This is a genomic window from Dongia sp., assembly GCF_041918875.1.
Classification (GTDB): Bacteria; Pseudomonadota; Alphaproteobacteria; order Dongiales; family Dongiaceae; genus Dongia.
On record NZ_JAYRUV010000011.1, the window covers coordinates 115,343 to 171,739 of the forward strand.

Below are 56,397 nucleotides of genomic sequence, written 5' to 3' on the forward strand. Positions count from 1 at the left end.
ACAGCCGGTCGGCGATGTTTTCCACCGCCACCACGACGCTTTCATTGGTGCAGAGGATGGAATTGTCGAACGCCTTGGAGAGGACAATGCGCTTGGCGGCCTCATTGAGGTCGGCGCTTTCGTCGACAAGAGCCGGCGCATTGCCGGGACCGACACCAATCGCGGGATTCCCGGAACTGTAGGCCGAGCGCACCATGGGCGTGCCGCCGGTAGCCAGGATCACACCGATGCGTGGACTTTTCATCACATAGTCGATGAGCGGCAGGTTCGGCTGCTCGATGATCTGGATGATGCCGACAGGCGCACCGGCCTGTTCCGCGGCTTCGGCCATCAACTTGGCGGCCTTCACCGAACAGCCCTTGGCCGTCGGATGCGGCGACAGGATGATGGCATTGCGGGTGAAGAGCGCCATCAGCACCTTGTAATAGACGCTGCAGACCGGGTTGGTGGACGGGGTGAGGGCAAAGATGACGCCCGCCGGCTTGGGCAACTCAACCATCTTCAGCTCGGCCTTGATCCTGGCCGAACAGAAATCCTCTTTCGAATAGAGATCGAAGAGGCCGCGTGAGGTCAGCTCGTTCTTGATCTTCTTATGCGCGGCAACGCCGAAGCCGGTTTCCTTGACCGCCGCTTCGGCCAATTCCCCGGCATGAGCGAAAGCCACATCGGCGGCGGCACGTGCGATCTTCTCGATGCGGCCGCGGTCGAAGCGGGCGAAGGCCGCCGCCGCCCATTCGGCCATCTGCAGCATCAGATCGGCGGTGCCGGTCGGGCGCTTGTCGCCGGCGAGGATTTCTTCAACGATGGCGGTCATGCTGCAGTGCTCCTCACGCGGCCCGATGGGTGCTGCGGCCCTTGCCCATGCATTCGGCGTAAGCCAAGCCGATGCTGCGTTCGACCCGCTCCAGCACTTCGGCGCAGAGATCGGCTGTCATCAGCACGCCGGGCTTGAACTGCAACACACGCGGGTCGAGCGTCGAAAAGATCGCCCAGACGCCGTTTTCGTAGAGATGCTTCATCACCGGCTTGGCGCCCTCCGGGAAATCGAACTCCAGCCCCATCACCACGCCGCATTGGCGCAGGCCCACGAAGAAGCCGGGATAAAGCCGCATGATCTCGTGAAGACCGTTGCGGAAGGTCTCCGAGATATAGTTGACCATCGGCTTCACCATCGGCCGCTCGAGGATTTCCAGCGTCTTCATGGCGACGAGGCAGCCAAGCTCGGCGCCGCCCATGGTCGACATATGGGCAAAGCCGTCCTGTTTCAGCCAGCCGGCATAGGGTTCGCGCACGACGACGCAGGCGATCGGGTACATGCCGCCGGAAATGCCCTTGCCGGTCACCATGATGTCCGGCTGGATGCCGTAGCGCTGATAGCCCCACATCTCTCCGCAGCGCATCAGGCCCGTCTGCACCTCGTCGGCGACATAAAGGGCGCCGTAGCGCTCGCACAGCTTCTTTACTTCGGCAAGATAGCCAGGCAGCGGCATGGGAAAGCCATAGGTTGCCGGGATCGTCTCCATGATGAGGCAGGCGACGTCCTTGCCCTTCAGCGCGTCTTCCATGGCGTTGAGATCATTGAACGGCACATGGACGAATTCTTCCGGCTGGTCGGATAGAAAAATCTTCTTGAACCGGTCGGCGCCGGCCGCCACTGCCAGACCGGTATGACCGTGATAGGCATTGACGATCGAGACGATCTTGCGCCGCTGCGTGGCATGGCGCGCGGTCTTCAGGGCGATGTCGATGGCTTCGGCGCCGCCCGAGGCATACATGGTGTAATGCATGTCGCCGCCGCAAATGCGTGCCAGCCGCTCGGCCAGGGCCGTGCGTCCCATATTGGGAAAATGATGGTTGCCCATGTCGAAGCGCTGCATGCCGCGACCCAGCACCTCGATCAGCTCCGGGTGGCGATGGCCGATATTATACGTGCCGCCGTTCAAATGGAGATCGATGAGGCGCCGCCCATCCATGTCCCACAGCAGATAGCCTTCGCGCCGGTCGATCACCAGATCGACGCCCATATCCTGCCACGCCTGGGTCTTGCCCGGATTCCAGAACTGTTTCGACTTGGCGATGAGCTCGCGCTTCTCGGGACTCTCTGGGTAATCGACCATCGGTAACTCCTGACCCGTCCGGGTTCAGCTGTATTGACTGAGGTAGCGTTCGGCGAGTTCGCAGGTGCCGGTGCTGTAGCCGGGACCTTCGGTGCGGGCGAGGTCCGTTTCGGCGTGGCTGCCCATCCAGGCAAAGAGCGTCATCCGCCGGAGCAGGATGAAGGTCCACATTTCATGATCGTCTTCGGGCGGCAAGGCGCGCTGGCGGCGATAGCCTTCCTTCCAGGCCTCCATCAGCTCCGGCACGTCGGCGCGATCCTCGAAGAAGCTGACGGCGGTCGCCGCGTCATAGAGGAACCAGCCCAGGCCGCAATCGTCGAAATCGATCACGCGCACGTCGCCTTGGTGGACCAGCAGGTTGGCGAGGCGGAAATCGGCGTGAATGAGGCCGTAGCGGTTCCGGCCCTGCCCAAAATTATCGAGGCGCCTCTCCATCAGATCCACCGCACGCTGCAGCAGCCTGGCGCGGTCCGGCGTGCAATCCGGCCCGTCCTGCCAAGCACCCCAATTGGCTGTCTTGCCCAGCGAATGTTCGAAATCCCACGAAAGGCGCTCGAAATAGGGCGGGCGCTTCCATGTCTCGCTGTGATTGTGGCAGCGCGCCGTCACTTCGCCCAACTGCCGGAAGGGCGGAATGAGATTGCCCTGCGGCGGCTCGATCCCGTCGATGAACTCGAACAGCACGCAATTGCGCGGGGTGACCAGTACCGGATGCGCCACGGTCTGGATGTCGGCGCCGTCGATGCCCGGTATCGCCTGCGGCGTCTTCACGCCCGCTTCCGCTTGCAGCGCCCGCATCCAGGCCAGTTCGCTGCGGATGCCCTCGACGCTGTGATAGCCATCGCGATGCACGCGCAGGATCACCGGCCGCGCGGCGCCCACGGGTGTTACGCGATAGGTCCAGTTTTCCGAATGATTGATGAGCGTGAGTTCGGCACCGCCCAAGCCCCAGCGCGGCAAGGCCGCCGCAGCCAGCTCGTCGATCGCGCGCAACAATTGTTCCGTTGTGAGCATACCGCTCATCTCTCGTCCTTGCTCCCAGTGGATGGCGAAGCCTCTCCTCCCGTTCGTTAACCGGAACGGGACGCACCGTCGTTACGCGGCGGGCAATTTTCCAACCATGGGGAAATTAGGCGCGCCGCGACAAGCCGGCTTGACCCCTGGCCGGGCGATCTTGACAGCTGCTCAGCTTTGACCGCTTGAAGCCCCGCCACCTTGCGTGCCATCATCCTGCCTTATCTGCAGTCTGGTTCATGAACTCTGGCTGGGGAAAACAATGGCATCCGCTTCGCTGGATATGAGGACCGAGACGCGCGAGACCGGCGCGCCCGTCGTGCTGGCCGCGGCGGCCACTGGCCTGGTGGATTTCATCGAGCGGCAGCGCGGCGATGTTGATTCGATCTTCGGCAATTCCGGCATCGCCCCGGACATGGCCGGGGCCCCGACTTTGAAGCTGAAGCTCTCCGGCTATTGCCGCCTGTTCGAGCAGGCGGCGCGCCAGATCGAGGGCGACAAATTCAGCCCCGGCAATTTCGGCCTGCATTTCGGCCAGCAATTCCAGCCGCGCGACCTCGGCATGTGGGGGTATGCGGCGATTTCATCCCCAAATCTTGGGGCGGCACTCGGCAATCTGGTGCGCCTCTTCCATTTTCACCAGGAATCTTCGGGCATGCAGCTGGTGAAGGGCGCCGACGGGCTGATGCGTCTCGAATACCAGATATATTCTTCCGAGATCGTCGAGCGCAGGCAGGACGCCGAACTATCGCTCGGCATGTTCGCCAACGTGATCCGTGATTGCTGCGGTTCCAAATGGTCGCCGGTCGAGGTGCATTTCGAACATCCGCGTCCCGAATTCTGGAAGGAGCATGAGGCGTCCTTCGATGCCCCGGTCTATTTCAGCCAGCCGACCAATGCCTTGCTGTTCCGGCCGGAGCTCCTGGAACGGCCGATGCCTGGACGTGACTTGCAGCTTCTCACCATGATGCAGACCTGTCTCGAATCCTTAGGGTCCCATCGCACCGGGAATGACGGCATGGTCGATCGGGTGAAGACCGCCATCCGCGTCAGCCTCCCCGGCGGCTATCCCAGCCTCGACCAGATCGCCCATTCCCTGCGCGTGCCGGCTCTCGTCATTCAGCGCGAACTGGCGGAACAGGGGCTCACCTATAAGGACGCGGTCGAAACGACGCGCCAGAGCTTGGCGCAGATGTATCTCGACCAGCGCCAACTGCCGCTGACCGAGATCGCGCTGCTGCTCGGCTATTCCGAACTCTCGGCCTTCACCCGCGCCTTCACCAGATGGACCGGCGTGAGCCCGCGCGCCTACAGGAAGCAGGGGCATTGAGCGAATCGTCATGCCCGGGCTTGACCCGGGCATGACGTATTCGTTGCTTTACATCTGCGACAGCGCGTCCTGTGATTCGGGCAGGATCTGCCCGCCATCGACGATGATGGTCTGCCCGGTGATGTAGCCGGCCTCGCGCGAGGCGAGGAAGAGGGCGGCATGGCCGATATCCTCGACATTACCGAGCTTGCCCATCGGCACGGCCGCCGCCATGCCTTTCATGTAATCCTCGCCAAGTTCGATGAGCCCTTCGGTCATTACGTTCCCCGGCAGCACGGCATTGACCGTGATGCCGTATTTGGCGACTTCCATGCAGGCCGTGCGCATGAAGCCCAATTGCCCGGCCTTGGTGGCGCCGTAATGCGTCCAGCCGGGAAAGCCCGTGACGGGCCCTGTAATGGAGGATGTGATGACGATGCGCCCCTCGCCGGATTTTTTCAAGAATGGGATGCAGGCCTTGACGGAAAGGAACGTGCCTTTGAGGTTGGTCGCCTGCACCTCGTCCCAGGTTTCCGGCGACATGTCCTCGATCTTCACCTGCGGAAAGACGCCGGCATTGGCGCACAGCACGTCGACGCCGCCATGGCGCTCCGCCGCCGTCTTCGCCATCTTCTCCATGTCGCCAAGCTTGGTGACGTCGGCCGAGAAGCCGCTGGCAATCCAGCCGGCATCGGTGAAATCCTTCGCCGTCGCTTCCGCCGATTTGAGATCGCGGCCGACCACCAGCACCTTGGCACCGTGGCGGGCGAAGACGCGGGCGATGCCCTTGCCGATGCCCTTGCTGGCGCCGGTGACGATGACGGATTTTCCCTGGATCGATTGTCCCAGCATGGGTGTCTCCTCCGCTTCTCTTCAGTTTTCTGTCGGCGCGCTGGCGCGGCGCCGGCGCAGGATCAGGATGAGGGCATAGCCGCAGAGCAACAATGTCGCGGCGCCGAAGGTCGAGACGGTGCCCAGCACCGGGACACCCGGCGTGTAACCGGCAACCATCTTGGCATAAAGATATTCCGGGATCGTCGTGTCGGCGCCGGTGGTATAGAGCGACAGCGGGAAATTGCCCCAGGAAAGCAGGAAGGCAAAGAGCGCGCCCGAGAAGATGCCGGGGAACAGCACCGGCAAGGTCACCTCGCGGAACACCTGCCAGCGCGTGGCGCCAAGATCGAAGGCCGCCTCTTCGAGCGCCGGGTCGAAGGAATAGACCTGGATCGAAATGACCAGCGTGCAGACCGGGATGATCCACACCAGATGCGCAAAGACCGCCGTCTGCCAGGACATGGTGAGGCCCAGCGCATTGAACCAGAGCAGCAGGGCGAGGCCTAGGACCGATTGCGGGAAGAAGATCGGCAGCAAGACGATCTTCTGATAGACCGACCGGCCCTTCCAGTCATAGCGCGCGAAAGCGAGCGCCCCGAAGAGGGCGATGGTCACGGCGATCGCCGTCACGCAGAGCGCGATCAAGATCGAGGTCCTGAAAAGCTGATGAATTTCCAGCGAGTCGAATGTCTTCTGCCACCAGGCGATACCCCATTTGTTGATGGGAAAGATGAAATAGCGACTGGAGGTGAGCGATGCCAGCAGCAGGCAGAGCCCCGGCAGATACATGAAGATCACGATCGCCGCCGTCCAGGCCCAGATCAAAGATGTCCGCCAGCGGGGGGTAAGACCGTCCATCGCCTATCTCCGCCCCAGAATGGCATCGAGATCGAAGCGGCGCAGCACGAACAGAACCATGCTGCCGACCACCAGCATGAGGAGAACGGCAAGGGCGGCGCCCAGCGGCCAGTTCTGCGCATAGGTGAAGGCAATCTCGATATCGTGGCTGATGGGGATGATCTGCTGCCCGCCCAGCACCTTCGCCTCGGCGATGGCACCCACGGCCAGCACGAAGGAGAGCAGGAAGCCGATCATGATGCCCGGCATGGAAAGCGGCAGCTCCACCTCCTTGAACACCTGCCAGCGCGTGGCACCCAGATCGAAGGCGGCATCCCGCGTCTGGTCCGGCACCATGGAAACGCCGAGCGTCATCGGAAACAGCATGAAGGGCAGATACACATAGACCATGCCGAAGACGATGATGCTGCTGGTGAAGAGCCAGCTTTCCGGCTCGATGCCGAACCAGGCCTTGAGTGTCCCCAGCAGCACGCCGTTCTTGATGAAGAAGAGAACCCAGCCATAGAGGCGGACATTTTCCGAGACGAAGAGGGGAATGGTGAACAGCAGCGTCACCAGCGTCGAATATTTGCCGAAGACCCGCGCCAGCCCATAGGCGATCGGATAGCAGATGATGGCCAGAATCAGCACCGTGAGGGCGGCAAGACCCAGCGACCAGAGGAAGGAGAGATAGCTCGTGGAATTGAAGATCTCGATATAGTTGCCGAGGCTCCAAGGCTGCCACAGCGAAAAGGAACGCGCCGGGATGAAGGAAAACCCGATGACGGCCAGGAGTGGCGCTGCAAACCCGATCAGCAGAAACAGGATCAGCGGCAGCGCGTTCCTTATGCCGGGGCCGAATATCTTGGAGAGGCTCATCGCGCGGCCCCCGATCAATCCGTCACCAGGATGCCGTCCTTGGCATCCCAGCCGATGAGGACCCGGTCGTCGAGCTTGCCGCCGAATTCCTGCTGGCGCAGTTTTTCGACGATGAAGACATGCTCGCCCACGCGCACCTGGTATTGAATGCGCGAACCCAGCACATATTCGTTATAGAGGCGACCCTCCAGGCAGTTCTGCGCTTCGGACCGGTTGCCGAGGAAACGCAGCGATTCCGGCCGCACCACCAGATGGCCGTTGGTGAAACCCGCCGGTACTGTCTGGCTCACGAAATCCACATCGAATTCAGCGGCATGGACCCCGCTGGCGCCGTTCGCCGTCACCGCCATGACGTTCACATCGCCGATGAATTCGGAGACGAACTTGGTTTCCGGCGCGCTGTAGATCTGCTGCGGTGAACCCACCTGGACCAATTGCCCAGCGCGCATGACGCCGATGCGGTCGCTCATCACCATCGCCTCTTCCAGGCTGTGCGTGATGTAGATGAAGGTCTTGCCGGTTTCGCGGTGAATGTCCTTGAGCTCTTTCTCCAACGTCTTCCGCAGCTTGTAGTCGATGGCCGACAATGGTTCGTCGAAGAAGAGGATGTCGGGATCGTAGGCAAGCGCCCGGGCCAGCGCCACGCGCTGCCGCTCGCCGCCGGAACATTTGGTGACACTCTTGTCGTAGTAATTCTCCGGCAGGCGCAGCTGCGCCATCAGCTGCAGGGCCCGTGCCTTGCGCTTGGCCGGTTCGACGCCCTTGATCTTCTGCGAGAACTCGATGTTCTGCCCGACCGTGCGGTGCGGGAACAGAGCCAGCGACTGGAACACCATGCAGGTCGGCCGCTTGTTGGCCGGCAGATCGTTGATGCGGGCGCCCCGCAGCAGGATATCGCCGCCGCTGGCGCCCTCCATCCCCGTCAGCATGCGCAGCAAGGTGGTCTTGCCGCTGCCAGATGGGCCGACGATGGTGAAGAATTCTCCCTCCGAGATGTCGAGGTTGATTCCTTTGACGGCTGTGAAATTGCCGAAGGTCTTGGTCAGATTGCGTAATTGCAGAATGGGCGATCGGACGTGCATGGTCCTTGGAAATCCGGGTCGTAATGTGACGAAGGAAGATCAAGACGGGATCGCCCGGCATGGTACGCGCCGGGCGATCCGACATCTTGGCGGAAAGGTCTGCCGATCAGCCGCCCGAAGCCTCGCGCTTAGCCGCGGTCATGATGTCGAGCAGCTTGGCGTAATCCGGCACGATATCGTATTCGACCGAGCGCGCCATTTCCTCTTCCAGGCTGTCATACTGGATCGCATCCAGCTCTTCCTTGCTGAAGAGGCTGAAGCAGTCCGGATTGCCCATCTGCGCCACCGGGTTGAACGTCCCTTCGGCGAACGCCACCGTATGGGCGACCTTCGGGTCCTGCACATATTCCAGGAACTGCACGGCCAGCGGCGAGATGTCCGGGTTGTTGACCACGGATGTTACCTCGATCCAGGATATGCCGCCCTTGCCGCCTTCCATCGGTCCCTTCTTCGGCGTGATGCCGCGGATGGCGGCGGCACCATCGGCGCGCGCCGGCGAGGCGGAATAGGTGCCACCCGTCATGTGGAAATCGATCTCGCCGGAAACTAGCGCCTGATTCATCGTGGCGATGTCGCCCACCACCTTGGCGCCCTTGAAGACCTTCTTGGCGGTCTCGGTGAACTTCGCGACTTCCTCGTCCGTATGCTCCTTGAAGGGATCGAATCCGGCGATGCAGCAGATGTTGAAGACGTTCCAATCGTCGGATTCGAGGATGCCGTATTTCTTGTCGTTGGCCGGATCGTTCCACAGATCCCAGCCCTGGTCCTCGGCCGCATCGCGACTCACCTTGTCGGTATTGACGACGAAGGAATAGGGGCCATAGCGCTGGCACATGCCCAGAAGCTCGTTGCCGCTGTCATCCATCGCCCATTTGTAGGGCGGCTTGAAATCCGGCGCCATTTTCTCGAAATAGGGCTCCATCTTGGCGCGATCCAGAGGCTGGATGAGCTTTTCCGGAAACATCACCTTGCGCGCCCAGGGATTGTTGACGTTGATCAGATCCCAGACATTGGTTTCGCCGGCACGCAGGCGGTTGATCATGGTGGGGTCGTTGGTGAGCGATTCCGCCTTCACCGTGGCGCCGCTGGATTGGCGGAACGGGTCCAGGACCTGGGCCGAGTTATACCCCTCCCAACACAGGATATTGAGTTCCTTGGACCGGTCGGCGAAGGCCGGGCGCAGGCCGGCGACGCCGCCGGTGGCGAAAGCCGCGGCCATCAGGGCCGAATTCTGCATGAAATTGCGACGTGACTGCTTGAAGCTGCTCATCTGTCCCTCTCCGTTGGCCCGGCCGTTCGACGCCGGTGCCGCTTCCCTGTTGACCAAACCGGCGCCCTCCGACCTCTTCAGTCCGGTCGGCCGTGCCGTTGAATGTGGTGTGCGCATTCTTCGCTTGCTTGCCGCAAGTCGTCTTAAAATCGGTCACGCTAGGGACGATAGGGTGCCCCTGCTACCCGGTCTTGACATTAAGGCCGATAATTTTGACAGACCAGTTTGACAGACCAGTTTGACTGGCGAGATGGATCGTCCCAGTCTGGCCATCATGCTCAGGTTAACGCCAGCCAATTCCGCGTGAGCGTGTTGCAGACCTCGACATAGCGCCCGAAATGCGTCTCGAACTGGCGGTCGAGATCGGTCAGTAATCTTGGCTCATCCCGACAGAAATCGGCGCCGAACATGCGGATCCAGTCGCGCACGATATCGATCGTCACCTCGATATGGAACTGCACGCCATAGGTCTTCGCGCCGACACGGAAGGCCTGGACGGGACAGGCGCCGCCGGTCATCAGCGGCACGGCACCTGGCGTGTCGCGCGTGGCCTCGTAATGGTTTTCGAAGGCGGTCACCGGCCGTGGTACGCCCTCGAACAACGGATCCCGCTGCCCCTCCGGCGTCAGGTCGAGCTGATGGAAGCCGGATTCCAGCCTGTCCATCCGGTAGATCTCGCCGCCGAAGGCATGGGCGATGATCTGCGCGCCCAGGCACACGCCCAGCACCGGGCGCTCGGCCGCCGTGAAGGAACGGATGAGGGCCATCGTCTCGGTGAGGAAGGGATAAAGATGCTCGTCCCTGGCGCTCATCGGTCCGCCCAGCACGATGAGGCCGGCATAATTGGCGGGGCCTTGCGGCAGGCCCGGATAATCCATGGGGGCGTAGCTCGCAAAGCGCGCCACCGGAAAGACCGCGTCGTAATGGACGCCTTGCGCGATCAATGCCTGCCCCAGGATGCCGGGCGGGGCCACCAGTTCCGGAACGATGATCAGGATGCGCTTCATGCGAGCTTCATCATGGCTTTGAGTTCCTCGGCGGTCATGACATGGCAGTAGATCATGTTGATGATCGCCAGTTCCTGTTCATGGAGAGCGTCCGACCCGGCGGCGCAGCAATCCTCGACCACCACGACCTGGAAGCTCTCATCGGCGAGGCTCCGCACGGTGGAGGAGATGCATTGGTCGGTGAAGATGCCGGCGCAGATGACATTCCTGATGCCGAGATTATGCAGGATCAGGCGCAGATTGGTGCCGGTCAGGGCGCTGTCCGTTGTCTTGGTGACGACAACTTCATCTCCTTGAGGCTGCAGTCGCGGCACCAGCTGCGAGGCATGCGCGTCCTTTGGCAGCAGCAGATTGTTCCAGCCCGGCATCTTCTGGCTCAAGGACCGGTCGCGCCCATCCTTGGTCTGGCAGGCAATGCGCGCGAACAGGCATTCGACACCATGCTTGCGCGCCCAGGCCAGAAGTGCTGCCGTGCGCGGAATGACCGTCCCGTTCATGCGGTCGTGGAATGGCGTCCAGGCATCGTAATGCGCCTTTCCGGCGGCATCGAGCGAAGCGCGGTCGGGCCGCTCCAGATAGGTATTCTGCACGTCGATGACCAGGAGCGCCGTCTCCGCCGGCTTGAAGTCGAGGTCGTCGGGCTCGGGCGCGCCCTGGTAATAGAAGGATCGGTGTCGGATCTTCCAACTCATGCGGAATTCTCAGAACCTGAATGTAAACAGACCGCGGCGTTCATAGACTTCGGCGGCCTCCTCGACGAAGATCGCCATCTTTTCGGCCTTATAGTCCTCGCGCAAGGTCTTTGCGGCCGCCAGCAGGTCGGCCTTGGTCTTGGCGCGGCCCGGTCGCAGCAATTCATAGACCTGCAGCAGGAAATCCTGCGGCACCGGCACCAGTTCGGCGGCGCGCTCGAAATTGCGCCCCAGGGTCGGCCGGCCAGCCAGCGTCGCCACGCGCGCCTGATCCTTGAGCGCCTGCGGGGTGATGCGCAGATCCTCCAGCGTCACCTCGCCGGCCATCACGGCATCGAGCGTGAGTTCTTCCAATCCCTTGCCGCGGGCGGTCTTCACCAAGTCCGGCCGGTTCTCCGCCAGGGGATAATCGGCAACATCGTCGATCCGGGCCATTACTGAACCTCCAGGAAGGCGATCTCGATTTCCTCGGGCTTGGCGCCGTCCTCTGTCAGCGAGGTCTCGATCGCATAGATGAGGGCCACCTGGGCGTGGTAGCGGGCGCCCATGGCCTCGCCCTCGGTCGGCACCACGACCGGTTCCGGCAATTCGCCCTTGGCGTAAACGGCAGCGTTCGCCCCGAGCTTGCGGTAATGCGCGAGCGCCGTGATCGGCGCGTTGGAGAACAGTTCCAGATTATGATGCGGCAGGCGGTCGGCCTGGTGGATGACGGCGGTTCCCTTGGCCTGGATGCCGATGCCGATCCCCGACCCGGCGAGGCGCGCGGCGCTAAGACCCAGGAACGAGGTATCTGCCGTATGCCGCATGCGCACGATGCGCGCGATGCCGCCCTTTTCTGCAATACCCTCGCTCATCGCCCGCAACACGGCGGAAAGCGGATGGCCGGCCAGGGTGCGGAACAGTTTCAGGCCGAAAGCGGGGCTGACACCGATGACAATCTCGTTCTTCGGCCCACCGGCCGCCGCCGCGCCCAGGGCCTGGTAGCGGATGCGCCGGTTTTCGGCGCTGGCGAAGGTTGCCTCGGTGCGCAAGACCTCGTCGCGCGTCAGCACATCGCGGATGGCCGCCAGCTCCTTGCGCCGCCGGTCGCTGAGGCGATAGCCGGTGCCGGGGCCGCCATAATCGTTGGGATCGTTGACGGCGCTGATGACATGGCCGCGCCGCACCACCGCTGCCGTTTGCAGATAATCGCCGGAGACGCGCAGCCGCACGACATTGAGGAGGTTCCGCGCTTCCTCCCGGAAGCCCCGTGCGGCCAGCGCCTTGATGACGTCGAGCACATTGATGCCGCGCGCCTTGATCTCCCCGCTGATGAGGGCGACGTCGCGCGGCAGATAGCTCATCGTCTCGTTGGAGCCGGAGGCGACGACGACGCTGCGCTTCATCGCCTCGCTGGGTTTGCCGAGGCCCAATTCCTCGAAGACGGCGCCCAGCGCGTCGGCCGCCCGCCGGCGCAGTTCCAGGGCGCTGGTCTCATCGACCGATGTCAGGCCGCCATCGGCCTCGAAATCGCGCTGCAGGACCAGGAAATCCTCCATCTCCTCGCCGTTGAAGGAGGAGGGATTGAAGGAATTGTCGTATTTGAGGATCGATCCCATGCCGGAACAGATGAAATCCGACCCGGCGATGAGAAAGGGCAGGATCTTGGCGCCGACCCGGATCTCGGATTCGGAATGGCGCGCATCGTTGCCGGTGGCGCATTCGAGATCGAGCCAGACGGCGATAAGATTTTCCGCCATCAGCTCGCGCACCCCGCCCGGCATGGTCGAGGCCAGGGGCGCGCCGTCGATGCCGCCATTCTGCGTCCCCTGCACACCCATGGCCCGTTGCAGGCACAGGCACCGCGCCTCCAAATAGAGGAGGGATTTCGATTCATGGAACCCCATCAGCAATTCGGAAGCGGCCCCCGAAGTGCAGCGCATCTTGATGCCACGGCTGGCATAGGCGGCGGCCAGGAACGCCTTCGACCAGGGCGTGTCGTCGCCATCGGTGAAGGCGCGCTCGGTGCCATAGACGGATACCGTTTCGGCATAGGAGGTGAAGCCCGCCATGCCGATCTGCAGTTCCTCCGATTCCTCGCTCGAGCATTGGAAGAGCGTGCCCCAACGCCCGACCGAGGCGCCCACCGCACATGCCAGCGCATTCGACCAGGCATTCCTGGCGACGCGCATGGTGGTCTCGACCTCGTCGAAGCCGAAGGCCACCGCCGTTGCCGCATCCGCCGCCAATTGCAGCGGATCGTCCTTGGCGTTGGTGACATGGCCCTGATTGCCGGGTGTCTTGCGCGTGCGCATCTTGGAAAAGGCGAAGGCGAGCTCGATCGCGGAAAGCTGCGCCACCACTTCGGCCAGTTTGGCGGGGGTCAGGCCATGGGCCAGGCGCGCCAGTTCCGTCCGCGGCACGCCGATATCCAGCAGCATGAAGGCGATCTCGTCCGATGGGATCGCCATCGCTTCCTCGGCGATGCCGAGGTCCAGGTGATGGTTGGCGATGAAATGGTCGATCATGTCGAACGCGGCTGCCGGGACGCCGTCCATGGACGCGACCTTGCCGTCGGCGATGATCAGGCCGGGCTTGGGATCCTTGGCGCCCTTGAAAGCGGCAAAGCCGTTCTCCGGATCCTCGATCGCGAAACGGTCCAGGCGCAATGGCCGCTCGTCCCAATCGGCAAAACGCCGCCAGCGATTGGCGCTGGTCTGCGGTCGGTCGTTCATCCTCGTTCTCCCACTGCCAGTTCCTTGGGCAGATTTCTGCAATTTTGCCTGGGAGCCTATTATCAGATCGGCCGGCCTGCTTGACCGAAAATGTCTGGCGTTTGACAGCGATGGCTTGCTGCCTTGCAGCATCGGCGGCATCATGCCATCATTCCTGACCCTTTCCGATGTTTCCTTTCGGCGTTCTTGACGACAGCGGATTGTTTCGCATGATCCATGCAGGCGGTCGGACATTTTCAGCAGGCGCCGAAGCGGCACCGATCGTGCTGTCGGCGGCGGCGTCCGGTCTGGTCGATTTCATCGAGGCACAAGGCGGCGACGTCGATTCCATCTTCGGTAATTGCGGCCTGGCGCCGGAAATGACCGCGGCGCCGGCGCTGCAGCTGCGCCTTGCCGCTTATTGCGCCCTGTTCGAGGAAGCCGCGCGCCAGACCGGCCGCGACAATTTCGGCCTCTGGTTCGGCCAGCAATTTTCCCCGCGCGATCTGGGCATGTGGGGCTATGCCTCGCTCTCCTCGCCGACCCTGGGCAGCGCGCTGGAGAATCTGGTGGGTCTCTTCCGCTATCAGCAAAGCTCGTCGGCGATGGCGCTGCGGTGCGACCGGGATGGCCGCATGCGCCTGGAATACCGGATTCTTTCCCCGTCGATCATCGCGCGGCGGCAGGATGCGGAACTGTCCTTGGGCCAGTTCACCAACATCATCCGCGAATGCTGCGGCAGGTATTGGTCGCCGCTGGAAATCCAGTTCGAGCATCCAAGGCCCGCTGACTGGCGCCAGCATGAAATGGCCTTCGGCGCGCCGGTCTATTTCGGCTGCGCCACCAATGCCATCGTCTTCGATGCCGATCTGCTGGGCCGGCCGATGCCTGGGCGGGATCTCAAGCTGCTCACCATGATGCAGACCTGCCTCGAATCCCTGGGCTCGCGCGAGAGGCCGGAATCGCTGGTCGACCGGGTGCGGGGTGCGGTGCGTGTGCGCCTGGCCGACGGTGCGCCGACATTGGAGCAGGTGGCGCAGATGTTGCGCCTCTCGCCCAACGCCATCCAGCGGGCTTTGGCCGATGCCGGGCTGGGCTTCCGCGAGGCCGTCGAAGTGACCCGTTTCGACCTTTCCCGGCACTATCTGCAGCAAAACCAGCTGCCCTTGAGCGAGATCGCCCTATTGCTCGGCTATTCCGAGCTTTCCGCCTTCACCCGCGCCTTCACGCGCTGGGCCGGGATGAGCCCGCGCGCCTGGCGCCAGGGGATGCCGAAGCATTAACGTCCCAGCAGATTGGCTTCGACCGTCTTGAGATGCGCGAGGGTTGCCGCCCGCGCCGCTTCCGGATCGCGGCTGAGGATCGCGGTCACGATCGCGTCGTGCTGCCGGCAGTAATTCTGCCGCCGCTCCTCCGAGAAGGAGCGCTTCTTCATGTCGAACCAGGGCGACTGGTTGCGCAGGACATGGAGCAGGTCATAGATGCCGCGCAGCAATTCGTTGCGCGAGCAGGCGAAGATGCGGTGATGCAGGGCCGAATCCCACTGCTCGAAAGTCATGATGTCGGTGGCGGCGATGGCCGCGCGATGCGCTTCCTCGATGCCGGCCAGTTGCGCCGCACTGGCATTGATCGCCGCATTGGCTGCCGATAAGGGCTCCAGCAGCAGGCGCAGTTCCATCATGTCGGCGGGGCTCGCGCCCTCCATGCCGGCGACAATCTCGCTCAAGGAATGCTTGGCGCCATTGGTGACGAAAGTGCCGCGCCCGACATGGCGCGAAATCGTGCCTTGATCGCGCAGCAGATCCATGGCGCGCCGGATCGTGTTCCGTGCCACGCCGAAATCGGCGGCAAGGTCGCGCTCGGGCGGCACCTGGCGCCCGTCAGCCCACTCGCCGGCGTCAATGCGCTGCTGCAGGCTCCTTGCGATATCGGCGGCAATCGGTTTCGGCATCGTCTCGCTCGTTTGATCCAATGTTGAACCAATTAGCATGATTTGCACTATTCGTCCACGAAAATTGCGAATTGGTCTTGCTATTGGCGCAGGGTAGCTCTTAACTTGGACCAATCAGACGCCGAATGGCTCAAATAGGTTCCCGGGAGGAATTCATGCGCATTGCCACCTTCTCCGTGGGCGGAGAGCGCCGCGTCGGTCTCGTTGACCTCGCCGCCGGCCAAGTCCGGCCGTTCGACCTGCCGGCCGATGCCGCGCGCGACGGCATCCTGGCGCTGATCGAACGCGGCTCGCTCCCGGCAACCCTGTCGCCGATTGCCCTCGACCGCGTCTTGCTGGAAGCGCCGGTGCCGCGCCCGCGCCGCAACATCTTCTGCGTCGGCAAGAATTATCACGAACATGCCCATGAGTTCGCCAGGAGCGGCTTCGATTCCAGCGCCGCCGCCGGCGCCGTGCCGAAGGAACCGATCATCTTCTCCAAGGTGCCGGAGACGGTCGTCCCCAACCAGGCAAAGGTCCTGATCGATGCCAAGGTTTCGACCGCCATCGATTACGAAGCGGAACTGGCGGTCATCATCGGCAAGGGCGGGCGCGGCATTCCCAAGGAAAAGGCCCTCGACCATGTCTGGGGCTATACCATCGTCAACGATGTGACGGCGCGCGACCTGCAGGGGCGCTACAGCCAATGGCTGGTGGGGAAATCGCAGGACACCTTCTGTCCGATGGGCCCCTGGGCCGTCACCAGGGACGAGATCGACATCGGCAACACGGCCATCCGCTGCTTCGTCAACGGCGATCTGCGGCAGAATTCCAACACCAGCCTGCTGATCTTCGACGTGCCGACCCTGATCGCCACCATTTCCGCCGGATTGAGCCTGCAACCGGGCGATATCATCGCCACGGGCACCCCGGCCGGCGTCGGCATCGGTTTCAGCCCGCCGCGTTACCTGAAGTCCGGCGATGTGGTGCGGGTCGAGATCGAGGGGATCGGCGCGCTCGAAAACCGCTTCGAGGATATCGCCGCATGAGCAGCGTCGATCTCGGCCAGATCACGGCGGAGGTAGCCGGCGAAGGTCAGCCGGTGGTGATGATTCATGGGCTCGGCGGCACCAGCAACACCTTCCAGCCCCTGATGAACGCCCTTGCGGGCTTTCGCATCATCCGCATCGATCTGCCCGGCGCCGGCCGCTCGCGCGTGCCGCAAGACGATCTCAGCATTGAGAAATTCACCAGTGCGGTGCTTTCGGCGACAAGGACGCTGGGCGTTGAAAGGGCACATTTCGTCGGCCATTCCATGGGGACGCTGATCTGTCAGCAGATCGCGGTGGAGCATGGCGCCTGCGTGCTGTCGCTTTCCCTGTTCGGCGCCCTGGTGGAACCGCCCGAAGCCGCCCGCACTGGCCTGACGGCGCGCGCACGCCTGGCGCGCGAGCAGGGCATGGAACCGATCGCCGAGCAGATCATTAACGCGACCGTTTCGGCGGAAACGAAAGCGGCCCGACCGGCCGCCATCGCCTTCGTGCGCGAGACCATCATGCGCCAGGACCCGCTGGGCTACGCCAAGCATTGCGAGGCGCTGGCCAAATTCCAGGCAGTCGATCACAAGCGCATCAAGGCGCCGACCTTGCTGGTCACGGGCGATTCCGACGTGGTGGCGCCGCCCAGCATGGCGCAGCTCATCGGCGACCGTGTTGCCGGCGCCAGCATGCATCTGCTCGATCGTTGTGGCCACTGGGCCACAGTCGAGAAACCCGCTGAATGCTGTGAAAAGATAGCTAATTTCCTGAGGCGCGTCTGAAGGGAGATGTGCTTAACTTAAGTGTTTGCAGTCGGCCCTTTGAAGAAGAGCATCCGGCGCGACAGCGCCGAGAGCCGAGAGGGGCGACAAGGAAAGTCTGGGAGGGCTTCATGGCGGACAATGGCAGCTCCGGCAATCGCTGGGGGTCGAACGGGCGGGATTCCGATTCCGTCCTTTTCACGAATGTGCGCATCCTCGACGGGTCGGGCGACTATCCCTATACCGGCGAAGTGCTGGTGCAGGGCAACCGCATCAAGCAGGTGACCAAGGGCAGTTCCCGCTTCGGCGGCAGCGCTGGGGGCACGCTCGGCGGGGGTACGACCACCATTGACGGCATGGGCGCCACCCTGATGCCGGGCCTCATCGACGCGCATCTGCATCTTTCCTGGAACAATGCGCCCGGTATCGACCCCATCCAGAAGATGCCGGTCGAGGAACACACGCTCGTCACCGCCGAAATGGCCAGGATCGTGCTGGATGCCGGCTTCACCGCCGGCCGTGGTGCCGCGGCCGCCAAGCCCCGCCTCGATGTGGCGGTACGCGATTTCATCAATGCCGGCCGCCTGCCCGGCCCGCGCTACACGGCGGCGGGACCGGAAATCACGACCGTGGGTGGCCTCGGCGATTTCACTTTGCCGCACATGCCGCATCCCGGCCTCAATCTCGGCATGGTCGTCTCCGGGCCTGAGGAAGTGCGCGCGACGGTGCGCACGCTCATCAAATACGGCGTCGACACGATCAAGCTCAACCTCTCCGGCGAGGAGATCACCGGCATGGGCGCCGAGGAAACGCCGATGTCGGAGGAAGAAGTCGCCATGGCGGCGCAGGAAGCGCGCGCCCGCAACAAGACGCTCGCCGCCCACGCACGCTCGTCGAAATCGGTGCAGCAATGCATCCGCCACGGCATCGAGATCATCTACCACGCCTCCTTCTGCGACGAGCAGACGCTCGACATGCTCGAAGCCGCCAAGGATAAGCATTTCGTGGCCCCCGGCCTTGCCTGGCTGGTCGGCACGGCGCGGCATGCCGGCGAATATGGCGTCAAGCCCGGCTCGCATATTTCGATGCTTTATGAACGCGAGTTGGAAACGGCGATCGAAACCACGCGCAAGATGCATCGCCGTGGCATCAAGGTCCTGATCGGCGGCGATTACGGATTTGCCTGGACGCCGCAGGGCACCAATGCCAAGGACCTTGAAATCTTCGTCGATATGCTGGGCTTCTCGCCGATGGAAGCCATCATCGCCGGCACCCGTTTGGGCGGCGAGATCATGGGCATGGGCCACGAACTGGGCCAGGTCCGCGAAGGGTATCTGGCCGACCTGCTGCTGGTCGATGGCGACCCGGCCGCCAATGTCCGCGTGCTGCAGGACAAGGGCAGGCTGCTCGCGATCATGAAGGACGGCAAGTTTCATAAGCGGCCGCAGACGCAGGAACAGCGTCGGCGCCTGACGGCCTGAGGCGCATCTTTCGTGAAGCACCCGGTCGCCATTCTCCTCTGTGTCGTGCTGGCAGCCCTGATCCTGTGGCTGTTCCTGGCGCTGTGGCCGGCCTGGCTGGTGGCGCTCATCGGCCCGAAGAAGGTGCTGGTCAACACCATCTTCAACGGCGTCACGGTGGGCGGTCTCTATTTCCTGGTGGCGAGCGGCTTCACGCTCGTCTTCGGGCTGATGCGCAACGTCAATCTGGCGCATGGCTCGCTTTATCTTTTCGGCGCCTATATCGGCTATGACGTGGCCGATTGGACGGGATCATGGCTGCTGGGTGTCGCCGCCGGATTCCTGGGTGCCGCCATGGCCGGCGTGCTCATGCAGGTCTTCGTCTTCCGCCGCATGGAGGGCGACGATCTGCGGCAAACGCTGGTCACGATCGGCATCTCCATCGTCGGCGCCGATCTGATGCTGGCCATCTGGTCCGGCAATACCTATCAGTTCACCATTCCCAGTTGGATCGACGGTGCCGTGGCGACGCCGATCGTGACGGCGGTGAAGTCGAACGGCACCGCCGTCGTCATGATGTATCCGCTCTATCGCCTCATCGTGCTGGCGGCGGCGGTGGCCATCGGCATCGCCTTGTGGCTGCTACTCAACCGCACGCGCATCGGCATGATGATCCGCGCCGGCGTCGACGACCGGGCCATGCTCGCGGCGAACGGCGTCAATGTCCATTTGGTCTTCGCCATCGTCTTCGCCATCGGCGCGGGGCTCGCGGGCTTTGCCGGCGTCGTCGGCGGCACGGCCCTTTCCATCGCGCCCGGCGAAGACGTGCGCTATCTGCTGGCCTCGCTGGTGGTGGTCATCGTCGGCGGCATGGGGTCGATCCCGGGTGCCGCCATCGGCGCCCTCATCATCGGCCTGGCCGAGCAGATCGGCCTTGCCTATTTCCCGACCTATGGCGTGGTGCTGACCTTCGTCATCATGGTCGTGGTGCTCGCCGTGCGGCCCCAGGGCATCATGGGCCGGCCCGCATGAGGAGCCCGTCATGAGCATCCTCGATGCGATCGCCGGCCCCGGCGCCGCGCCGACGGCGCGCTTCCGGCTCGATGCGGGCCATGTGCTGCTCGGCATCGCCCTGCTGCTCTATCCCTTCGTCGCCTCGCCTTTCTTCACCTTCCAGGTCGGCGCCTACACGCTCATCATGGGCACCATCGCGCTGTCGCTGATGGTGCTGGCCGGCTATGGCGGCATGGTCAGCCTCAGCCAGATGACGGTGGCCGGCATCGCCGGCTACACTTTCGCCATCTTCGGCATCAATTCATCGGGCGTCATGGGGCTGGGCTGGCCCTGGTGGCTGGCGGCACCTGTCGCCATCGCCATGGGAGCGCTGGCCAGCACGCTCATCGGCGCGCTCGCCGTGCGCACTGCCGGCATCTACATGATCATGATCACGCTGGCCATCGCCACCGCCTTCTTCTATTTCGCGCGCCAGAACTATGCGCTCTTCAACGGCTTCAATGGCTTCCACGGCGTGCCGGCTCCCGCATTCTGGGGCATCGACTGGCGCGACCCCATGCCGTTCTATTACCTGTCGCTGGCCGTCGCCGCCTTCTTCTATGCCGCTGTCACGTACGCGCACCGCTCGACTTTCGGCCTCAGCCTGCAGGCGATCCGCGACAATCCGCGCCGCGTGCGTGCCATTGGCTTCGATGTCGCGGCGCACCGCATCTTCGCCTTCTTCCTCGCCGGTATCATCGCCGCCACCTCCGGCGTGCTGCTGGTCTGGTTCAACGGCCAGATCACGCCCGGCACGCTCGACGTCAATGCCGCCGTCAATGTCCTGGTGATCGCCGTGGTGGGCGGTATCCGCCGGCCGATCGGGCCCTATCTTGGCGCGCTCCTCTTCGTGCTGCTGCAGAATTTCGCCATCGATCTCCTCAATCCGGAACGGTTCAACACGGTGATCGGCCTCGTCTTCCTGGCGGTCATCTTCTTTTCGCCCGACGGCATCCTGGGCTTGTGGGAAAAGCTCAAGGCCGTCGGGGTCAATAAATCGCTGCGTCCATCCTCCCGCCGCAGCCAAGGGAACTGAAGCTGGGAGGACAAAGGCATGAAAAACAAACCAACTGGAGGAAACGCGATGCTTAGCAGAAGACATATCCTGGCGGCGGCGGTCGCTCTTACCGCCCTGTCGTCGGGTGCTCAGGCCGAAGATGTCATCAAGATGGGCGGCCTCGCCACCTTGGAAGGCGCCTTCACCGTGCTCGGCGAAGATAGTATGCGCGGCCTGAAGCTGGCGCTGCAGGAAGTCAATTACACGGTCGCCGGCAAGAAGATCGAATTGCAGACCGGTTCGTCCGATGCCTCGCCGGAAAGCGCCTTGAAGGCCACGCGCAAGCTGGTCGAGCAGGGCGGCGTGCAGGTACTGGTCGGTCCGCTCTCCGGCTCGGAAGGGATCGCGGTCAAGGATTATGCCAAGACCCAGCCCGGCGTGACCTTCATCAACGGCTCGTCGGCGGCACAGGACACGACCTTGTTCAGCCCGGCCGAGAACTTCTTCCGCTTCTCGACCGACGGTGTTCAATGGATGGCGGGCCTCGGCGAGTATGCCTATAGCGAAAAAGGCTACAAATCGGTGGCCGTGGTGGCCGAGGATTATTCCTTCCCCTACAGCCAGGTCGAAGGCTTCATGCTGCCCTTCTGCAAGGCGGGCGGCAAGGTGCCGACCAAATTGTGGGTGCCCATCGGCAACAAGGATTTCTCCTCCGTCATCGCCTCGATCCCCGATGATGTCGATGCGATCTACGTTGCCTTGGGTGGTGCCGACGCCATCAACTTCCTTACCCAGTACCAGCAATCGGGCGGCCAGGCGCCGCTGATCGGTGGCTCGATCACCGTGGACCAGACGGTGCTGGGTTCCAAGGGCGCCATCCGCGATGCCGTGATCGGCACCGTGGCGGCTGGCCCCACCGCCGATACCTGGGACGATCCGCGCTGGGTGAAGTTCACCGAGGATTACAAGAAGGCGTTCCCGGACGGCTTCCCGGCCCCCTCGCTCTTCGCCCACGCTTATTACATCAACACCAAGGCGGCGCTGCTGGCGCTGGAGAAGGTGGGCGGCGATCTCTCCGACGGCGGCAAGAAGTTCCGCGAGACCCTGGCCGGCCTCTCCTTCGAAACACCGACGGGTCCGGTGAAGCTCGACCATAACCGCAATGCCGTGGCCGACATCTTCGTCACCGAAGTGGTCGATGATGGCGGCACCTTGCGCAACAAGGTCATCAAGATCGCGCAGGGCGTCAACCAGACGCTGGGCGAGCCGGAGGAGGAGTTCCTCAAGATCGGTCCGGCCACGCGCGACAATCCGGACTGCAAGTAAGCCCGAGCGTATAGAGGCACCGAAGATGGCGGAAACTGCCGACAATCTGCTGGGAGAGAGCGGCGCCTATGCGCTGGAGCTCTTCGGCATCGGCCGCCGCTTCGGTGCCCTCGCGGCCCTTGCCGATATCACCATGACGGTGCGCGCCGGCGAACGCCGCGCGGTGCTGGGCTCCAACGGTGCCGGCAAGACCACCTTGTTCAACGTCATCACCGGCGACTTCCCGCCCTCGGCCGGCTATATCCGCTTCTTCGGCGAGGACATCACCAATTTCGCGGCTTTCGAGCGCATCCGCCGGGGCCTCCGGCGCACCTATCAGATCTCGCTGCTTTTCGGCGGATTGAATGTGCTCGACAATATCTTCCTCGCCTGCCGCGGCGTGTCGCGCCGGCGCTTCTCGCTGCTCCGTCCCAGGCGCGATGATGCCACGATGGAGCAGGCGGAGCGGATTTTGCGCGCCGTGAAGCTGGAGGAGAGCCGCAATGCGCTGGTCTCGTCGCTCAGCCATGGCCAGCAGCGTCAGCTGGAATTGGGCCTCGCCTTGGCCGGTGCGCCGCGTTTCATCCTGTTCGACGAACCCGCCGCCGGCCTGTCACCGGCGGAGCGCCGCGACCTCATCAACATCCTCACCTCGCTCCCCAGCCATATCGGCTACATCATCATCGAGCACGATCTCGACGTGGCCCTGCGCGTTTCGGAACGGGTAACGATGATGCATAACGGCCGCATCTTCAAAGAGGGCACGCCGAGCGAGATTGAAAACGACCCAGAGGTGCAGGAGATCTATCTGGGAGGTGGCCATGGCTAAGGCATCCCCCCACGCGATCCCGCTGCGCATCCGCGATCTTCACGTCTATTACGGCGAATCCCACGCCATCCAGGGTGTCGATCTGGCGCTGGAGGGGCGCATCCTCTCCATCGTCGGCCGCAACGGCATGGGCAAGACCACGCTCTGCAACACGATCATGGGGCTGAAGCGTGCCAGGTCGGGCTCGATCAATGTCCTGGGCCGCGAGATCGGCGGGCTGGAGCCGCATGAGATCGCCCGTCTCGGCGTCGGCTATGTGCCGCAGGGCCGCCGCGTCTGGCGCAGCCTCTCGGTCGATGAGCATCTGCGCCTGGCGGCACGCGGCGGGCGCGATGCGCTGTGGACCGTCGCCCGCGTCTATCAGACGTTCCCGCGCCTTGCCGAGCGTCGCAACAATGGCGGCGCGCAGCTTTCGGGCGGCGAGCAGCAGATGCTGGCCATCTCCCGGGCGCTGCTCGGCAACCCGCATCTCCTCATCATGGACGAGCCGACGGAAGGCTTGGCACCGGTCATCGTCGACCAGGTGGCGGCGATGCTGACCCAGCTGGCGGAGGAGGGCGACATTGCCGTCCTCCTCATCGAGCAGAATATCGGTGTCGCCACCTCGGTCGCCGAAAATGTCGCCATCATGATGAACGGCCGCATCAACCGCATCATGCCGTCGAGCGAACTGGCGCATGACCGCGACCTGCAGCAGCGGCTGCTCGGTGTCGGCCGCCATGCCGACGAGCCGGTCGAAGCGGCACCCGAAGGTGCCGGCGACACGCCGGAGCGTGTGGCTGAAGTGTTCCGCGTCGTGCGCCAAGGCCAGGCCGTGCCCCTGCTGCCGGTGGAAACCGGCGGCAATATCCGCACCATGCGCCATATGCCAAATCGCTGGTCCTTGACCGAAGCCGAGTTGTCGCAAGGCGTGCGTCCAGTCCCTTCGGCCGCGAAGGAGGGCGACGAGTCGGCGCCGGCCATCCTGCGCATGCCGCGCGAGGCGCGCATGGGCCGCACGGCGCTCATCGTCGGCACTTTCGATACCAAGGGGCGGGAGCTCAAATATCTGCGTGATGCCCTGCGCGATCTCGGCGTTCGCACGCGCATGGTCGATCTCTCGACCTCCGGCAAGCCATCCAGCGCCGATGTCAGCCCGCAGGAGGTGGCCATTTCCCATCCGCGCGGGAGCAACGCCGTCTTCACCGGCGACCGTGGCCAGTCGGTCGAGGCGATGGCCGTGGCTTTCGAACATTGGATCCACCGCCAGCGCGACATCGGCGGCATCATCTCGGCCGGCGGTTCCGGCGGCACGTCGCTGGCCACATCCGGCATGCGGCGTTTGCCCGTCGGCCTCCCCAAGGTCATGATCTCGACCGTGGCCTCGGGCCAGGTCGCGCATTATGTCGGCGCCAGCGACATCCTCATGCTGCCCTCCGTCGCCGACATTCAGGGCCTCAACCTTATCACCGAGCGGATACTCAAGAACGGCGCCCATGCCCTGGCCGGCATGATGGCGGGCTCCCTTCAGAGCACGGCGCATGAGGCTGCGTCGAAGCCCGCCATCGGCATCACCATGTTCGGCGTCACCACCCCCTGCGTCCAGGCGCTGACCGCCCTGCTGCAGAACGATCACGACTGCCTCGTCTTCCACGCCACCGGCATCGGCGGCCGCTCGATGGAGGCTCTGGCCGATTCCGGCCTGCTTGCCGGCGCCATCGACGTCACCACGACGGAGGTGGCCGACATGCTGGTGGGCGGCGTCTTTCCGGCGACGACGGACCGCTTCGGCGCCTTCATCCGTCAGCGCATCCCCTATGTCGGGTCGGTCGGCGCCCTCGACATGGTCAATTTCGGGCCGCGCGAGACGGTGCCGGAAAAGTTCCGCGGCCGCAATTTCGTGGTCCACAATCAGAACGTCACATTGATGCGCACGACGCGCGAGGAAAATGCCGCCGCCGGCCGCTGGATCGCCGAACGTCTCAACCAGATGCAGGGGCCGGTGCGCTTTCTCATCCCCGAGGGCGGCGTTTCGGCACTCGATGCGCCGGGCAAGGCCTTCTGGGATCCGGATGCCGACCGCGCGCTGTTCGAGGCGATCGAAGCGAACCTGCAGCAGAACGGGCAGCGCCGCCTCATCCGCGTCAAGGCGCATATCAACGATGCCGATTTTGTGGCCGCCCTCGCGCGAGCCTATCGCGAAATCGCCATCCCCATGAAGAAGAGGGCCTGAATATCATGGCACGCATCGAACGTGCGGCATTGCTGGAGAAGTTCCGTGGCATGATCGCGCGGCGAGAACCGATCGTCGGCGGTGGCGCCGGCACCGGCCTTTCCGCCAAATGCGAGGAGGCGGGCGGCATCGACCTCATCGTCATCTACAATTCCGGTCGCTATCGCATGGCCGGGCGCGGCTCGCTCGCGGGACTACTCGCCTATGGCAACGCCAACGAGATCGTCATGGAGATGGCGGCCGAGGTATTGCCGGTGACGAAGAAGACGCCCGTGCTGGCCGGCGTCAACGGCACCGACCCCTTCTGCCATTTCGACAAGTTCCTCGACGACCTCAAGGCGGTGGGTTTTTCCGGCGTGCAGAACTTCCCGACCGTGGGTCTCATCGACGGCACCTTCCGCGCCAATCTCGAAGAGACCGGCATGTCCTATGGGCTCGAAGTCGATCTCATCAAGCTCGCCCACGGGAAGGACATGCTGACCACCCCTTACGTCTTCAACGCCGGCGAGGCGGAAGCGATGGCCAGGGCCGGGGCCGACATCATCGTCTGCCATCTGGGTCTCACCACCGGCGGCGCGATCGGCGCCGAGACCGCGCTTAAACTTGCCGATTGCCCGGCTCTGGTGGATGAATGGGCGGAAGCGGCAAGGAAAGCGCGTCCCGACATCATCGTGCTGGTGCATGGCGGCCCCGTGGCCGAACCGGCCGATGCCGAATTCGTCCTGAAGAACACGCAGAACTGCCACGGCTTCTACGGCGCCTCCTCGATGGAGCGGCTGCCGACGGAGCGGGCCTTGGTCGAACAGACGCGGCGCTTCAAGGCGATCCGGCGAATTCAAGGGTGAGGGAGAGGTAATCATGGCAACGCAGATCCTGGGATCGGTCATTCTCTGGCTGATAGCGCTGGCGATCGTCGTGGTGATCGGCGGCTATCTGCTGCGCTGGCTCTATCGCCGTTCGATCAAGGAGACGGCCTTCGTGCGCACCGGCTTCGGTGGCGAGAAGGTGGTGATCAATGGCGGCGCCTTCGTCATCCCGGTCCTGCATGAGGTGACGCCCGTCAACATGAACGTGATGCGAGTCGAGGTGCGGCGCGGACAATCGAACGCCCTCATCACTCGCGACCGCATGCGCATCGACCTCATCGCCGAATTCTTCCTGCGCGTGCAGCCCACCCCGGTTTCCGTGGCCCTCGCGGCGCAGACCCTGGGCCGCCGCGCCATGGAGCCCGACGATATCCGCGCCCTCTTCGAAGGCAAGTTCTCCTCGGCCCTGCGCACGGTGGCGGCCGAGATGACGCTGGAGGAAATCCACGAGCGGCGCGGCCAGTTCATGGCCCGCGTGCGCGAGCAGGCGGCCGAGGCGCTGTCGCAGAACGGGCTCGAACTCGAGAACGTCGCCCTGGTCGATCTCGACCAGACCAGCCTCGAATTCTTCGACCCCTCCAATGCCTTCGATGCTCAGGGCCTGACCCAGCTTACCGAGGCGATCGAGATGCGCCGCAAGATGCGCAACCAGATCGAACAGCAGACCATGATCGAGATCCGCAACCAGAATCTGGAATCCGAACGCCGCGTGCTGGAAATCGACCGCGAAAGCGAATATGCCCGCATCGAGCAGGAGCGCGAGCTCGAAATCCGCCGCGCCGTCCAGCGCGCCGAGCTTGCCCGCGAGCGTGCCTTGCGCGATCAGGAAGCGGCCCAGGCCCAATTGGCGGCGAGCGAAGCCACCGAAAAGACCCGCATCGCCCAGGAACGCGCGGTCGCCGAAAGCCGCATCGCCTCGGAAGAGGAGCTGCAGAAGCGCGAGATCGCACGCCGGCGCGCCGTCCAGGAAAGCGAACTCCGCAGCCGCGAGAAGACCGAGCGCGAGGAGATCGCCCTCGACCTCGCCATCGAGAAGGAACGCATCCAGCGCCAGCGCGAGCAGGAGCAGCTCGAAGTGGCCCGCCGCATGGCCGTCGAAATCGCCGAGCGCGAGCGCGAAATCGCCCTGGCGGCGAAGGGCGTCGAAGTGACCCGCGCCGAGGCTGAACGCAAACAGGCTGAAATCTCGGCTAATGCCGAGATCGAGCGCGAACGCGTGGGCCGCGAGCGCATGCTCGATTCCGCCCGGGTCGAGCGCGAACAGGCGCTGCAAGCACTCGAAATCGCCAAGCGCCAGGCCTTCGAGGAAGCCGAGATCGCCGCCGGCGAGGAGGTCGAGCGTGCCCGCATCGCCACCGAACGCGGCATCGAGGAGGCCCGCGTGGTGCGCGACCGCGACATCCGCAAGCTCACCATCGAGCGCGACAAGGCGCTGGAACTGGCCGAGATTGAAAAGGCGATCACCCTGGCCGATAAGAGCCGCGAACGCTCGGCCGCCATCGCCAAGGCGGAAGCTGCCCGGTCGGAAGCGATCCTCGCCGAGGAACAGGCCTTCACCACGCGCGAGCGCGAAATAGCCGAGCGCCGGAAGGAGATGGACCTTATCGCCGCCGCGCGCGAGGCCGAACGCGCGCATCTCACGCTCACCGCCAAGGCCGAGGCGGAGAAGGACGCGGCCGGCGCCTTCGCCGAGGCCCAGCGCATCGCGGCAAAGGCGGAAGCCGACGCGACCGCGATCCGCTCCGAGGCGGCCGCCAAGAAATACGCCGTCGATGCCGAGGGCCAGCGCAAGACCAACGAGGCCGAGAACGTTCTTACCGATGCCGCGCGCGCCTCGCGGGCACGCATGCGCCTCCTCGACAAGATCGAAGGCATCGTGCGCGAAAGCACGAGGCCCATGGAAAAGATCGAGGCCATCAAGATCCTGCATGTCGACGGACTGGGTGGCGGCGGCGACGGCAAGGGCAAGAACGTCACCGATGAGGTGATCGACAGTGCCCTCCGTTACCGCGTGCAGGCGCCCATGATCGACAGCCTGATGAAGGAGGTCGGCATCGAAGGCGGTTCCATCGGCCGCATGACCGATGTGTTGCGCGATGCCAAGGATATCGACTCCCTCACCCGCAACCGCAAGAAGGACAAGGACAAGTCGAAAAGCGAGGCGGAACAAGGTCGCGACGACCGCGACGACGACCGCTAAAGAGGAGGCCGGCTTGGCCAAGGTCTATATCTCCAGCATCCTCGACGCGCCCGTGGCGGAGGCCTGGGCGCGCATCCGCGACTTCAACGGCCTTGCCGGCTGGACGCCTTTCGTGGCGGAGAGCCGCATCGAGCAGAACCAGCCCGCCGACAAGGTCGGCTGCATCCGCAATTTCACCCTGAAGGACGGTGGTCGCATCCGCGAGCGGCTGCTGGCGCTCTCCGATTTCGACTTCTCCATGACCTATTCGATCCTGGAAAGCCCGATGGGCGTCGAGAATTACGTGGCGACGCTGAAGCTCATTCCCGTCACCGATGGCAACCGCACCTTCGCCGAATGGAGCGCCGAATTCGATTGCGCGGCCAACCGCACCGCCGAACTGGTGCAGCATATCGGACAAAACGTGTTCCAATCCGCCTTCCGCTCCCTGCAAGGCAAGCTGGGCCGCTGAGAATCGCAGACACGGAATGGACAAGCAGCGCGCCCCCTCACCCCCCGCCCTCTCCCCGCTGCCGCGGGGCGAGGGAGCCTTGACTGAGCTTCGCGGCGAACTCCCTCGCCCCACGAAGTGGGGAGAGGGTTGGGGTGAGGGACATGCCGACGCTGCCGCTCCGGCGGCATCATGACCGTCCGGATCATGCGCAGCGCGGTGATCGATGCGCCGGCCGCCGATGTCTGGCACCTGCTGCGCGACTTCAACAGCCACGACCAATGGCACCCGGCGGTCGCCAGCAGCCGGGTGGAGGCGGGCGAGCCCGGCGATCTCGTCGGCGGCATCCGCGCCTTCCGCCTGCGGGATGGCGGATATCTGCGCGAACAATTGCTCTCGCTCTCCGACCGCGACATGGAAATCAGCTATTGCCTGCTCGAGGCACCCTTGCCGCTCAACGATTACGTGGCGCATCTGCGCCTGCGTCCGGTGACCGATGGCAATCGCTGCCTCATCACCTGGGAATCGCGCTTCGATCCGCCGCCGGCCCAGGCGCAATCGCTGACGCAGCTTGTGGCCACCGCCATCTATGAGGCCGGCATTGCCGCCCTGCAGGCGCATTTCGGCGGCACGCGGCAAGGAACGCCACAGGCGATCCATGTTCCGCCCGTGACATCAACTCCCGCACCGTCGGCTTCCATCAGCCCGGCCGCGACGCTGTGCTCGCAGGCCATCATCGTGCGCAACCATGGCGGACCGGAGGTGCTGGAGCCCGTCGAGATCGACGTGCCACCGCCGGCCGCTGGCGAAATCCGCTTGCGCCACGACGCCATCGGCGTCAATTTCCTCGACCTTCACTGCCGCGCCGGCGACTTCCCGATGCTGGCGCTTCCCGGCATTCCCGGGGTCGAAGCCGCGGGCATCGTCACGGAAATCGGCCCGGATGTCGCGGACCTGCGGCCCGGCATGCGCGTGGTCTATGCCGGCATGCCGCTCGGTGCCTATGCCGGCCACCGTCTGCTGCCGGCCGGGATCGCCGTCCCGCTGCCGGACGATATCGACGCCGAGGTCGCCGCGGCGACGTTCCTCAAGGGCCTCATGGCCGACGCGCTCCTCCACGACGTCCACCCCTTGCGCGCGGGCGAGCGCATCTTCATCCGCGCCGCCGCCGGCGGTGTCGGCATGATCCTCGCCCAGATGGCCCGCGCGGCCGGGGCCCATGTCATCGGCGCCGTCTCCAGCGCCGACAAGGCCGAGGCAGCCAGGACGGCCGGCTGCAACGATGTCATCGTGACGCGCGGCGCCGACGAAATGCGCGACCTCGCCGGCACCATCGATGCCGTCTTCGACGGTATCGGCCGCGACACCTATGAGGAGTCGCTCTCGCTCCTGGCCCCGCGTGGTCATCTCATCGTCTATGGGCAGAGTTCCGGGCCGCTGGGCCTGCGCAACCTCGACGCCCTGGCCGACAATGCGCTGACCCTGTCGCGACCCAACCTCGCCCATTACATGGCGAGCCGCCGCGAGATCGAGGACCGCGCCCATCGTCTGTTCGACTTCATCCGGCGGGGCGTGGTGGCACCGCGAATCACGGCGTTCCCCCTGTCGGATGCCGCCACGGCGCACCGGCAATTGGGAACCCGCGCCAATATCGGCTCCATCGTGCTGGTGCCTTGAAAGGGAGAAGGGGGGAAAGAGAAAGCGGGCGGGCAGCCAGCGCCGCCCGCCCGCTCAGTCGCTAGGAAAGCCGCCCTTCAGTCCCGATGCGCACCCAGTTGCGCGAAGCGCGCGCTGCCAGATTGCTTCATCTGGAAGGCGACGAGCGCGCCCAGCACGCCGGCGATCGGCACCAGGATGGGGAGGCCGATGGCCAGCGCCGGCGAGGCACCCGTCAACACCTCGAAATGCGTCACGACCTGATAGGCGATGACGGCGAGCAGGGCGCCGGCCGCCAGCGGCGCCAGCACGGTGCTCAGCGCGTTTCCTTCCAATTGCGGATGACGGCGAAAGAAAACGACCACCGCGAAGGAGACGATGGCCATCAGGGCGATGACGCTGAGCGTCGCCAGGTTGGTGAGCCAGGCGAAGAGGCCCAGCACCGGATCCGTTTCCGTTACGATGAAGATCGCCAGCACGACGACGCCGAGCACCGTCTGCAATACCGATCCGATATGCGGGCTTTGATGCTCGTCATGCGTCTTGCCCAGATGCGCCGGCAGCAGGCCCTCGCGGCCCAGGACATAGAAGTAGCGCGCGGCGGCGTTGTGGAAGGCGAGGAGTGCCGCAAACACGCTGGAGATCAGCAATACGCTGATGATCGTGGTGACGAGGCCGCCGGCATATTGCTCGGACAGGATGAAGATGAAGACGGTCGGGTCGGGCAGGCCGCCCAGGGTCTCCATCAGCTTGCTCTCGCCGGCCCCGATCACCATGCACCAGGTGGAAAAGGCATAGAAGATGCCGATCACCAGGACCGACAGGTATGTGGCGCGCGGCACGGTGCGCACCGGATCGCGGGCCTCTTCGCTGTAGATCGTGGTCGCCTCGAAACCCATGAAGGCGGCAAAGCACAGCAGCATGCCGATGATCGGTTCCCCGGTCATGAAGGCGGCGGGCGTGAAGCTGGTGGTGCTGATGCCCTCCGGCCCGCCATTGCCCAGGATGGCGAAGTCGAGCAGGACGACGATCAGGTATTCGGCGGCGACCAGGATGGCCAGGATCTTGGCGGAAAGGTCGATCTTCAGATAGCCGAAGGTTCCGACCAGCGCCCACGATGCCAGCGACCACACCCACCAGGGCAGGTTGATGCCGCTCTCGCCGAAGACGCCGCCATCGCCGAGGACGCCCGCCGTCACGGCGCCGAACAGGCCGTAAAGCCCGATCTGCATCGCATTGTAGGCCAGCACTGCGATATAGGCCGCGGCCCCGCCCATGACGCCGCCGAGCCCCCGCGAGGTGAAGGCGAAGAACGAGCCGGCATTCGAGATGTGCCGCGCCATCGTCGTGTAGCCCACCGAGAAGATCAGCAGGATCGCCATGACGACAAGCACGGCCAGCGGCACGCCGACGCCGTTGCCCAGCAGCATGGCGATCGGATAGCCGCCGGCGACCGCGGTCAGCGGTGCCGCCGCCGAAACGACGAAGAAGGTCACGGCGGCGACGCCCAGCGCGTCCCGACGCAGCCTGTCGGTGGTAGTGATATCGGTCATTCTTCCCCTCCTGATGACGCTGGCGGGACCGAACGATCTCGTGCCCGCCGCAACCCTGTTCACCGGCCGGCGCGGGAGGCTCTCCCGCGGGCCGCACCGGACCGTTTCCGCCCGGGGGCTTCCCGGGCGCGACGGTCTTCGTTATTCATTCGATATCGAACGATAACGCGAATGAAAATCCATGGCAAGAGATCAAGATGGGAAATTGTCGCATCTCGATTGAGCTCTTAAGGGCGGGCGCGGAGGGTGCTATAAGGGGCGCCGACACGCCCACAAACCTGACCAATCGATCGGAGTTCCGCGCTTGACCAAAGACCGACGAATGCCCGCCCGCGCTGCTGCGACTGCGAAGGGTGCCGCCGATCCGCAAGCCAGATCGCCTGTTTCGTCCGCTGCGCCGCGAAAACGGAGCAGGAAGCCGCTCGCTGAAGTCCTCGGCGAGAAACGGGTGGCGGGCCTGCGCATCAATCTCGAATCGATGGCGCTCGTCTCCAACATCCACCGCGCCTCCGGCTTCATCCGCGATCATTTCGAACGCGCGATCCTCGGAGAGGCCGATTTGCACTGGTCCGCCTTCGTTACCTTGTGGTGCCTGTGGATCTATGGCGAGCTGGAAACCCGGCGCCTGGCGGCGGAAGCGGGCGTCGCCAAGAGCACGCTCTCCTCGATTCTCAACATGCTGGAGGGGCGCAAGCTGGTGCGCCGGCGCACCAACGAGCTGGAGCGCCGCCTCGTCATCGTCAACCTCACCGCGTCGGGCGCCGAGCTCATCAGCAGCCTCTTTCCGAAGTTCAATGCGGAGGAAACGCGCATCGTCGCGCGCCTCGGCCCGAAGCAGATTCAGGCGGCGACCGATGCCATCCGCCTTATCCTTGCCACCATCGCCGACCTCGACGGCATGAACGAATCCGAATAAGCGACGATCGGTCGCGGCCGACGCTTGACTCGGCGAGAACGCTTCGCATAATTATTCGATGTCGAACGATTTTTGCGGGGAGCGGCAGTGGCATGAAGGCGCTGGTCGAAGGGGTTGAGGTTGACGTTCGCCACTGGATCGGCGGCGAACGCGTCGGCGGCGCCAAATCGTTCGCCAGCATTTCGCCGATCGACGAGCGGGGAATTGCCGACGTTTCGGCCGGCGGTGCCGGCGAAATCGACCAGGCGGTGACGGCCGCCAATGCCGCCTTCCAAGACTGGAAGAAGACCAGCCCGGCAGAGCGCGCCGCCTATCTGCACGGAATCGCCGATATCGTCGAGGCCCGGGTCGAACAGCTCGCCGTGGTGGAAACGCGCGACAATGGCTCGCTGCTGCGCTCGCATCGCAAGGGCGTGATGCCGCGCGTCGCCATGAATTTCCGCTTCTTCGCCGACTGGCTGAAGGAACTCCACCATCCCGATTTCGACGTGCGCGGGCACCGCAACCATATCTCCTACGATCCCAGCGGTGTGGCCGGCATCATCACGCCGTGGAATGCGCCTTTGATGCTGGGCACCTGGCGCATTGCACCGGCCCTCGCCGCCGGCTGCACGGTCGTTTACAAGCCGCCGGAATGGGCACCGCTCACGGCCTCGCTTCTTGCCGATATCACGGCGGAAGCGGGCTTGCCGGCCGGCGTCTTCAACGTCGTGCAGGGCTTGGGCCGCGAAGCGGGTGCCGCTCTCTCGCGCCACCCCAAGGTCCGGCGCTTGAGCTTTACCGGCTCGGTCCCGACCGCGCGCACCATCGCCGCGGCGGCCGCCCCCAACCTCGTGCCGCTCTCCTTCGAGCTTGGCGGCAAATCGCCCTTCATCGTCTTCGCCGATTGCGATTTCGACCTCGCTGTCGACACGGCCATCGGCCAGTTCGACAATGCGGGGCAAGTCTGCCTCGCCGGCACGCGCATCCTGGTCGAGGAGAGCCTCCGCGCGAAATTCCAGGAAGCCTTCATCGAGAAGGCGCGGAAGATCCACCAGGGCGATCCGCGCGACGAAGCGACCGACATCGGCCCGCAGATCAGCCGCCCGCATTTCGAACGCGTCTCCGGCTTCGTCGAGCGCGCCAAGGCCGCCGGCATGAAGCCGCTCATCGGCGGGGAACCCAATAAGGATCTGGGTGGCCTCTATTTCCGGCCGACCCTTTTTGCCGATCCGGAGCCCGGTTCCGAGATCCTGCGCGAGGAAGTGTTCGGGCCCGTGCTGTGCATCCAATCCTTCAAGGATGAGGAACAGGCCGTCGCCATGGCCAACGATACCGAATACGGTCTCGCTGCCGTGGTCATGACCGGCGACCGGCGGCGCGCCGAGCGCGTGACAAGCCAGGTGAATGCCGGCCTCGTCTGGAACAATTGCTTCTTCGTGCGCGATCTCAGGCAGGCCTTCGGCGGCAACGGCAAGTCCGGCATCGGCCGCGAGGGCGGTACCTGGTCGTTCGATTTCTATTGCGACGTCAAGAACAGCGTCTTTGCCGCGCAGGGCTGGAGGAAATGATGGGTGAAGTCGTCGGCTGCGGGCTTGTCGCCCATGTTCCCACCGTCATGCTGCCGGTGGGCATCCGCCACGAGCTCAACAACGGTAAGGATTTCACCGTCGTCGAAGGCTTTCGGCGCCTGCGGCACGAGGTGCTGGACGAGCTCGATTACGACACGGTGATCGTGCTCGATTCGCACTGGTTCACCACGGTCGAATTCGTCATCACCTCGGCCCAGCGCCGCGCTGGCAGATATACGTCGGACGAACTGCCGCGCGGCATGAGCCAGGTGCCCTACGATCTCCCTGGCGATCCGGCCTTTGCCGAGCTGGTCGCCAGCAAGGCCGGCAAGCACGGCACCTGGATCACGCCCATCGCCGATCCGTGCCTGCCCATCCAATATGCGACCGTCAATGTGGCGAGCTATCTGCAGAAGGGAGCCGAGGCCTGGCTCTCCATGAGCTGCGCCCAGACTGGCGAGACCGAGGATTTCCTGCGCGTGGGCCGGGCGCTGGGCGAGGCGATCGCCGAATCGGATAAGCGCGTGCTGCTGCTGGCGTCCGGCGCCATGAGCCACAAATTCTGGCCGCTGCAGAAACTGCGCGCGCATGAGGCGGCGGGGGTCGAGCATATTTTCAGCCCCGACCATTCGGCCGCCGACCTCACGCGCATCGACTGGTTCAAGGCCGGCAACCATGCCGATGTTCTGCGCGCGATGCCGGAATTCCTGAAATTCAAGCCGGAGGCCAATTTCGGCCATTACCTGATGATGGCGGCAGCGCTGGGCGAGGAGGACCTCATCGCCCCCGGCCGCCTCTTCAGCGACTATGAAAATTCGATCGGCACCGGCCAGGTGCATATCTGGTTCGACCGCCCGGCGGGCGGCTGGACGAAAAAGAACAAGGCCGCCGAATAGCCAAGCGGCGGACAGGGGAGGGAACAGTGACCGAATATAGACGCATTCTCTTAGGGGGCGCCGTGGTCGAAACCGAGCGCCAGGGCGACGCGCTGGTGGCCCGCGACGGCCGCCGTGTCGCCATCAAGAACGCCATCCATCTGCCGCCCGTGCAGCCTGGCAAGATCATCGCCGTGCACTTGAACCATGTGAGCCGCGTCCACGAATTCCAGATCAAGCTCTCCGCCACGCCGACTTATTTTCAGAAACCGACCTCTTCGCTCAATTCCCATAATGGCGACATCGTGCGCCCCCGGGGTTGCAAATGGCTGAACTATGAGGGCGAGGTCGCCATCGTCATCGGCAAGCGCGCCCGCAACATTTCCCAGACCGAAGCCGGGGCCTATATCGCCGGCTACACGATCGCCAACGATTTCGGCCTTCACGATTTCCGCGACACCGACGCTGGCTCCATGCTGCGCGTCAAGGGCAGCGACACGCTCTGCCCGCTGGGGCCGGGTTTCGTCACCGGCTGGGACTTCCACAACAAATCCCTGCGCACCTATGTCAACGGCAAGGTGGTGCAGGACGGTAACACGGCCGAAATGACCTGGGACATGCACTATCTGGTGGCCGATATCGCCCGCAACATCACGCTGGAGCCGGGTGACGTGCTGCTCTCCGGGACGCCCGCCAATTCGCGGCCCGTCGCGCCCGGCGACCTGGTCGAGGTCGAGGTCGAAGGCTTGGGGACGCTCTCCAACCGCATCGTCGAAGGACCGGAACCGATCCGCGCCGAATTGGGGGCGCAGCCCACCGAGTCCGAGGAAGTGCTCTCGACCGCGCTCGGCGGCGATTGGGAATTCCGCGGCATCCGCGCGCCCAAGAAACCCGGCCAATAGGGAGCACGACGCCATGACCGCACAGAAGGGCTTCTTCTATCCGCGCAGCGCCAGCGGCCAATCGAGCCTGCTGCCGCCGCCGCCCTGGCACTATGCCGGCGATCTTCTGACCGTCGAATACCGCACCGACCCCAAGCTCATCGCCGACATCCTGCCCGCCCCCCTGACGCTGGCGTCCGAGGATCCGGGCGCGGTGGCCCTCATCTGGGCCGACTGGCAATCCTGCGGCGGCGGCAGGCGGGAAATGCTCGACCCCGTGCGCGCCCAATATAAGGAGGCTTTCGCCGTCGTGCGCTGCGCCTTCGAGGGGCGCACCTATTCGCGCTGCATCTATATCTGGGTCGACAAGGATTTCGCCCTGCTGCGCGGCATCCACCAGGGCTATCCGAAGAAGTTCGGCTCCATCCACATGACGCGGCCGCATCCCTTCGCGCCCGCCCCACAGGTGGCGCCCGGCGGAAAATTCGGCGCGACGCTCGCCGCTGCCGACCGGCGCCTGGCCGAGGCCGTCATCACGCTGACCGGTCCTTCCGAGAAGAACGGCTTCGTCAACGGCCATCCGATGGCGCATCACCGCTGGCTGCCCGCCATCGACGGCACGGGCGACGCCCATGCCGAACTCATCGAATCGACCGGCGCCAGATTCGAAGGCGGCCAGCCCTTCGCGGCCTCTGTCGATCATTTCGCTCTGTTCGACGCACCCACCGAGGAGCTGGCGCATCTCGAGCCCAGGGAGATCATCGGCGGCTATTACCGGCAGATCGGCGTCGTCTGGAATGGCGGCAAATCCCTGGTGCCGAAGATCGGCGCCTGACGCAAACGCAACCTCACGCAGCTCCACGCAACGCAAAGGTCCCACCCATGACGAGTTTCAAGCCGGCCGATGACGGTCATGCCGACCTCTCGGATCACGATTCCTTTCTCGGCGGCGCGCCGCATAACACCTTCGCCAGGCTCCGCCGCGATGACCCATTGGCCTGGAGCGAGATGAAGGGCGGCAAGGGTTTCTGGTCCATCACGCGTCATGCCGACATCCTCGACCTCAACAGGAATTACGAACTGCTGAGTTCCGCCCAGGGCATCCGCATGGAGGACCAGACCTACGAGGAATATCTCGCGCGCCGCACCTTCCAGGAAACCGATCCGCCCGAACATTCGCGCACCCGCGTGCTGGTGGCCAAGGCCTTTTCGAAGCCGGTGGTGGCCCAGTTCGATGCCCAGATCCGCTCGATCTGCGACACCATCCTCGACAGCGTGCTGGCGCAAGGGTCGTTCGATGCCACCAAGGACATCGCGCGGCAATTGCCGATGCGCATGCTGGGCCAGATCCTGGGGACCCCGGACGCGGATCTCGACTGGCTGGTGGAAAAGGGCGACCAGCTCATCGCCAATACCGATCCCGAATTCACCGACCTGGTGCTCGACAAGGCCGATACCGAGGCCTACCGGCTGATGCCGTTCCGCTCGCCGGCCGGGGCAGAGCTTTACGAATATGCCAAGAAACTGATGCGCGACAAGCAGGCGCGCGGCGACACCAACGGCGTGCTGCATCTCATCCTGCAGCCCGACGCCCATGGCAACGTCATCACCGAGACCGAGTTCCGCAACTTCTTCTGCCTGCTGGTGGCGGCCGGCAATGATACGACGCGCTACTCGATCGCGGCCTCGCTCTATGCGCTGGCCAACCGCCCGCGGCTGATGGACCAGCTCCGCGCCGGGCAAGACAATGTCTGGGAAACGGCCCCCGACGAATTCATCCGCTGGGCCTCGCCCACCATGCATTTCCGCCGCACCGCGACGCGCGATTTCGACCTTCACGGCAAGCACGTGAAGGCCGGCGACAAGGTCATCCTGTGGTTCGCTTCGGCCAACCGCGACGAGACCGTCTTCGACGATCCGTTCGAACTCGACCTGTTGCGCAGTCCCAACCGCCATGTATCCTTCGGGCAAGGGGGGCCGCATGTGTGTCTGGGCATGTGGCTGGCGCGTCTCGAAGTGCGCATCCTGCTGCAGGAACTGGTCAAGCGCGTGAAGTCGATCGAACAGACGGCGCCGCACGAATTCCTGCGGTCCAATTTCATCGGCGGCATCAAGCGCCTGCCGGTGCGGATAGAAGCGAACTGACGAACGACTTGCAACGTACTGAAGATCTGTTCTGGGAGAATTCACGATGGCGAGCGGCGAACGGCTGCGGCTTCTGTTCTGCGATCATCTCAATCTGGCGCGCGGCAAATATCTGCCGGCCAGCAAAATGGGCGACGGCACCACGCGCCTTTGCCTCGGTATCTATGCGGTAAGCTATGCCAAGGATCTCATCCCGGCGCCGGGTTCCAAGATGCTGGAAGGACTGCCGGATTTCGACGCCGCCTACAAGGCCGCCGATATCCGCGATGGCTGGCAGCCGAACACCAAGGTGGTGATCGCCGATCAGTACGACAATGACGGGACGCCCTTGGCGCTGTGCGGCCGCGGCGCCCTGAAGCGCGCCATCGCCGACTGGCAGTCGCTGGGCTACAGCCCGAAGGTCGGGATCGAGCTCGAAGCCTATGCCTTCGTGCGCAACGCGGAAGGGAAATGGGTTCCCTACGACACGCCCGGCGCCTTCGTCTATTCGACCGGTCCCTTCACGGATCCGATCGGCTTCACCGACGCGATCTGGGAAAAGGCCAGCGCCGTCGGCTTCCGCATCGACTGCTTCACCTCCGAATACGATTCGCCGCAATTCGAATTCACGCTCACCTATGACGACGCCCTCAAGGCCGTCGACGATATTTTCCTCTTCCGCCTGCTGGCGCGCGAAGTGGCGTGGGAGCATGGAATCCTGCTGACCTTCATGCCCAAGCCGATCCTCAACCTCAGCGGCAACGGCGTGCATGTCAATTTCAGCTTCACCGACAAGGACGGGCGCAACGCCATCGGCGATGCGGTCGATCCGGCCAGGATGCCGGCGCTGACGCGCGGCTGCATCGCCGGCCTGATGCAGCATCACAAGGCCATGGCCGGCCTCATCGCGCCCAGCGTGAATTCCTATGAACGGCTGAAACCAGCCAGCCTCTCCGGCTTCTGGCGCAATTGGGGCGTCGATCATCGCGGCGTCACCACGCGCCTCTCGGCCGAAGGCGGCGCCAAGTCGCGCATCGAACACCGCATGGCCGACGGCATGGCGAACCCCTATACGATGGTCGCCACCATCCTGCAGGCGGCAAGGTTGGGCTTTACCGGCAATTACACGCTGGCGCCGGCGGAAACCGCTGACTGCCTGGGCAGCCAGGATGCCAAGGACGGCGTTTCCGAAACGCTCGGCGGCGCGCTCAACGATCTCGCCGCCGACGAGAAGCTCGTGGCGGCGGTGGGCCGGGGCCTCATCGACAATCATGTCTTCGTCAAGCAACATGAGGTCGAACGCGTGGCGGGACTCGAGGGCGATGCCTTGCGCGACTACTATATTCACTTCATCTAGGCAGCGATTGGGGAAGGCAGTATGCCGAAAGTCACCTGGATCCTCGGCGACGGACGCGAAATCAGCGCGCAGGTCGCCATCGGCCACAATCTGATGGAAGCGGCCGTGGCCAACAATGTGCCCGATGTCATCGGCGAATGCGGCGGCTGTCTCTCCTGCGCCACCTGCCACGTCTATGTCGACCCGGCCTGGGTGGCCAGGACCGGCAAGCCCGGCGAAATGGAAAACGACATGCTGGAAATCACGACGGCCGAACGCAAGGAGAATAGCCGCCTTTCCTGCCAGATCGTCGCCAGCGAGGAACTGGACGGCCTCATCCTGCGCGTGCCGCATATCTAGGGCGCGGAGATGGCGGACCCGATCCTTCTCGTCGGCGCCGGCCAGGCCAGCGCATCCTGTGCGGCCAAGCTCCGCGCGCTGGGCTACGATGGTCCCCTGGTCATCCTTGGCGAGGAACAGGCCGCCCCCTACCAGCGGCCGCCGCTCTCCAAGAAATATGTCTCGGGCGAGCTGGCGCTGGAGCGGCTCTTCGTGCGGCCGCTCTCCTGGTACGCGGAAGAGAAGATCGAGCTGCGCCTCGGCATCCGTGTCGCCGCCCTGCATGCCGACGCCCATGAAGTGACGCTGGACGACGGGCGGCGTTTGCGCTACCGGCAGCTCGTCCTTGCCACCGGCTCCCGCCCGCGGCGCTTGGCCCCCGAGATCGGCGGCGATCTTGGTGGCGTCTTCACGGTCCGCAACCTCGCCGATGCCGATGCGATCGCGCCCGAGCTCCAGGCCGGCCGGCGCCTCATCGTCATCGGCGGCGGCTATATCGGTCTCGAAGCCGCGGCGGTGGCGGCGCAGAAGGGCCTCGCCGTGACGGTCATCGAAATGGCCGATCGCATCCTGCAGCGCGTGGCGGCGGCCCCCACGTCGGATTTCTTCCGCGCCCTCCACCAGGCCCACAATGTCGCCATCCGCGAAGCCACCGGCCTTGCCGGACTGGTGGGCGAGGGTGGCCGCCTCACGGGCGTCAGGCTGCGGGACGGAACGGTCCTGCCGGCCGACCTTGCCATCGTCGGCATCGGCATCCTGCCCAATGACGAACTGGCGAGGGAAGCGGGCCTGGCCGTCGATGGCGGCATCCTGGTCGATGCGCAATGCCGCACGTCTGCACCCGACATATTCGCCGCCGGCGACTGCGCCAATTTCCTCTGGGGCGGCGTGCGCACACGGCTCGAATCTGTCCAGAACGCCATCGATCAGGCCGAACATGCGGCCGGGATCATCATGGGCGGCTCGGCGGATTACGACCCCAAGCCCTGGTTCTGGTCCGACCAGTATGACGTGAAGCTGCAGATCGCCGGCCTTAACCGGGGCTACGACAGCACGGTCGTCCGCCCGGGCAAGCGGCCGCAAAGCCAATCGGTCTGGTATTTCCGCGCGGGGCACTTCATCGCCGTCGACGCCATGAACGAAGCCCTGGCCTATGCGCTGGGTAAGAAAGCAATCGAAGCCGGCAAATCCCCCGACCCCGCGGCCCTGGCCGATCCCAATTCGGACCTCAAGTCCCTGCTCGCTTAGAGCGCCCCTCTCCCCGGAGGGGCGAGGGGCTTCAAAGCAAACACGCTCGAAACTCCCTCGCCCCGCGATAGCGGGGAGAGGGTTGGGGTGAGGGGATTCCGGTCCGATCTTCGACAACCTTTACGAACCCGCCCGAATTTCGCATTGTCGCCGCCACCGATGACATTGAGGCGACACTGGCGATGGATGCGCAACCCACAGGTTCCACGAACCACGGTTTTTCGTTCGAGGCTTTTTCGGCCGGGCTGCTCGCGGCCTTCGTGGGCTTTGCCTCTTCCTTCGCCGTCATCATCCAGGGCCTCACCGCCATGGGCGCCAGTCAGCGGGAAGCGGCGTCGGGCCTGATGGCGCTCTCGATCGGCATGGGTCTCTGCGCCATCTTCCTCAGCTTCCGGACGAAGCAGCCAATCAGCATCGCCTGGTCGACGCCGGGCGCCGCTCTGTTGGCCGCGAGCGCCGCGCCGGCGGGCGGGTTCGCCACCGCTGTCGGCGCCTTCCTCGTCAGCAGCCTGCTCATCGTCATCGCCGGCCTATGGAAGCCGTTGGGCCGTGCGGTGGCCAGCATTCCGGCACCCCTCGCCAATGCCATGCTGGCGGGTGTGCTCCTGGGTCTCTGCCTTGCACCGGTCAAGGCGGTGGCGGCTTCGCCGGCCTTCGGCCTTGCCATCGTCGTCACCTGGGCGCTGGTCGCCAGATGGCGCCGGCTTTATGCCGTGCCGGCCGCCGTGCTGGTGACGGTCGGCATCATCGCCGCCACCGCCGATGTCGGCCATCTCGACATGGCGAGCCTCTGGCCGCGGCCGGTGCTGGTCGTGCCGCACTTCTCCCTGCCCGCCATGATCGGCATCGCCCTGCCGCTCTTCATCGTCACCATGGCCTCGCAGAACATTCCCGGCATCGCCGTCCTCAACGTCAACGGCTATCGCCCGGACCCCGGCCCGCTGTTCAGCATCACCGGCCTCTTCAGCCTGGCTTCGGCCCCGTTCGGCGGCCATGCCGTCAATCTCGCCGCCATCACCGCGGCCCTTTGCGCCGGCCACGATGCCCATCCCGATCCGGCGCGGCGCTATTGGGCGGCGGCGGTCTCGGGCATCTTCTACGTGCTGTTCGGCCTTGCCGCCGGTGCAGCCACCGCCTTCGTCAGCGCGGCACCCCCCATCCTCATCCAGGCCGTGGCGGGCCTCGCCTTGCTGGGGGCGCTGGGTTCGGCGATGCTGGGTGCCGTCGGCGACCAGAAGGACCGCGAAGCCGCGATCATCACCTTCATCGTCACCGCCTCGGGCGTCAGCTTCTTCGGCATCAGCGGCGCCTTCTGGGGGCTGCTCGCCGGCGGCGCCATCTACGCGCTCGCGCGCTGGCGCCGGGCGCATCGGGTGTGACTATAGGGTCCTAATGCTTGCGGGCCTGGACCAGGTTGGCGATGATCGTGGTCTCGCCCAGCGCCCTGCAGGCCTCCATGCGATGGAGGCCCGCCACCAGCACAAAGCGCTCCTTGTCCGCCCGCACCAGGATCGGCACCTGCTGCCCCTGGTCGGCGATGCTCAGCGCCAGTTCCTCGACCTTGGCCGCATCGATCGGCACGCGCAGCGCGGTCGGCACATAGATGTCGGCGATCTTGACCTTGACGGGCTTCATTCCTGGATCGCTCCTGCATCTCGTTTCGGTCCGGCTGGCCGGTTGCACCATATCTCCAGGCGGCGCCGGAAACAAAACGCCTTGCAACGGCCTGGGCGGGCATCCGTCCGCTGTTTGTCGATAGATATCTTTTTCGTTCGCGGACACATCTGGACACAGTATTGGGTTCCGTGCGCGCAAGCCATGGGCCTGTTGGCGCGGACCGATGCCAATGAATGCAATCCGTTAGAAGGCAATATATTTTTTTGTTTCTGCCGCGCCTGGAAATGCCTGCTAACACGTTGAAACAATGATGGCATATTTCCTGCGACACATGCGGGCGGAGGCCGGCCGGTACAGCCGGCGTCCATAACCCGAAAGGAGGAGTGACTCCATGATCTCAACCAACTATGGCGCAGCGGGGCCCAGTGCGGCCGCGCTGAGCCAGATGCGCCAGCAGCTCTTTGCCAAGCTCGACGCCAACGAAGATGGCGGCGTCGACCAGGCGGAGTTCCTGAGCGGTGCCGGGGTGAGCGAAAGCTCGACCGACACCGCGAAGGAGACGCTGGCCACGGAGCTGTTCAACAGCTTCGACAGCGATGGCGACGGCAAACTCACGCAAGACGAACTGGAGACCGGTTTCCAGAAGTTGAGCGACGATATGCGCGCCACGCTGATCCAGCAGCAGGAAGCTTCGCGGCCGCAGCCACCCTCGGCTGAGGAAATGTTCGCCAAGCTCGACGGCAATTCCGACGGCGGCGTCGATGAAGCCGAATTCATCGCCGGCGCGCCGCAGGACGGCAACGGGCCCAGCGCAACCGAATTGAAGGAGATGTTCGCCTCCTTCGATACGGATGGCGACGGCTCCCTGACGTCGGAAGAACTGCAGGCCGGCTTCGAGAGCAACCGTCCCGACGGTCCGCCGCCAGGTGGCGGCGGTGCCGGCGGTCCGCCGCCTTCGGGCGGCGGGGCTTCGGCATCCTCCAGCGACGAGGAGGATGAGGAAGACACGCTGCTGGAGATTCTGCAGGCAAGGCTCGAGGAGAGCCAGACGACCGGCAGCGTCAACAAGGAAGACCTGGCCAGTATCCTGTCCAGTTTCCTTAAATTGCAGGAACGTCAGGCCAGCCAGACCTATTCGGCGACGGCCTGATTCTTCTCCTGGGTCTTCGGCGGAATCCGCCGGCGACCGGGCTCCGCCGCTTGGCCGGCGGCGGAGCTCCGTTTACCATGCATATCCGATGTCGCGACAATCTGTTCCTGGCGGGACCGGCGGGAAGATGACAGAAAAGAACACGGGTCCGGCAATTCCACAGGTATCAAGTTCATGCTCGCCATGCAGGCAAAATCAGTTCAGCCGATCGGTCAACTGCCCCATCTCCTGATCGTCGACGACGATCGCGAACACCGCCTGCTTCTCGGCCGCCTGTTCGGCGAGCAGGGCTTCCGCGTGTCGCTGGCGCCGGACGGGCTCACCATGATGAAGATGCTGCACGCATCGCCGCCGGACCTGGTCATTCTGGACCTGATGCTGCCCGACGAGGACGGTCTTTCCCTGTGCCGCCGCATCCGCGCCGAATCCGACCTGCCGATCATCATGCTGAGCGCGCTGGGGCGCGGGCCGCACAAGCTGGCCGGTTTCGACATGGGCGCCGACGATTACATCGCCAAGCCCTTCGAGACCGCCGAGCTGGTGGCGCGCACCAAGGCCGTGCTGCGCCGGGCGCGCCGGGCGGGCGAGGAACCGCCGGCCGCCATGGCGCGCAAGGGCGCCAAGCGCGTCTATCTGTTCGAAGGCTGGCGCGTCGACGCGGCCAGGCGCGAAGTGATCTCGCCCCAAGGCGTGCTCATCACGCTGACCTCGGGCGAAACGGATCTGCTGCTGGCCCTGGTCGAACATCCCCAGACCGTGCTGACGCGCGATCACCTGGTCGAACTCACGCGCAACCGCGGCGGCGACGGCAACGACCGCAGCGTCGACATCCTCGTCAGCCGCATCCGCCGCAAGATCGAGCAAAACCCGCGCGCCCCCCGCTTCATCAAGACGGTGCGCAGCGGCGGCTATCTGTTCGCGCCGAACGTGACCCTGGAATAGGCCATGTCCTGGGCGCGGATGCTCTGGCCCGACCGCATCGCCACCCGCATCGCCGTCACCATGCTGGGGGCGATGCTGCTCACCCAGCTTTTCGGCTATCTGCTGTTCCGCGGCGATCACGACGGCTGGTGGCGGCTTTCCGACATCGACCCGATCGTCGAGCGTCTGCGCGAGCCAGCCGGGGCCGCGCTGAAGGCGAAGCCCGCCGCGCGGCCGGCGCTCCTGGCCAGCCAGAGCAGCCCGCGTTTCCAGCTCGCCGCCCGTCCGGCCTTCGAACCCATTGCGCCCATCCGCTCCTCGCCCGCCTTCGAGCGCCTGTGCGACCATCTGCGGCGCGACCTTGCGCCCGTCGTCACCGAGGCGCTGATCGAAACCCTGATGCCGCGGACGCCGCCCGGCCCGCCGCCCTTTACGGCGGCCGGCAATCCGAACCTGCCGATAACCTTGTGGCTGCGCCTGGGCGACGGTTCCTGGCTGACGGCGACCATGCCCTATGGCGATATCGCCCCCGCCCCGTCGCTGCATCTCTGGTGGCCCTGGATCGGCGCCTTCCTCACCATCCTCTTCATCTCGCTGCTGGCGGCGCGCGGCATGTCGCGCTCGCTCCGCCGCCTTGCCGGTGCCGCCGAAAGGCTGGGCCTCAACATCGCCGCCGTGCCGCTCAAGGAGCAGGGCCCGCGCGAAATCCGCCTGGTGACGCACGCCTTCAACCGGATGCAGGACCGCCTGCGCCGCTTCGTCGAGGACCGCACGCGGGTGCTGGCGGCGATCTCCCACGATCTCAGGACGCCGCTCTCGCGCCTGCGGCTGCGCACGGAAAATCTGGCGGAGTCGCCCGAAAGGCGGAAGATGCTGGGCGATCTCGACCTCATGGACCGGATGATCGCGGCCACTCTTTCTTTCGCGCGCGACGATGTGGCGGGCGAGGCGCGGATGCGGGTCGATCTCGCATCGCTCGTGCATTCGCTGTGCGACGAGGCGGCCGATGCCGGCGCGCGGGTCAGCTATGAGGGGCCGGACTTCCTGCCGGTCGAGGCGGCGCCCACCTCGCTCACGCGCGGCATCGGCAATGTCATCGAGAATGCGGTGAAATACGGCGCCGGCGCCGCCGTGCGCCTGGGCGAAGCCGCGGGCCGGATCGAGATCGTCGTGGCGGATGCCGGTCCCGGCATTCCGGTGGAGGAGCAGGAGCGCGTCTTCGATGCCTTCTACCGCATCGACAAGGCGCGCGCTCCGGACGAACCGGGCGGCGCGATGGGCGGGACGGGCCTGGGCCTTGCCATCGCGCGGCATGTCTTCCGCGCCCATGGCGGCGATGTCACCTTGCGCAATGGCGAAACGGGCGGGCTCGTCGTCCACATGTCCATGCCCTTCATGTCCATGCCCATCGCCGCCGGGCGCTGATCTGCTGCAGTGCGGCGTAAGCCGGCCATTTGACGCGGCGGCATTTCGTGCTTTGCTCGCATCCATGAGTCTCGACCCGACATACCGGCCGATTCCCGCGGCGGCGGCAAGATTCCCGGTCCTCGGCTGGGGCGCCTTCTATCTTCTTCTCCTCGGTGCCTGGCTGGGCCTCGCCTGGCTGGGGCCGGATCGGGCCGGCGGTTCCCTCCTCGACACCTTGCTGGCGCGCTGCCTCGCCCCGCTGGACGCCACCGGCTTCGGGCCGCTTTTCCTTATGTGGGCGCTGATGTCGCTGGGCATGATGCTGCCCACTTCGGCGCCGACCCTGCGGCGCTTCGCCATCCTCGCGCGGCAGGATCGCGATGCCCGGCCGGGCCTGCAGTTCCTCATCTTCCTGTCGGCCTATGTCGCCGTGTGGCTGGGTTTCGCCCTGGCCGCCGCCGCGCTGCAGGTGCTGCTGGCGCGCGTCGCGCCAGCGCAGGTCATGCCGGCGCGCTTCATGCCGGGGGCGGAGCCGCTCCTTGCCGCCGCGCTGCTGGCCGGCGCCGGCCTCTACCAGTTCAGCCGCCTCAAGCATGCCTGCCTCGTGCGCTGCCGGCATCCGATGACCTTCTTCATGATGCATTGGCGCGGAGGCCCCGGCGGCGCCTTCTTCATGGGCTGGAAGCACGGCCTCGACTGCCTCGGCTGCTGCTGGGCGCTGATGCTGCTCTCGCTCATCGGCGGCACCATGAACCTGGCCTGGATGGGGTTCGGCATGATCCTGATGGCGCTCGAAAAACTCGCTGGCGCCGGCCGCTTCGTCACCATACCCTTGGGCCTGATCCTGATTGCGGCCGCGGGTTTCGTCCTGGGCAATCTTCGGTTCGCGATCTGACGGGAGGAGAAAAGAAAAAATGGAAAAATGGGCGCTCAAGGGGGAGCTGATCCTCAATTGCAGCTGCACGGTGTTCTGTCCTTGCGTCGTCTCATTGGGCAAGCATCCGCCGACCGAAGGCCAATGCCAGGGTTGGGCCGGCATCCGCATCGATCGGGGAAACAGCGGCGAGACGGATCTTTCCGGTCTCAACGTCGCTTTGCTGCTCGACATTCCCGGCAACATGGCGCGCGGCAATTGGACGGCCGCCGCCTATATCGACGAGCGCGCCAGCGATGCCGCCTTTGAAAAGCTGGTCGCCATCTTCAGCGGCAAGGCGCGCGGCACCACGGGCCTCTTTTCCATCCTGGTCAGCACGTTCCTGGGTGCCGAGCGGGCGCCGGTCAGCTTCGAGCGCGAGGGCGAGAAGCGCCGCCTCGTCGTGCCGAAGAAGATCATCGGCGAGGTCGAGCCGATCGGCGGCAAGGATCCGGGCTCCCATGTCGTCATCAGCAACACCGAATATTGGATGGGCCCGGACATCACCGTCGCCAAGGCCAATCAGGGCCGCGTGCGCGCCTTCGGCCGCGTCTGGGATTTCGACGGGCGCAGCGCCGAGATCTGCGCGATCGACTGGCGCGGGCCCTGACCGGAAGCCGGATCGACGCCATGACGGCTCTCGACGACGAACCGGGGCTGGAGCGCAATCCGGCCAATTACGTGCCCCTCTCGCCGCTTTCCTTCCTGGCACGGGCCGCCGATGTGTTTCCCGGCCGCGCGGCCATCGTCTATGGCCCGCGCCGCTACAGCTGGCACGATGTGCGTGAGCGCGCGCGGCGCCTGGCCTCGGCCCTCTCCGCCCATGGCGTGCGCCAGGGCGATGTCGTCGCCATGATGGCCGCCAACACGCCGGAACTGTTCGAAGGCCATTTCGGCGTGCCCCTCGCGGGTGCCATCCTCAACACCATCAACACGCGGCTCGATGCCGACACGGTGGCCTATATCCTCGATCATGGCGGCGCCAAGGTGCTGCTGACCGACACCGAATTCGCCCCCGTCATGCGCGAAGCGCTGGCCCGCATGACGGGCGACAAGCCCCTGGTCATCGACATCGTGGATGCGCAGGCCAAGGGCGGCCACGGCCTGGACGACCGCCTCGGCGTCAGGACCTATGAAGATTTCATTGCCGGCGGCGATCCGGATTATCTCTGGCATCTGCCGCGGGATGAATGGCAATCGCTCTCGCTCAACTACACGTCGGGCACCAGCGGGCGGCCGAAGGGTGTGCTCTATCACCATCGCGGCGCCTATCTGATGAGCCTGGGCACCGTGGTCGGCTGGGGTTTGCCGCCGCACCCAGTCTATCTCTACACCGTACCCATGTTTCATTGTAACGGCTGGGGCCATGCCTGGACCCTGGCCCTCGTGGCCGGCACCGCCGTGCTCTGCCGCTATGTGGCGGCCAAGGCCATCTTCGACGCCATCGCCGCGCATCGCATCACGCATCTGGGCGGGGCGCCCGTGGTGCTGGGCATGCTGATCAACGCGCCGGCCGAGGAACGAAAGACACTCCCGCATAAGGTCCAGGTCATGACAGCGGGGGCACCGCCGCCCAGCGCCGTGCTGGCCCAGATGGCCGAGCTCGGTTTCGAGGTGATGCAGGTCTATGGCCTTACCGAAACCTATGGCCATACGGTGCATTGCGCCTGGCAGGCGGAATGGAACGATCTTCCCTTCGCCACGCAGGCGGAAATGAAGGCGCGCCAGGGTGTCCGCTTTCCCATCACCGAGGCGCTGGAACTCAAGGACCCCGAAACCGGGGCGACGCCGCCCGCCGACGGGCGGACGATGGGCGAGATTCTCCTGCGCGGCAACACGGTCATGAAGGGTTATCACAAGGACAAGGCCGCGACCGGGAAGGCGTTTGCCGGCGGCTACTTCCATTCCGGCGACATCGCGGTGCGCCATCCCAACGGCTATGTCGAGATCAAGGACCGGCTGAAGGACGTCATCATCTCCGGCGGCGAGAATGTCTCCTCGATCGAAATCGAAAGCCGCCTCTACAGGCACGCGGCAATCGCCAACGCCGCCGTCGTCGCCAAGCCAGATCCCAAATGGGGCGAAGTCCCTTGCGCCTTCGTCGAACTGAAACCGGGTGCCGCCGTCACCGAAGCCGAACTCATCGCCTTCTGCCGCGAAGCCCTCGCCGGCTTCAAGACGCCAAAGCGCGTGATCTTCGGCGACCTCCCCAAGACCTCGACCGGCAAGATCCAGAAATTCCTCCTGCGCGAACAGGCAAAGAGACTCTGACGCGGACCCCCACCCAACCCTCCCCCTCAAGGGAGAGGGCTTTCCCACCGAGCTCGCACCAACACCTCGCTCAGAACCCCCTCTCCCTTCAGGGGGAGGGTCGGGCTGGGGGTGTCTCTCCGCAGAAAGAACGGCTGATCCTACTCCGCGTAGTCCGGCTGCTTCCGATCCAGAATGGCGCGGATTTCGTTGAGATGCGCGGTCTCCATGTCGGAGGGATATTCCTCCCACTGCCGCGCCGTCTTCTCGGCCACTTCGTTGCTGGCGATATTGAGTTCGCGCCCCGTCGCATAGGCCGTGATCAATGTCTCCGCCGCGCGTTCGAAATAATAGAGCACGTCGAACGCCTCGGCCACGGTGGGTGCTGCGGTCAGCACGCCGTGATTGCCCATCACCATGACCTTGTTCCTTCCCAGGCATCGCGACAGCCGCTCCGCCTCGTCGCCCAATCCCATGCCGTCGAAGCCCATGTCATAGGAGATGCGGTTGTAGAAGCGCATCGTGTTCTGGTCGATCGGCGGCATGCTGGGGTCCTTGAGGCAGGCCAGCGCCAGCGCATATTTCGAATGCACATGGAGGACGCAGCGCGCATGCGGCGCGTTCCGGTGAATGGCGCCGTGGATCGCCCAGGCGGTGGGGTCCGGCGCATTGGGCTGGTCCATCGTGGTGGGATCGTTGGCATCCAACAGGATGAGGTCGCTGGCCTTGATGCGCGAGAAATGCCTGCCGCAGGGATTGACCAGGAACTGGCTGCCATCGTCCGAGACGGCGAGGCTGAAATGGTTGGCGACACCTTCATGCATGTTGAGTTCGGCCGTCCAGCGGAAGGCGGCGGCCAACTGGCAGCGCTCCTCGTAATGCGAATTGTCGAGCCGGGCCTTGGCGGGAATGCGCGCAACCGAACTCATCATCTGCTCCATGAATGGCCAAAGGCGGGATACAACCGATCGGACGCTACTATGGGGCAGGGCCGGCGGCCGGTCAATTTTGGACATATTCTTGAGCCATATCGACCCATGCCGATTTGGCATGCCGCCGCCCGCCGCCCCGGCGCTAGAATTCGGACCAGCGAAACAGTCTTTTCAGGGGAAGACATGTCGGCGGATCTGGTCACGGTGCCCACGGCGCCGGTTTTCAAGGACGCCCGGAAAGCGACCTATCTCAATCCGGAAGGGTCCGACCGGCCGCTGAAAAGCCCGCTGCCCAAATCGACGCTGGTAAGCGCGCGCGGCTATCGGAAAGCACGGCTGGTCGATCAGGTGGCGAAGGCGGATTGCGCGGCGATCCTGCTCTACGACCCGATCAACATCCGCTATGCGCTCGATCTTTCCAACATGCAGCTCTGGGCCACGCACAATCCCTTCCATTACGCGCTGCTCTTCGCCGACGGCCATGCCATCGAATTCGCCTATCGCGGCGCCGAGCATCTGGCCGACGGGTTCGAGACGGTGAACGAGGTCCGTCCCGGCAATGCCTGGTTCTACATGTACACCGCCGACCGGTTGGCGGAGCGCGTCGAGGCCTGGGCCGACGAACTGGTCTCGATCCTCAAGGAGCGCAACGGCGGCAATATACGCCCCAATGGACTAAGACTGGCCATCGACAAGCTCGATCCGCCCGGTGTCGATGCGCTCCGCAAGCGCGGCGTCACCGTGGTCGAAGGCCAGGCACTGACCGAAATCGCGCGCTCGATCAAAAGCGCCGAGGAACTCGACCTGATGCGCTGGACCGTCCGCGTCTGCGAGGCCGGCATGGCCCGCCTCTACGATCATTCGCTGCCCGGCAAGACCGAGCAGGAAATCTGGGCCGAGCTCCACTATGAAAACATCCGTTCCGGCGGCGAATGGCTGGAAACGCGCCTTCTCACGGTGGGCGAACGAACCAATCCCTGGTTCCAGGAATGCTCCGACCATGTCGCGAAACTGGGCGATATGCTGAGCTTCGACACCGACATGATCGGCCCCTATGGCTATTGCGCCGACCTCTCGCGCTCCTGGACCATCGGCCACACCAAAATGACACCGCATCAGCGCGATCTCTATTCAGCCGCGCGCGAGCAGATCGAGCATAATCTGGCGCTGCTCAAGGCGGGCTTGAGCTTCGACGAATTCAACGAACGGAGCTGGCGCATTCCCGACAGATACGTGGCCTGCCGCTATTCCGTGGCGCTTCACGGTGTAGGCCTCGCCGACGAATATCCCTCGATCCCCCTCCATCCCGACTGGCAGGCCGCCTATCGCGGCCATTTCCAGAAAAACATGACCGTCTGCGTCGAAAGCCTCGTCGGCGAGGAAGGCAAGGGCGAATGCGTGAAACTGGAAACGCAGGTGGTCATCACGGAAACAGGCGCCGAACGCCTCGACAGCTTCCCGTGGGAAGAAGCCTAGCGGCGCCCAGCCCCCTCCCACCTTCAGGGGGGAGGCCGGGAGGGGGGCCGATTTCAGTCCCGCTCCCACGCGTCGGCTTGTTCCCATTTCGTTCTTGACAAGCACTATAGGAATATGATACTAATACACTAGCGCGCATATATCGCGGAATGGCCCGGTCGCACCGGTCATCTGCAATCACTCGGTTGTCCCCGGCGCAGGCCGCTGCTCATGCGGCGCAGGCCGGTTCCGGCGTCGGTATCCCCGGCGCCCCCTCTGGCCGGGAGGGCAAAGCCGGCGCCCCGGTCCCGGGTCAAGGGGATCCCGCGTGGGATCACGCGGCTAAACAGATTCTCCCGTGGCGCGCCTGGGACAAGCGCGCTCCCGCTGGGCCGCCCGGGACACGCGGCTTCCCTTGGACAGGTGGGAAAAGCTGTCTCCCCGGGCCCAGGCGGGAAAGCGGGCCCCCTGGCGCGGCAGGTCTCCGCGCGCCGGTTGGCGGATCGCCGTAAGGGTCCGCATGAGCTGCCCGAGTGATTGCAGATGATCAGTTGGCTTCATCCAGGCGTTCGACCAGCACCTTGTCGATGCGCCGCCCGTCGAGATCGATCACTTCGATGCGGAAGCCGTTGAAGGTGATGCTCTCGCCGATCTTCGGCACGCGGCCCAGGCGATGGAGGACCAGGCCCGCGATGGTGGCATAGTCGCCATGGACGAAGCCGCTGGCATCCAGGCGCCGTTCGACGTCGATGAGGCGCGTGCGCCCGTCGATCAGCCACGATCCGTTGTCGCGTTCGGCGATCGTATCGTCCATGTCCTGGGTGTCGCCCATCTCGCCGGCGATAACGGTGAAGATGTCGGACTGGGTGACGATGCCCTCGACGCTGCCATATTCGTCGAGCACCACCGCCATGTGGCTGGGCGAGCCGCGGAAAAGCTCGAGGAGGCGCAGGATGGTCGTCGTCTCATGCAGCGTCAGCGCCGGCTTGGCGCAAGCCTGCAGATCCAGCGCCTTGACGTCCGCCGCCTGTCCGCTGGTCAGCTGATGCAGCAGGTCCTTCGTGTGCACCACGCCGATCACCTCGTCGACGCTGGCCTGGCATAGGAGCAGGCGGGTATGGCTGCTTTCGCCGATCTGCTGGATAATGCTCTCCAGCGGATCGTTGAGATCGACCCAGTCGATGTCCGGGCGCGGCGTCATGATCGAGCGGATCGAATAGTCGGCCAGGTGCAGGACACGGTCGATCATGTGCCGCTCCTCCTCGGCGAAGACGCCGCTCTCGGCGCCTTCGGCGACCATGCTCTTGACTTCCTCTTCCGTGACCGCCTGGTCGCGGTCGCCGCCGAGACCGATGAGCGTGAGGAGCGCGTTGGTCGAAACGCGCAGCACGAAGACCAGTGGGGCGCCGACCCTGGCGATGAAGGCCATGACCAGGCTCACCCGAATGGCGATCGCTTCGGCATGGTTCATGGCGATGCGCTTGGGCACCAGTTCGCCGACGATGAGCGACAGATAGGTGATGGTGGCCACCACCAAGGTCACCGCGACCGGATAGGCATATCCGGCAAGCCACGGCCAGCCGTCGAGCACATTGGCGAGCGGCGCCGACAGGGTGGCGCCGGAATAGGCGCCGGCGACGATGCCGACCAGGGTGATGCCGATCTGCACGGTGGAGAGGAACTGCGTCGGATCCTCGGCCAGCTGCAGCGCTTTCCTGGCGCCGCGATGGCCGCCATCGGCCAGGGGCTTGAGCCGCGCGCGGCGGGCCGAGACGATGGCCAGCTCCGACATGGCGAAGAAACCGTTGAGCAGGATCAGGCCAAGGACGATGAATATCTCGAACAGGACGGAAGAATCTTCCAATGGGACGTCGGTCATTGTGATCTAAGCACTCTCTTCCGGCGCCTTGCCGCGTGCCGTGAGGCCCTCGCTGTTGCGCACGATGATGCGGCCGCCCTTGGTGGTGATGAGGCCGTCTTTGGTGAATTGCTTCAGCTGCTTGTTGACCGCCTCGCGCGTGACACCCAGCAGCTGCGCCAGTTCGCTCTGATTGAGTTTCGCCGTGATGACGATCCCGTCAGGCCCGTCCTCGCCATGGCCCATGGCAAGCGCCTCGAGGGTCTTGGCAAGACGCGTGCCGAGGTCGAGGAAGGCGGCGTCCCGGATGCGGTCGGTATTGTGCCGCAGCCGCTCGCACAGCAGCTCGATGATGTGGAGGGCGAGCCTTGGTTCCTGGCGCATCAGCTCCTGGAACGCGGCGCGCGGCACGCTCAGCATCTCGGTATCGGCCAGCGCGCTGGCCGAGGCGGTGCGCGGCAGGCCGTCGAGGAGGGCAATCTCGCCGAAGAAGTCGCCGCCCTCCATCAGGTTGAGCGTCAGCTCGCGCCCGTCCGGTCCGTGCACCCAGATGCGGATGAGGCCCTTGGCCACACCGTAGAGCGCGTCGGCCGGCTCGTCCTCCCAGAACAGCGTCTCGCCCACGGAGAGGCGCCGCGGCTGGCAGAGGCGCGCCACGCGCTCCAGCAGCGAAGGCTCGAGCCCCCGGAACAGGAAGCTCCTGGCCAGCAGCTGGGCCCGCGCCGCCAGGGCGGACAAGGGGGCTGAACTGTTTGCGGGATTGCCGATGGCGACCTCCTTCACGGCCCCGTCGCGGCGCCGCGTGTGAAACGGTTCACAACCTAACCGAAAGGAACCCCCAGGTTAAGGGCATCGCCGGATGAAATCCCCGTTTCCGGCCCCGACGGCGGCACCAGCCGCCAGCATGATGGAGGGTTGCGAGATGACTGTATTTGCGAATTATATCAAGACGATGACGGTGCTCGCCCTGATTGCCGGCGGCCTTTCCGCCTGCACTTCGACGCGTGCTTATGACCTTGGTGCCTATGGCCAGGTGAACAAGCTGCAGCAGGCGGGCTGCGTCAACCGGATCGGCGGCAAGGATTGACCGTTCCGGGATTGAGGCTCACGCCGCCGCCGACGCGCCGCCCTCGCCGCGCTCCAAAATGGCGGCGTGGAGCGCAAGCAGGCGCTCGGCATCCTCGACATGCAGCTTCTCGATGAGCTTGCCGTTGAGGACGCAGATGCCTTTCCCCTGGGCACGGGCTTCGGCCCAGGCGGCGACGATGGCCTTCGATTGCTCGACTTCCGCCGGTCCCGGGGCGAAGGCCGCATTGGCGCCGGGAATCTGCTTGGGATGGATCAGCGTCTTGCCGTCGAAGCCCAGATCGCGGCCCTGTTCGCAGGCGGCGATATAGCCGGCATCGTCGTTCATATCGAGATGCACGCCGTCGAGCGCGTCCAGCCCATGGGCGCGCGCCGCGATGACGATGATGGAAAGGGCCGAGATGACGCCGATGCGCCCTGGCGCCGGCCGGGCCCTGAGATCGCGGCTGAGATCCGATGTGCCCGCCACCAGGCAGGCGAGGCGCGGGCTGGCGCCGGCAATGGAATCCATGCCCATGATGCAGCGGGGCGTTTCCGCCATGATCCAGATGGAGAGATCGGCCGGGGCGCCCGCCGCATCGAGTGCCGCCACGGCATCCAGCACGTCCTGGGGCGTGTTGATCTTGGGGAACAGGATGGCATCGGCGCCGAGCCCGGCCACCGCCGCCACATCGTCTTGGCCCCAGGGCGTCTCCAGCGCGTTGACGCGGACGATCACCTCGCGCTTGCCGAAGCCGCCTTCCTTGAGTGCCGCGACCAGCTGGGCGCGGGCACTTTCCTTGGCCTCCGGCGCCACCGCGTCCTCGAGATCGAGGATGAGGGCATCGGCCGGCAGCGCGCGCGCCTTTTCCAGGGCCCGGGCGTTGCTGGCCGGAAGATAGAGCACCGAGCGGCGCGGGCGGATGATCATGGTCGGCAATTTCCAGCAGAGGTCATATTGCACATGCTAACAAGCTTTGAAATTTTCGATCAAGCGGTAAAAACGCAAGGGCCCTGCGACCTTGGTCCATGATCCGGCCCCTAGCCGGGTTTATTAACCAATCCTGTCATTTCGACCCGGCGGCCACGAAAAGAAACCAAATTTTAACGCGCCTGCGCTATGGTGCCGCATCGAAATTTCGGGCTGCGCGATCCTGCAGCCAGGGAGGTGGCCATGGAAATTACCTCGACAAGCGCGATCAACACCGCCGTCGAAGGCCTGCGCAAGGCCCAGACCGACCTGGAAAAGACCGCCCAGAACGTTGCCGAAGGGTCGCTCGATCCGGCCGATATCGTCTCGCTGAGCCTGGCTGCCACCAGCTTCAAGGCCAATGCGGCGGTGATTCGGACCGAAAACGAGAATACCCAGGCCCTCCTCGACATCACGGCCTGAAGAGCGGGATTTAAGGAATGGACGTAGCTGCCGCCGGCTTTGCCGCCTCCCAGATCGCCAGCATCCAGCGCGGCCAGCAGGCGGCGCTGTCGGGTATCCGCGGCCAGCAGAATCAGGACCAGAACGTCGCCAATTTGCTGGCGC

At 64.7% G+C, this 56,397-nt stretch carries 53 protein-coding genes (2 of these 53 only partly in view); 34 read left to right on the forward strand and 19 right to left on the reverse strand.

Features of this window, described 5'->3' with window-relative positions; translation table 11 throughout:
* The 3 genes in view from ACE3TY_RS13270 to ACE3TY_RS13280 are tightly spaced (at most 24 nt apart) and all read right to left on the reverse strand, a layout consistent with a single transcriptional unit that may run on beyond the window.
* Positions 1-814 carry the 5' portion of an aldehyde dehydrogenase family protein gene (locus ACE3TY_RS13270; protein WP_374653667.1) on the reverse strand. The gene continues 788 nt to the left of window position 1, outside the view, so only the first 814 of its 1,602 coding nucleotides appear in the window; it begins with the start codon at positions 812-814; its stop codon lies beyond the left edge, outside the window.
* A gap of 13 nt (positions 815-827) precedes the next feature.
* Complete coding sequence (locus tag ACE3TY_RS13275) at positions 828-2,117, reverse strand: aspartate aminotransferase family protein (RefSeq protein WP_374653669.1); 1,290 nt, start codon at positions 2,115-2,117, stop codon at positions 828-830.
* A gap of 24 nt (positions 2,118-2,141) precedes the next feature.
* Positions 2,142-3,140, reverse strand: coding sequence for a phosphotransferase enzyme family protein (locus ACE3TY_RS13280; protein WP_374653671.1), 999 nt, complete (start codon positions 3,138-3,140; stop codon positions 2,142-2,144).
* A gap of 253 nt (positions 3,141-3,393) precedes the next feature.
* On the opposite strand from ACE3TY_RS13280, the gene ACE3TY_RS13285 reads away from it, so the two are divergent.
* A complete protein-coding gene (locus tag ACE3TY_RS13285) occupies positions 3,394-4,461 on the forward strand; it encodes an AraC family transcriptional regulator (protein ID WP_374653673.1) in 1,068 nt (355 codons plus the stop codon).
* A gap of 48 nt (positions 4,462-4,509) precedes the next feature.
* Here ACE3TY_RS13285 and fabG read toward each other — a convergent pair whose 3' ends face one another.
* The 9 genes from fabG to ACE3TY_RS13330 all read right to left on the reverse strand — a co-directional run bounded on the left by fabG (position 4,510) and on the right by ACE3TY_RS13330 (position 13,755).
* Entirely contained in the window at positions 4,510-5,292 is a 783-nt protein-coding gene (fabG, locus tag ACE3TY_RS13290) for a 3-oxoacyl-ACP reductase FabG (RefSeq protein WP_374653675.1), read from the reverse strand.
* Positions 5,293-5,313: 21 nt separating this feature from the next.
* Positions 5,314-6,132: an ABC transporter permease gene (locus ACE3TY_RS13295; RefSeq protein WP_374653677.1), complete on the reverse strand. Its 819-nt coding sequence runs from the start codon at positions 6,130-6,132 to the stop codon at positions 5,314-5,316.
* A gap of 3 nt (positions 6,133-6,135) precedes the next feature.
* The gene (locus tag ACE3TY_RS13300) at positions 6,136-6,990 is read right to left on the reverse strand and encodes an ABC transporter permease (RefSeq protein WP_374653679.1); all 855 of its coding nucleotides are present in this window, start codon (positions 6,988-6,990) and stop codon (positions 6,136-6,138) included.
* Positions 6,991-7,004: 14 nt separating this feature from the next.
* Complete coding sequence (locus ACE3TY_RS13305) at positions 7,005-8,072, reverse strand: ABC transporter ATP-binding protein (RefSeq protein WP_374653681.1); 1,068 nt, start codon at positions 8,070-8,072, stop codon at positions 7,005-7,007.
* Positions 8,073-8,178: 106 nt separating this feature from the next.
* The gene (locus ACE3TY_RS13310; protein ID WP_374653683.1) at positions 8,179-9,342 is read right to left on the reverse strand and encodes a PotD/PotF family extracellular solute-binding protein; all 1,164 of its coding nucleotides are present in this window, start codon (positions 9,340-9,342) and stop codon (positions 8,179-8,181) included.
* A 278-nt stretch (positions 9,343-9,620) separates the two neighbouring features.
* Positions 9,621-10,349, reverse strand: coding sequence for a type 1 glutamine amidotransferase (locus ACE3TY_RS13315; RefSeq protein ID WP_374653685.1), 729 nt, complete (start codon positions 10,347-10,349; stop codon positions 9,621-9,623).
* Complete coding sequence (locus tag ACE3TY_RS13320; protein WP_374653687.1) at positions 10,346-11,041, reverse strand: cysteine hydrolase family protein; 696 nt, start codon at positions 11,039-11,041, stop codon at positions 10,346-10,348. Before ACE3TY_RS13320 ends, ACE3TY_RS13315 begins: the two co-directional genes overlap by 4 nt.
* 9 nt (positions 11,042-11,050) lie before the next feature.
* Positions 11,051-11,476: a diol dehydratase small subunit gene (locus ACE3TY_RS13325; protein ID WP_374653689.1), complete on the reverse strand. Its 426-nt coding sequence runs from the start codon at positions 11,474-11,476 to the stop codon at positions 11,051-11,053.
* The gene (locus ACE3TY_RS13330) at positions 11,476-13,755 is read right to left on the reverse strand and encodes a propanediol/glycerol family dehydratase large subunit (protein WP_374653691.1); all 2,280 of its coding nucleotides are present in this window, start codon (positions 13,753-13,755) and stop codon (positions 11,476-11,478) included. Before ACE3TY_RS13330 ends, ACE3TY_RS13325 begins: the two co-directional genes overlap by 1 nt.
* Before the next feature lie 209 nt (positions 13,756-13,964).
* On the opposite strand from ACE3TY_RS13330, the gene ACE3TY_RS13335 reads away from it, so the two are divergent.
* Positions 13,965-15,017: an AraC family transcriptional regulator gene (locus ACE3TY_RS13335; protein WP_374653693.1), complete on the forward strand. Its 1,053-nt coding sequence runs from the start codon at positions 13,965-13,967 to the stop codon at positions 15,015-15,017.
* Here ACE3TY_RS13335 and ACE3TY_RS13340 read toward each other — a convergent pair.
* A complete protein-coding gene (locus ACE3TY_RS13340; RefSeq protein WP_374653695.1) occupies positions 15,014-15,685 on the reverse strand; it encodes a FadR/GntR family transcriptional regulator in 672 nt (223 codons plus the stop codon). The two genes, ACE3TY_RS13335 and ACE3TY_RS13340, sit on opposite strands and share 4 nt — an antisense overlap.
* A gap of 155 nt (positions 15,686-15,840) precedes the next feature.
* Here ACE3TY_RS13340 and ACE3TY_RS13345 point away from each other — a divergent pair, with 155 nt between their 5' ends.
* From ACE3TY_RS13345 to ACE3TY_RS13400, 12 genes are all read left to right on the forward strand, one after another.
* A complete protein-coding gene (locus ACE3TY_RS13345) occupies positions 15,841-16,713 on the forward strand; it encodes a fumarylacetoacetate hydrolase family protein (protein ID WP_374653697.1) in 873 nt (290 codons plus the stop codon).
* The gene (locus ACE3TY_RS13350) at positions 16,710-17,483 is read left to right on the forward strand and encodes an alpha/beta fold hydrolase (RefSeq protein ID WP_374653699.1); all 774 of its coding nucleotides are present in this window, start codon (positions 16,710-16,712) and stop codon (positions 17,481-17,483) included. The genes ACE3TY_RS13345 and ACE3TY_RS13350 overlap by 4 nt, the downstream gene beginning before the upstream one ends.
* A 110-nt stretch (positions 17,484-17,593) precedes the next feature.
* Positions 17,594-18,943: an amidohydrolase family protein gene (locus ACE3TY_RS13355; RefSeq protein ID WP_374653701.1), complete on the forward strand. Its 1,350-nt coding sequence runs from the start codon at positions 17,594-17,596 to the stop codon at positions 18,941-18,943.
* Positions 18,944-18,955: 12 nt separating this feature from the next.
* Entirely contained in the window at positions 18,956-19,954 is a 999-nt protein-coding gene (locus ACE3TY_RS13360; protein WP_374653703.1) for a branched-chain amino acid ABC transporter permease, read from the forward strand.
* 10 nt (positions 19,955-19,964) lie between these two features.
* Positions 19,965-21,011, forward strand: a complete 1,047-nt coding sequence (locus ACE3TY_RS13365) for a branched-chain amino acid ABC transporter permease (protein ID WP_374653705.1) — start codon at positions 19,965-19,967, stop codon at positions 21,009-21,011.
* Between the two features lie 48 nt (positions 21,012-21,059).
* Positions 21,060-22,298: an ABC transporter substrate-binding protein gene (locus ACE3TY_RS13370; protein ID WP_374653707.1), complete on the forward strand. Its 1,239-nt coding sequence runs from the start codon at positions 21,060-21,062 to the stop codon at positions 22,296-22,298.
* 25 nt (positions 22,299-22,323) lie between these two features.
* Complete coding sequence (locus ACE3TY_RS13375; protein WP_374653709.1) at positions 22,324-23,106, forward strand: ABC transporter ATP-binding protein; 783 nt, start codon at positions 22,324-22,326, stop codon at positions 23,104-23,106.
* The gene (locus ACE3TY_RS13380) at positions 23,099-25,318 is read left to right on the forward strand and encodes an ABC transporter permease (protein WP_374653711.1); all 2,220 of its coding nucleotides are present in this window, start codon (positions 23,099-23,101) and stop codon (positions 25,316-25,318) included. The genes ACE3TY_RS13375 and ACE3TY_RS13380 overlap by 8 nt, the downstream gene beginning before the upstream one ends.
* Positions 25,319-25,323: 5 nt before the next feature.
* Positions 25,324-26,163 carry a phosphoenolpyruvate hydrolase family protein gene (locus ACE3TY_RS13385; RefSeq protein WP_374653713.1) on the forward strand — a complete coding sequence of 280 codons (840 nt, stop codon included), beginning with the start codon at positions 25,324-25,326 and terminating at the stop codon, positions 26,161-26,163.
* A 13-nt stretch (positions 26,164-26,176) separates the two neighbouring features.
* The gene (locus tag ACE3TY_RS13390) at positions 26,177-28,384 is read left to right on the forward strand and encodes a flotillin domain-containing protein (protein WP_374653715.1); all 2,208 of its coding nucleotides are present in this window, start codon (positions 26,177-26,179) and stop codon (positions 28,382-28,384) included.
* A gap of 13 nt (positions 28,385-28,397) precedes the next feature.
* Positions 28,398-28,835 (forward strand): SRPBCC family protein, encoded by a 438-nt coding sequence (locus ACE3TY_RS13395; protein WP_374653717.1) that lies wholly within the window; start codon positions 28,398-28,400, stop codon positions 28,833-28,835.
* Between the two features lie 171 nt (positions 28,836-29,006).
* Entirely contained in the window at positions 29,007-30,491 is a 1,485-nt protein-coding gene (locus tag ACE3TY_RS13400) for an SRPBCC family protein (protein WP_374653719.1), read from the forward strand.
* 77 nt (positions 30,492-30,568) lie between these two features.
* On the opposite strand, the gene ACE3TY_RS13405 is transcribed toward ACE3TY_RS13400, so the two are convergent.
* Positions 30,569-32,023: an APC family permease gene (locus ACE3TY_RS13405; RefSeq protein ID WP_374653721.1), complete on the reverse strand. Its 1,455-nt coding sequence runs from the start codon at positions 32,021-32,023 to the stop codon at positions 30,569-30,571.
* Between the two features lie 322 nt (positions 32,024-32,345).
* Between ACE3TY_RS13405 and ACE3TY_RS13410 the strand changes: the two genes are divergently transcribed.
* The 10 genes from ACE3TY_RS13410 (at position 32,346) to ACE3TY_RS13455 (ending at position 42,671) form a co-directional block, all read left to right on the forward strand.
* Positions 32,346-32,939, forward strand: a complete 594-nt coding sequence (locus ACE3TY_RS13410; RefSeq protein ID WP_374653723.1) for a MarR family winged helix-turn-helix transcriptional regulator — start codon at positions 32,346-32,348, stop codon at positions 32,937-32,939.
* Between the two features lie 92 nt (positions 32,940-33,031).
* On the forward strand, positions 33,032-34,489 hold the full coding sequence (locus tag ACE3TY_RS13415; RefSeq protein ID WP_374653725.1) for an aldehyde dehydrogenase: 1,458 nt from the start codon (positions 33,032-33,034) through the stop codon (positions 34,487-34,489).
* Positions 34,486-35,385, forward strand: coding sequence for a hypothetical protein (locus tag ACE3TY_RS13420; RefSeq protein ID WP_374653727.1), 900 nt, complete (start codon positions 34,486-34,488; stop codon positions 35,383-35,385). Before ACE3TY_RS13415 ends, ACE3TY_RS13420 begins: the two co-directional genes overlap by 4 nt.
* Before the next feature lie 26 nt (positions 35,386-35,411).
* Positions 35,412-36,266: a fumarylacetoacetate hydrolase family protein gene (locus ACE3TY_RS13425; RefSeq protein WP_374653729.1), complete on the forward strand. Its 855-nt coding sequence runs from the start codon at positions 35,412-35,414 to the stop codon at positions 36,264-36,266.
* Between the two features lie 13 nt (positions 36,267-36,279).
* Positions 36,280-37,080 (forward strand): acetoacetate decarboxylase family protein, encoded by an 801-nt coding sequence (locus ACE3TY_RS13430; RefSeq protein ID WP_374653731.1) that lies wholly within the window; start codon positions 36,280-36,282, stop codon positions 37,078-37,080.
* Positions 37,081-37,127: 47 nt separating this feature from the next.
* Positions 37,128-38,390 (forward strand): cytochrome P450, encoded by a 1,263-nt coding sequence (locus tag ACE3TY_RS13435; protein ID WP_374653733.1) that lies wholly within the window; start codon positions 37,128-37,130, stop codon positions 38,388-38,390.
* A 46-nt stretch (positions 38,391-38,436) separates the two neighbouring features.
* Positions 38,437-39,726: a hypothetical protein gene (locus tag ACE3TY_RS13440; RefSeq protein ID WP_374653735.1), complete on the forward strand. Its 1,290-nt coding sequence runs from the start codon at positions 38,437-38,439 to the stop codon at positions 39,724-39,726.
* Between the two features lie 21 nt (positions 39,727-39,747).
* A complete protein-coding gene (locus ACE3TY_RS13445) occupies positions 39,748-40,065 on the forward strand; it encodes a 2Fe-2S iron-sulfur cluster-binding protein (protein ID WP_374653737.1) in 318 nt (105 codons plus the stop codon).
* 9 nt (positions 40,066-40,074) lie between these two features.
* Positions 40,075-41,292, forward strand: a complete 1,218-nt coding sequence (locus ACE3TY_RS13450; RefSeq protein ID WP_374653739.1) for an NAD(P)/FAD-dependent oxidoreductase — start codon at positions 40,075-40,077, stop codon at positions 41,290-41,292.
* A gap of 182 nt (positions 41,293-41,474) precedes the next feature.
* Positions 41,475-42,671 carry a benzoate/H(+) symporter BenE family transporter gene (locus ACE3TY_RS13455; RefSeq protein WP_374653741.1) on the forward strand — a complete coding sequence of 399 codons (1,197 nt, stop codon included), beginning with the start codon at positions 41,475-41,477 and terminating at the stop codon, positions 42,669-42,671.
* A 10-nt stretch (positions 42,672-42,681) separates the two neighbouring features.
* Here ACE3TY_RS13455 and ACE3TY_RS13460 read toward each other — a convergent pair whose 3' ends face one another.
* Entirely contained in the window at positions 42,682-42,927 is a 246-nt protein-coding gene (locus ACE3TY_RS13460) for a ParB N-terminal domain-containing protein (RefSeq protein WP_374653743.1), read from the reverse strand.
* Between the two features lie 373 nt (positions 42,928-43,300).
* Here ACE3TY_RS13460 and ACE3TY_RS13465 point away from each other — a divergent pair, with 373 nt between their 5' ends.
* The 6 genes from ACE3TY_RS13465 to ACE3TY_RS13490 all read left to right on the forward strand — a co-directional run bounded on the left by ACE3TY_RS13465 (position 43,301) and on the right by ACE3TY_RS13490 (position 49,571).
* Entirely contained in the window at positions 43,301-44,059 is a 759-nt protein-coding gene (locus tag ACE3TY_RS13465) for an EF-hand domain-containing protein (RefSeq protein ID WP_374653745.1), read from the forward strand.
* Between the two features lie 174 nt (positions 44,060-44,233).
* Positions 44,234-45,001 (forward strand): response regulator, encoded by a 768-nt coding sequence (locus ACE3TY_RS13470; protein WP_374653747.1) that lies wholly within the window; start codon positions 44,234-44,236, stop codon positions 44,999-45,001.
* Between the two features lie 3 nt (positions 45,002-45,004).
* Entirely contained in the window at positions 45,005-46,405 is a 1,401-nt protein-coding gene (locus ACE3TY_RS13475) for an ATP-binding protein (RefSeq protein ID WP_374653749.1), read from the forward strand.
* 64 nt (positions 46,406-46,469) lie between these two features.
* Positions 46,470-47,282: a DUF2182 domain-containing protein gene (locus tag ACE3TY_RS13480; RefSeq protein ID WP_374653751.1), complete on the forward strand. Its 813-nt coding sequence runs from the start codon at positions 46,470-46,472 to the stop codon at positions 47,280-47,282.
* Positions 47,283-47,301: 19 nt separating this feature from the next.
* On the forward strand, positions 47,302-47,910 hold the full coding sequence (locus ACE3TY_RS13485; RefSeq protein WP_374653753.1) for a DUF1326 domain-containing protein: 609 nt from the start codon (positions 47,302-47,304) through the stop codon (positions 47,908-47,910).
* A gap of 20 nt (positions 47,911-47,930) precedes the next feature.
* On the forward strand, positions 47,931-49,571 hold the full coding sequence (locus ACE3TY_RS13490; RefSeq protein ID WP_374653755.1) for an acyl-CoA synthetase: 1,641 nt from the start codon (positions 47,931-47,933) through the stop codon (positions 49,569-49,571).
* 140 nt (positions 49,572-49,711) lie between these two features.
* Here ACE3TY_RS13490 and ACE3TY_RS13495 read toward each other — a convergent pair whose 3' ends face one another.
* Complete coding sequence (locus ACE3TY_RS13495) at positions 49,712-50,482, reverse strand: class II aldolase and adducin N-terminal domain-containing protein (RefSeq protein WP_374653757.1); 771 nt, start codon at positions 50,480-50,482, stop codon at positions 49,712-49,714.
* 183 nt (positions 50,483-50,665) lie between these two features.
* Here ACE3TY_RS13495 and ACE3TY_RS13500 point away from each other — a divergent pair, with 183 nt between their 5' ends.
* On the forward strand, positions 50,666-51,958 hold the full coding sequence (locus ACE3TY_RS13500; RefSeq protein ID WP_374653759.1) for a M24 family metallopeptidase: 1,293 nt from the start codon (positions 50,666-50,668) through the stop codon (positions 51,956-51,958).
* Positions 51,959-52,484: 526 nt separating this feature from the next.
* Here ACE3TY_RS13500 and ACE3TY_RS13505 read toward each other — a convergent pair.
* Positions 52,485-53,816: a hemolysin family protein gene (locus ACE3TY_RS13505; RefSeq protein ID WP_374653761.1), complete on the reverse strand. Its 1,332-nt coding sequence runs from the start codon at positions 53,814-53,816 to the stop codon at positions 52,485-52,487.
* Positions 53,817-53,822: 6 nt separating this feature from the next.
* Complete coding sequence (locus ACE3TY_RS13510; protein ID WP_374653763.1) at positions 53,823-54,578, reverse strand: Crp/Fnr family transcriptional regulator; 756 nt, start codon at positions 54,576-54,578, stop codon at positions 53,823-53,825.
* A gap of 139 nt (positions 54,579-54,717) precedes the next feature.
* Between ACE3TY_RS13510 and ACE3TY_RS13515 the strand changes: the two genes are divergently transcribed.
* Positions 54,718-54,882: a hypothetical protein gene (locus ACE3TY_RS13515; RefSeq protein WP_374653765.1), complete on the forward strand. Its 165-nt coding sequence runs from the start codon at positions 54,718-54,720 to the stop codon at positions 54,880-54,882.
* 18 nt (positions 54,883-54,900) lie between these two features.
* On the opposite strand, the gene ACE3TY_RS13520 is transcribed toward ACE3TY_RS13515, so the two are convergent.
* Positions 54,901-55,791, reverse strand: coding sequence for a CoA ester lyase (locus ACE3TY_RS13520; RefSeq protein WP_374653767.1), 891 nt, complete (start codon positions 55,789-55,791; stop codon positions 54,901-54,903).
* Between the two features lie 243 nt (positions 55,792-56,034).
* Here ACE3TY_RS13520 and ACE3TY_RS13525 point away from each other — a divergent pair, with 243 nt between their 5' ends.
* Together ACE3TY_RS13525 and ACE3TY_RS13530 are read left to right on the forward strand one after the other, a co-directional pair.
* The gene (locus ACE3TY_RS13525; protein WP_374653769.1) at positions 56,035-56,253 is read left to right on the forward strand and encodes a hypothetical protein; all 219 of its coding nucleotides are present in this window, start codon (positions 56,035-56,037) and stop codon (positions 56,251-56,253) included.
* A 17-nt stretch (positions 56,254-56,270) separates the two neighbouring features.
* Positions 56,271-56,397, forward strand: the 5' end (the start) of a protein-coding gene (locus ACE3TY_RS13530; protein WP_374653771.1) for a hypothetical protein. Its footprint extends 143 nt past the window's final position; only the first 127 of its 270 coding nucleotides appear in the window; it begins with the start codon at positions 56,271-56,273; its stop codon lies off the right edge, out of view.

What these genes read in the sequence shown, in the direction of transcription:
- ACE3TY_RS13500 (WP_374653759.1), top strand. Translation starts at nt 50,666, where the DNA reads ATGTCGGCGGATCTGGTCACGGTGCCCACGGCGCCGGTTTTCAAGGAC.
- ACE3TY_RS13475 (WP_374653749.1), top strand. Translation starts at nt 45,005, where the DNA reads ATGTCCTGGGCGCGGATGCTCTGGCCCGACCGCATCGCCACCCGCATC.
- ACE3TY_RS13430 (WP_374653731.1), top strand. Translation starts at nt 36,280, where the DNA reads ATGACCGCACAGAAGGGCTTCTTCTATCCGCGCAGCGCCAGCGGCCAA.
- ACE3TY_RS13325 (WP_374653689.1), bottom strand. Translation starts at nt 11,476, where the DNA reads ATGGCCCGGATCGACGATGTTGCCGATTATCCCCTGGCGGAGAACCGG.
- ACE3TY_RS13470 (WP_374653747.1), top strand. Translation starts at nt 44,234, where the DNA reads ATGCTCGCCATGCAGGCAAAATCAGTTCAGCCGATCGGTCAACTGCCC.
- ACE3TY_RS13520 (WP_374653767.1), bottom strand. Translation starts at nt 55,791, where the DNA reads ATGATCATCCGCCCGCGCCGCTCGGTGCTCTATCTTCCGGCCAGCAAC.
- ACE3TY_RS13410 (WP_374653723.1), top strand. Translation starts at nt 32,346, where the DNA reads ATGCCCGCCCGCGCTGCTGCGACTGCGAAGGGTGCCGCCGATCCGCAA.
- ACE3TY_RS13345 (WP_374653697.1), top strand. Translation starts at nt 15,841, where the DNA reads ATGCGCATTGCCACCTTCTCCGTGGGCGGAGAGCGCCGCGTCGGTCTC.
- ACE3TY_RS13435 (WP_374653733.1), top strand. Translation starts at nt 37,128, where the DNA reads ATGACGAGTTTCAAGCCGGCCGATGACGGTCATGCCGACCTCTCGGAT.
- ACE3TY_RS13340 (WP_374653695.1), bottom strand. Translation starts at nt 15,685, where the DNA reads ATGCCGAAACCGATTGCCGCCGATATCGCAAGGAGCCTGCAGCAGCGC.
- ACE3TY_RS13385 (WP_374653713.1), top strand. Translation starts at nt 25,324, where the DNA reads ATGGCACGCATCGAACGTGCGGCATTGCTGGAGAAGTTCCGTGGCATG.
- ACE3TY_RS13420 (WP_374653727.1), top strand. Translation starts at nt 34,486, where the DNA reads ATGATGGGTGAAGTCGTCGGCTGCGGGCTTGTCGCCCATGTTCCCACC.
- ACE3TY_RS13355 (WP_374653701.1), top strand. Translation starts at nt 17,594, where the DNA reads ATGGCGGACAATGGCAGCTCCGGCAATCGCTGGGGGTCGAACGGGCGG.
- ACE3TY_RS13310 (WP_374653683.1), bottom strand. Translation starts at nt 9,342, where the DNA reads ATGAGCAGCTTCAAGCAGTCACGTCGCAATTTCATGCAGAATTCGGCC.
- ACE3TY_RS13280 (WP_374653671.1), bottom strand. Translation starts at nt 3,140, where the DNA reads ATGAGCGGTATGCTCACAACGGAACAATTGTTGCGCGCGATCGACGAG.
- ACE3TY_RS13415 (WP_374653725.1), top strand. Translation starts at nt 33,032, where the DNA reads ATGAAGGCGCTGGTCGAAGGGGTTGAGGTTGACGTTCGCCACTGGATC.
- ACE3TY_RS13525 (WP_374653769.1), top strand. Translation starts at nt 56,035, where the DNA reads ATGGAAATTACCTCGACAAGCGCGATCAACACCGCCGTCGAAGGCCTG.
- ACE3TY_RS13505 (WP_374653761.1), bottom strand. Translation starts at nt 53,816, where the DNA reads ATGACCGACGTCCCATTGGAAGATTCTTCCGTCCTGTTCGAGATATTC.
- ACE3TY_RS13365 (WP_374653705.1), top strand. Translation starts at nt 19,965, where the DNA reads ATGAGCATCCTCGATGCGATCGCCGGCCCCGGCGCCGCGCCGACGGCG.
- ACE3TY_RS13305 (WP_374653681.1), bottom strand. Translation starts at nt 8,072, where the DNA reads ATGCACGTCCGATCGCCCATTCTGCAATTACGCAATCTGACCAAGACC.
- fabG (WP_374653675.1), bottom strand. Translation starts at nt 5,292, where the DNA reads ATGCTGGGACAATCGATCCAGGGAAAATCCGTCATCGTCACCGGCGCC.
- ACE3TY_RS13450 (WP_374653739.1), top strand. Translation starts at nt 40,075, where the DNA reads ATGGCGGACCCGATCCTTCTCGTCGGCGCCGGCCAGGCCAGCGCATCC.
- ACE3TY_RS13315 (WP_374653685.1), bottom strand. Translation starts at nt 10,349, where the DNA reads ATGAAGCGCATCCTGATCATCGTTCCGGAACTGGTGGCCCCGCCCGGC.
- ACE3TY_RS13460 (WP_374653743.1), bottom strand. Translation starts at nt 42,927, where the DNA reads ATGAAGCCCGTCAAGGTCAAGATCGCCGACATCTATGTGCCGACCGCG.
- ACE3TY_RS13350 (WP_374653699.1), top strand. Translation starts at nt 16,710, where the DNA reads ATGAGCAGCGTCGATCTCGGCCAGATCACGGCGGAGGTAGCCGGCGAA.
- ACE3TY_RS13465 (WP_374653745.1), top strand. Translation starts at nt 43,301, where the DNA reads ATGATCTCAACCAACTATGGCGCAGCGGGGCCCAGTGCGGCCGCGCTG.
- ACE3TY_RS13375 (WP_374653709.1), top strand. Translation starts at nt 22,324, where the DNA reads ATGGCGGAAACTGCCGACAATCTGCTGGGAGAGAGCGGCGCCTATGCG.
- ACE3TY_RS13445 (WP_374653737.1), top strand. Translation starts at nt 39,748, where the DNA reads ATGCCGAAAGTCACCTGGATCCTCGGCGACGGACGCGAAATCAGCGCG.
- ACE3TY_RS13480 (WP_374653751.1), top strand. Translation starts at nt 46,470, where the DNA reads ATGAGTCTCGACCCGACATACCGGCCGATTCCCGCGGCGGCGGCAAGA.
- ACE3TY_RS13370 (WP_374653707.1), top strand. Translation starts at nt 21,060, where the DNA reads ATGCTTAGCAGAAGACATATCCTGGCGGCGGCGGTCGCTCTTACCGCC.
- ACE3TY_RS13300 (WP_374653679.1), bottom strand. Translation starts at nt 6,990, where the DNA reads ATGAGCCTCTCCAAGATATTCGGCCCCGGCATAAGGAACGCGCTGCCG.
- ACE3TY_RS13320 (WP_374653687.1), bottom strand. Translation starts at nt 11,041, where the DNA reads ATGAGTTGGAAGATCCGACACCGATCCTTCTATTACCAGGGCGCGCCC.
- ACE3TY_RS13495 (WP_374653757.1), bottom strand. Translation starts at nt 50,482, where the DNA reads ATGATGAGTTCGGTTGCGCGCATTCCCGCCAAGGCCCGGCTCGACAAT.
- ACE3TY_RS13515 (WP_374653765.1), top strand. Translation starts at nt 54,718, where the DNA reads ATGACTGTATTTGCGAATTATATCAAGACGATGACGGTGCTCGCCCTG.
- ACE3TY_RS13490 (WP_374653755.1), top strand. Translation starts at nt 47,931, where the DNA reads ATGACGGCTCTCGACGACGAACCGGGGCTGGAGCGCAATCCGGCCAAT.
- ACE3TY_RS13335 (WP_374653693.1), top strand. Translation starts at nt 13,965, where the DNA reads ATGATCCATGCAGGCGGTCGGACATTTTCAGCAGGCGCCGAAGCGGCA.
- ACE3TY_RS13485 (WP_374653753.1), top strand. Translation starts at nt 47,302, where the DNA reads ATGGAAAAATGGGCGCTCAAGGGGGAGCTGATCCTCAATTGCAGCTGC.
- ACE3TY_RS13390 (WP_374653715.1), top strand. Translation starts at nt 26,177, where the DNA reads ATGGCAACGCAGATCCTGGGATCGGTCATTCTCTGGCTGATAGCGCTG.
- ACE3TY_RS13330 (WP_374653691.1), bottom strand. Translation starts at nt 13,755, where the DNA reads ATGAACGACCGACCGCAGACCAGCGCCAATCGCTGGCGGCGTTTTGCC.
- ACE3TY_RS13400 (WP_374653719.1), top strand. Translation starts at nt 29,007, where the DNA reads ATGACCGTCCGGATCATGCGCAGCGCGGTGATCGATGCGCCGGCCGCC.
- ACE3TY_RS13405 (WP_374653721.1), bottom strand. Translation starts at nt 32,023, where the DNA reads ATGACCGATATCACTACCACCGACAGGCTGCGTCGGGACGCGCTGGGC.
- ACE3TY_RS13380 (WP_374653711.1), top strand. Translation starts at nt 23,099, where the DNA reads ATGGCTAAGGCATCCCCCCACGCGATCCCGCTGCGCATCCGCGATCTT.
- ACE3TY_RS13285 (WP_374653673.1), top strand. Translation starts at nt 3,394, where the DNA reads ATGGCATCCGCTTCGCTGGATATGAGGACCGAGACGCGCGAGACCGGC.
- ACE3TY_RS13455 (WP_374653741.1), top strand. Translation starts at nt 41,475, where the DNA reads ATGGATGCGCAACCCACAGGTTCCACGAACCACGGTTTTTCGTTCGAG.
- ACE3TY_RS13275 (WP_374653669.1), bottom strand. Translation starts at nt 2,117, where the DNA reads ATGGTCGATTACCCAGAGAGTCCCGAGAAGCGCGAGCTCATCGCCAAG.
- ACE3TY_RS13440 (WP_374653735.1), top strand. Translation starts at nt 38,437, where the DNA reads ATGGCGAGCGGCGAACGGCTGCGGCTTCTGTTCTGCGATCATCTCAAT.
- ACE3TY_RS13295 (WP_374653677.1), bottom strand. Translation starts at nt 6,132, where the DNA reads ATGGACGGTCTTACCCCCCGCTGGCGGACATCTTTGATCTGGGCCTGG.